The sequence below is a fragment of the Chitinophaga sp. genome (assembly GCF_035761305.1).
GTDB lineage: Bacteria > Bacteroidota > Bacteroidia > Chitinophagales > Chitinophagaceae > Chitinophaga.
The window spans coordinates 1-56,863 of the sequence record NZ_DASTRI010000186.1 but is presented as its reverse complement, the minus strand read 5'-3'; the positions used below and the strand labels follow the sequence as shown (position 1 = coordinate 56,863).

Sequence of the window (56,863 nt, the reverse complement as noted above, 5' to 3'; positions counted from 1 at the left end):
GCTGGCAGCTGTACAGGGTATGCAAACCGCCGACCTGGATTACCTGCACGATGCCCACGCCAATACTATTGGGGCCATGCTGCTGCACCTGGCGGCCACCGAGCGCTTTTACCAGGTACATACCTTTGAAGGTAAAAAGTGGGGCGACTGGAGCGATGCAGATAAAAAACGATGGTCCGCCGCCTCCATGCTGGGCGATGCAGGCCGCGCTGAAATTAAAGGCCATAACCTGGATTATTACCTGGAAGCATTGAAAGAAGTGCGGCAGCATACCCTGAACGAGTTTAAAAAACGGGATGATAAATGGCTCATGACCGTAGATAAAGAATGGCCCTGGGGCCCTACCAACAACTACTGCAAATGGTTTCATGTATGCGAGCATGAGTCGAACCATAACGGGCAAATCAAGTGGATCAAAGGCCGCCTGCCCGGCGCAAAAAGCAATAATGAATAACTAAGCCGTTCATTTTCCTATCTTGGCAAAAAAAATCATTCTTCATGGAAGCTGAATTAACGGCAGGCCTGGGCTCGCGGGTACAACACGCCCGTTATGGCCCCGGTGTTATTATTGGCGTAAAGTATGCGCAATACGTAGTTACCTTCATCAATAGCGGTATAGAGGAGATAGATAAAACCGATCCGCTGTTTGAAGTATTATATGCCGAAAACCAGACCACCGAGCTGGAAACCACCTCCGATGTGGAAAAATCGCTGCTGAAAATACTGCGCCTGTGGGGCGGCTTTTCAGAAGTAGTGCCATTGGGCGACCGCTGGAGCAAAGGCACCATGATACTGCAGCCGGCCGATCCTTCGCTGAAACCAAAAGAGGTGCCGCTGGAAGTGTTCTTCCACAAAATTGTGATGGTGCGCGACCGCCTGCGGGTGCTGGAACAACAGATCAACAGCCACAAGCTGCTGAGCGATGAGGATAAGGTGAACATGCAGCAATACATTACCCGCATGTACGGCTCCCTTACCACCTTCAATGTACTGTTCCGCGATAAGGAGCACTGGTTTACAGGCGAAAAGGGAGGCGAGTAAAGCAGTTAAAACACTGCTTTCAAATATTTTGCAGGATTGGCGGTATTAATATCCTGTTCAGGCCTGTTTGGACTGGCTGCCTTTACCGCAGAAAAAAAGCGCAAGGAAATTGGTACCAGGAAAGTGCCGGGCGCCGGCGTGCAAAATGTTGCAGTGCTGTTTATCGCCACTCCCTTTGCCTGGGTATTGACGGATAGCTTTCTGCTTTCAGCTTTAAGCCGGCCTTACCCCCATGGCCTTCATCAGCCTGAAATGCGATCTTACGGCCAGCATCATGGTAGGTATGCTGTGGTAAGGCAGCCCGTACTCCGCACATTTGGCTTTTACTATTTTGCTGATGGCCGGGTAGTGTACATGGCTGATGCGTGGAAACAAATGATGTTCTATCTGGTAATTCAACCCGCCGGCAAACCAGGAAATAATTTTGTTGCCGGGTGAGAAGTTGGCGGTTGTTTTTACCTGGTGAATAGCCCATTCGTTCTCTATCACTTTATCTTCCTGCGATACGGTTTCAAACTCGGTTTCCTCCACCACATGCGCCAGCTGGAATACAATGGAGAGGGTAAAGCCCAGTACAATGTGCATGGCTAAAAAGCCTGCCAGCCACCCCTGCCAGCCCACGCAAAGAATGGGTATCAGTATGTAAAACACCAGGTACAGCGCTTTGCTGGCCCAGAAAATAATGTGATCGTTCAGCTTCATCGGCTGCAGCGGCGTTCTGTACACCTTGCGGCTCAGGTATTTCATAAAATCCGTAAGAAATACCCACAGCAGTGAAGATGCGCTGTACACCAGCGGCAGATACAGGTGCTGTATACGGTGCGCCGGCGCCCAGGGCTGTGTGCTGCACTGGCGGATAACAGGGCTTTTGGCAATATCATCGTCCACCCCGTCTATATTCGTGTAGGTATGATGTATAACATTGTGCTTTTGTTTCCAGATAAAGGCGTTGCTGCCCAATGCATTCAGGGTAAGGCCCAACAGCTCATTTACCCAGGGTTTGCGGGAGTAGCTGCCATGGCAGGCATCGTGCATAACGTTAAATCCAATGCAGGCCAGCACAAAACCCAGCAGGCCGCTGAGCAGCAGCCCCGGCACCACCGGCATGCTTACAAACAGCAGCAGCAGGTATAATGCAATGGCGCCTGGTATAAGCACCACTGTTTTTATATACAGGCGGGTATTGCCCGTTTTCCGGATATTATTCTCTTTAAAATAGGTTTCAATAGCTGCTTTCAGCGATTGAAAGAAGTATGCATGCTTATTGTTGAAAGTAACTTTAGGCATATTGGCCTGTTGATTTATTATTCTCGCAAGTAAAAAAAACGTGGCAGTTGAAGATTGACTGAGAAGGAAGCAGCAGGCTAAAATACAAATCAGCTAATGTTTAAATGCCTATATCGTTGTAAAGGTACAAATTAAAATGTTAAATATATCACAACGCTGTTATCATCGTGTTATTTAATGAAATTCAGGGCGCCTGGCGGATAATATATTTGGTTTATTCAGTTCTGAGGGCTACCTTGCGTCTTTATAAGTTTTTTTAAATTACACAAATGAACACAAAATTTCAGGGAACTGTGAAGTTCTTTAACGAAACAAAAGGCTTTGGCTTCATTAAACATGATGAATCTAACAAAGAAACTTTTGTACACGTAAATGGTCTTATCCACGAGATCCAGGCCGATGACAGGGTTGAATTTGAGCTGCAGGAAGGCAGAAAAGGTATGAATGCTGTTAACGTTAGACGTATTGACTAATTTTCTTTTTTATACCTGTAAAAAAGGTCCCGGTACAACACCGGGACCTTTTTTTTTGCAATATGCACCCCGGTGCGCCTTATTTTATAGGCTCCCTGCTCACAAAAGGCGCCAGCTTTAGCCGTACATATTGCTGCAGCAGCACCGGGTAAATATTGTAAAGAATGTTGGTAAGCAGTATAACAAGGGCCCATATGAAGTGCTGCCGCACCAGGGCATACACGGTTATACAGGTGAAAAAGCAAAACAGCATATAATGAAAACGTTCGTACATATATGTTTTGCGGTAATGCAGCTGCGCTGCCTGCCGGGTATTGCCCACCACCTTATAATGCGGGTACCTGCGGCGTATGAGCCGGTTAATAACAGCGCCGTTTTGCGTAACCTGGTTTATCCAGTGTACCCCCAGCTGGTGATAAATGCGCGTATCATTGCTTAGCTGCAGCTTATTCAGCAGCCTGCGGGGCAGAAACAACACACAAATGCTTAATGCCCCGGAAATATATAACCACAACGGTTGCACGTAACTGTAACAGTATGCATAAATGGGGAACAGGTTGAGCACCGACCAGAACAAATTTGCCATGGCATTATACAGGGCAACCATTGACTTTACCCCGGCAGGATCTTTAGGATTAGCTATTACCATGAATACCAGGTTGGCATAACTACTCAAATATACATAATAGCCGGGGCAAATACCGGTAGCCTGCTATGTAAAAATGTGCCGGTTCACCTGGTCCAGCTCGTCCTGGTTAATGGTGTGGCCCATATGCTCATATACTTTCAGGGTTACGGCTGCATGCTTATCCTGCAGAATGTTGGCAGTGGCGTATACCCGCTCAACGGGCACATGCGTATCAGGATTGCTGCTGCCTATAAAAACAGGGGTGCCGTTAAAGTCGCCTTTATAGTTTTCAGGGTAAATACGGTCGCCGATAAGCCCGCCGGTAAAGGCTGCAGCGCCGCCGTAGCGGGTAGCATTCCGGGTAATAAATTCCAGCATCAGGCAGGCGCCCTGTGAAAATCCCAGGAAATAAAGCTGCGCCGCCGGTATGCCCTGCTGCTGCAGCTCGGTAGTTGCAGCTTGCAGCACCTGCAGGGCAGATGACAGCCAGGGTTCATTTTGCTCAGGCGGCGCCAGGAAAGAGTAGGGGTACCAGGTATGATTGGTAGCCTGCGGGGCCAGCAACGCAAAATCCTGCACCTCCAGGAGGGGCGCCAGGCCCAGGATGTCCTGCGCGCTGCCGCCCCGCCCGTGCACCATGATCAGCGCTTTTTTAGCGGTGCTCGCAGGGGTGCCTGCTGTGATAATATTTTTGGTGTGCATGATTATTTGTATTGATCAAATTTTAAGACTACCGGCGGCAGCTCTTTCAACAGTGTTTGCCGGCTGGGTTCAAACTGGGCAGGCAGCTTCAGCGCTTCTCCCAAATGCTCCAGCGGCTCATCTACTGCAAAGCCGGGGCCTGCGGTGGCCACTTCAAACAATACGCCGCCGGGTTCCCTGAAATAAATTGAGGTAAAATAGTTGCGGTCCAGCACCGGCGTGGCATTGATCATGCGTTGCAGGATCTTTTGCCTTACTTCCAGCTGTGAAGCGCTGTCCGGCGTGCTAAAGGCAATGTGATGCACGGTGCCGTTGCCGGGCAGGCCTTTCAGGCTGTCGGGCGAGCAAAGGATGTCGATATAATTGCCGGGTTTATCAGTGGCTGCGAAGCGGAAGCGGTTGCCTTTTTCCGCGATCAGCTTATGGTCCAGCTGTTCAGTAAGCAGGCCGGCGGTGCGTTCATAACCTTCTTCCCATATCTCTACATTATAAAAGCCCCTGATGGCATGTTCGGGAGGTATATGGCCATAGGTGAAGCCTTTACGGTCGTCGCGGTCGTTAAATACCAGCTCCAGCCCAAGGCCGTCGGGATCTTCAAAGTACACCACTGTTTCACCATCAAAACGTTCCTGCGGCGCTTTGTGGGCAATGCCAAAGCGTTTCAGCCTTTCCAGCCAGTAGGTGAGGGCAGCGGCGGGTACGGAAAAGGTGGTGGTGTTAAGCATGCCTTTGCCGTGGCGGCCATTCACCAGGCCGTGGCCGTAAGGGAAAAAGGTCATAATGCTGCCGGGATGGCCGGCTTCATCGCCATAGTAAAAATGGTATACATCCGGTGCATCAAAGTTTACCGTTTTCTTTACCAGGCGTACGCCCAGTATACCGGCATAAAAGTCTATATTTTTCTGTGCATCCCCGGCTATTGCGGTAACATGGTGGATGCCCGTAACTAACTGGCTCATATTATTTGATTTAAAGGGTTATAGCTTTTTATTGTTTTGTGAGGCTAGTGCGGCATGGATCTCATTATCCAGCAACCCGCTGCCGCCGCCATAGTGCCTTATCACAGGCACACCGGGCTGCAGCTGCTGCAGCTGCGCGGTAAGCGCTGCGCCTTCCTGTTCAGATATGCCGGCGCAAAGCAGCACCAGGTCAAACCTGGTTTCCCCGAAAGCAGCAATGGCAGCTGCCGCTGTGGTAACAGCGGTGCCACTACGATTTTCCGGTGCATTAAGCAGGCGGTCTATCACCGCCATAATATCGGGGTTGCGCCCCACCGCCAGTATATGTACCATAAAAGTGAATGAATAATGAATAATGAATAATGAATAGATTGCGTTTTGTTTGAACAAGCGGTTATTACCAATAAAGGAGCTGTTTGATTGCAGCTGCAACAACATTATACATGTACACACCGCCCTTATTATTAATTCTTAATTATTAATTATTAATTAACCTGGAGTGGCACATCCATGATCAGCAGCTCCGCCCCCGCGGTGTTGGCGGTAATGCTAAACGCCGCCGTATCTGCAATGCCCAGGCCGTCGCGCTCCTGCAGCGTTTGCCCATCTACTGTAAAGCTGCCTTTGATCACAAATACATAAGCGCCGTTGCCGGGCTTTTTAATATCGTAGGCAGTGGTAAAGCCTTCATCAAATGTGCCCAGGTGAAACCAGGCATCCTGGTACAACCAGGTACCGGCATCGTCCGGGTTGGGGGAGATAACCTGTTGCAGGCGGTTGTGGCGGTCTGCAGGGTTCAGCGTTACCTGGTCGTAGCGGGGTGTTACATTCAGCTTGTTGGGGAACAGCCATATCTGCAGAAATTTCACGGCCTTTGCCGGGTCACCGTTGTATTCGCTGTGGAATACGCCGCTGCCGGTGCTCATGATCTGCACATCGCCCTGGCGGATGGTTTTGGTGTGTCCCATATTATCTTTATGTTCCAGCACGCCTTCCAGCGGAATGCTCACAATTTCCATGTTATCATGCGGGTGGGCGCCAAAGCCTTTGCCGCCAGCCACCACATCATCATTCAATACGCGCAACGCGCCAAAATGTACCCTTTCCGGGTTGTAGTAACCTGCAAAGCTAAAGGTTTGCCGGCTGCTTAACCAGCCGTGCTCCGCCTGTCCGCGGGAAGCTGCTGTGTGTAAGGTATGTGTTGCCATAACTATAATTTGATAACACAAATGTCGGAAACGGAAAATTGCCAGGCATTGAAGTAGATTAAGAAAATGGGGTAATGCGCCTGTAGCAGGCCGAAACATTAAACCGCATAAAAGAGCAGTATGGCCGGTAGCGCTGCCTCAGATGCTCAATGGCCGCTGCCCGGTAACCGGCGTATCTTTATCCAGCAGCACACTGGCTAACAGTAATACAAATGCAATCAGCACCAGCCCGGCGCTTACGGCGTGGGAATATTCCCATTGCTGCCGCAGCTGCATCCAGCTGGCAGGCAGGTAGGCCCAGTTACGGGTGACCCGGTTAACAGGAAAGGTGAACGTAAAGAAATTGGTGAGCATGGCTACATAGCAGAGCAGCGCAGCCAGCGTGAGTTTGAACACAACGCCTTTTTCCTGCAGCAGCTTCAGAAAAGTTACAACCAGGGCGGCCAGCTGCAGCACGCCCAAGAACGCCCATCCACGGTATATCTGCTGCACAATGCCATAGTCCTGCCGGGCAAGCTGCATTTTCTGGTGCATTTCCAGTACATGCGCGGCCGACGGGGCCAGCACCAGTGCGCCAAATAACAGGCTGAGGAAAGCGATGGTTTTTTTCATGGCTGATGGTTTTGCGGTGTACCCGCAAATACTATGCATAAAGTAGGGAAGCAGCCACCGGCCATGCAGTGCAAAAGAAAAGCCAGTACAGTGTACTGGCTTAAACCCATATATTCCGGAAGCGGCATGCTGCCTGAGCTACAGTGGGCCACGGCTGTTGCCCCGGCGGCACGCCTTATTCAAGGAACCTCAGTTTGGCAATGTCTTCATCGGTGCGGTCGCCGTGGATCTGAATAGCTGAAAGCCCGGTTTCAATTTCGGCAAATTCATCAACCGTCAGCACTATGTTGGCCGCACCCAGGTTTTCCTTAATTCTCTCCAGCTTTCTTGAGCCGGGAATGGGCACTATAAAATCTTTCTTGTGCAGCATCCAGGCCAGCGAGATCTGCGCAGGCGTGGCGCCTTTTTCTGCTGCAACCCGGTTGATCAGGTCTACAAGCGGCTGATTGGCGGCTATATTGTCTTTGTTAAAGCGGGAGATGACCCTTCTGGCATCCAGCCCGGTATATTGGGTATCAGCATTGATTTTGCCGGATAAAAATCCGTTCGCCAAAGGAGAGAATGGTACGAACCCGATGCCCAGCGCTTCACAGGTTGGAATAACATCCTTTTCAAACCTGCGCGCCATAATAGAGTATTCACTTTGTATGGCGGTCAGTGGCGTTACCGCATGTGCGCGCCTGATTTCTGCCGCTGTTGCCTGTGATTGGCCCCAGCCAAGTATTTTTCCTTCCCTGATCAATTCGCCCATGCATCCTGCAATATCTTCAACAGGAATGTCTTTATTCACCCTGTGCTGGTAGTATAGTTCAACGTGGTCTGTGCGCAGTCTTCGTAATGAGCGCTCTAAATGCTCCCTGATATGACCTGATAAATTTTTCTTTGCATCCTCCGCCTCATTTTCTTCTATCATAAACTTTGTAGCAATAACAACCTTGTCGCGGACATGCTGCAGGGCTTCGCCAACAAGCGCTTCATTGGCTCCCATGGCATATCTTCCGGCAGTGTCAAAGAATGTACAGCCCAGGTCATAGGTTTGCTGAATAAGGCGGATGGCCTCATTTTTATCCGGAACAGGAATATACCCCTGGCTAAGTCCCATACAACCATACCCGATTGCAGATACTTCCAGCCCGTTTAATTTTCTTGTTTTCATGATGCTTGTATTTATAAGAATTTAAAGTGCAGGCCGGTCTTATGACCGCCTGCATTAAGTTTTATCAATACAAAGTTTCAATTAAACAGGGCTTACTTTTAAATGAGTATCAAACCAAAAAGTATGATTTTCAAACTTTCCTTTTCCTGAATGACAGGGGAGTGCTGCCGGTGATCCGTTTGAAGTAGTTATTAAAGTAGGTGGGGTATTCAAAGCCCAGGCCATAGGCAATATCCGCAATATTCCAGCTGGTGTGCTGCAAAAGGGTTTTGGCTTCTGCAGCTATACGTTCCGCTATGTGCACAGAGGTGGGTTTACCGGTGGCTTCCTTTACCGAGCGGTTAAGATAGTTAACATGTACAGAAAGCGCTTCGGCAAAATCCTGTGCGGTTCTTAACCGCAGCGGATCTCCGGTGCTCTCTATCGGAAACTGCCTTTCCAGCAATTCCATAAACAGGTAGGTGATCCTCATTGCCGCATTTTTTTGCGTGAGCACATTTTGTGACGGCTGCATGCTTAACGCTTCGTGGAGGATGAGCGCCAGGCAGTTCCTGAGCAGCTCATCTTTGTAGTGATAATCGCTGCGCTGCACAGCCATCATCTTTTGATAAAGGCCGGTCAGAAATGCCGCCTGCCCGCTGTTAACGCGAACCACAGGCGTACCGCCGGAACGGAATAACGGGGAGTTTTGCAAAATTTGCGCGTGTTCCCTGCCTGCAATAAAAGCTTCGGTAAAAAGGCAGGCATAGCCCTTCCTGTTCATGGAACGGTCAACAACAGCGTGGGGTATATTAGGGTTGGCGAAGAATAAGAAGGTATCATTTATTTCAATTGTTTGATCGCCATAATGAATGATCAGATCACCGGTTACCAGCACTATCTTATAAAAATCCCGCCTGCCGTAGGCATGCGAAGGCTTTAGCGCCGCAGAAATTTCCTGCACCTTAAAACCGCTCAGTTTTACATCGCCGGTACTGAACTTCGGAGCTGCAGATACTTGTTGGGTTGCCATGCGGCAAAATTAAGCAAATCAAACCTTTAGTGGAGTAGTGTTCCGGCAGGTGAATAGTCTTGCCGCATGATCTTTAGCCGGTGGCTGCACCGCAACCGGCGGGTGGTTGCGCCAGGCGGTTGCCCGTAATAATACCTGGTGTGGCCAGTAGCGGCGCTGCCGCCTTCCATTTATACTGCCGCAGTATGGAAAAGCCGCACTGAACTTTGGCGCTGAAAGCCATGTGGCGCTTGCTACAGGATGCAGGCAAAGAAAAAAGCCAGTGTAATAACACTGGCTTCAAATAATATATTTTTCAGAAAGCGCTTAAATTGCTTTAAGTATTTTCATGAAAGTATCTGCTTGTTCTTTGGTTTTAATAACCTGCCCCAGGGATGAGGTATTTCCTGAAGTTAAGGTGAACTTCAGGCCCTTTTTTCCAGAGGTTTTTGCCCTGGCTTTTAAGGCTTCCATTTCTTCTAATAACTTCTTGTTCATACCCAAATTTACTACTTTTTCCCGAATTTATCCACTCCTCCAAAAATATCAAAATTTAATTAAATCAAATTGAAAATGAAATAGTTATATAGTTTGTCGGAAGGCAGGTGCTCTTCCCTGGCAATTAACCGCGGGATAGCGATAATGTGTTCGGCGTCAACAGGAAAGTCCTGGTCTTCATCTTTTGTTTTTCTTAAAATCCGTACAAAATAGTTAACGCCGTATATCTTAAAGTACCGCGATAGATAATCAAAGTTGTTTTGTATACACCGGTAATACATATATGCCCGCGCGTTATTGGAGCCGTCAATGCCAACATATTTGCCCGGTTTTTCCAATAAAAAGGTCATCCCCGCGAAGATAATGGTAGAGAAGGCCCTGGAATGGTCCGCATGGGCAAGTTTCGCCTTATCATCAATTTGCCCGTCCACAATAGGCCCGAATGCAAGATTATATACATTCGGCAGCAGGGGATGCATTCCGTCATTGATCTGGATGCCCAGTTGAACATTAGACCCATCTTTTAATACAGTCGTAAAGCTGCTGGTACTTAGGTCTTCATTGACTTCATCAAGCTCATAGCGATGGTCAAAGTTGATTTTTACGTTTAATGCCATGCTGTTATAATACGCTATGTTGGGGGCTCACAATTACTCCGGAGGGTTGTATAAAGCAGGATTAACCCGAAGTTGTTTAATGCTCCTCGCAACGTGGATTATTTAATGGTTGTTTTTTCAAATATAGCTTTTATCCGGTAAACCGGAAAAATGCGTTGCGCGGGTGCATGGCCGTTCTCAGATAAATGTTCTTGTTCCGCTTAAGCTTTCACGGAACTGCCTGGGTGTGCAGCTCTTCTTCTTTTTGAACAGGCGGTTAAAGTTGGAGATATTGTTAAACCCGCACTTGTATGATATTTCAGCTACTGCATGGCTGGTGTTCACCAGCAGGCGGCAGGCATGGCCCAGGCGTATTTCGTTCAGGCTGTCGATAAATGTATTGCCGGTACATTTTTTTATAAAACGGCTGAAAGATACTTCCGTCATGTTTACCAGCCTGGCCACATCTGTAAGGCTGATAGCCTTGTCATAATTATTATTCATGTACTCGAACGCCTTTTCAATGCGCCGGCTGTTGTGGTTGAACAATCCTTTATGAAAGGTGGTGTCCGACAGCGTGCGCATGTTGCGCGAAATAGAAAGATCGTGCAGGATAGACATCAGCTCCAGCACAGAGTCAAAGCCCGCCTTTTGGTTAAGGGTTAACAAACGGGGCGTCAGCTGCTTAATGGTTTCAGGAGAGAACAGGATGCCGTTCGCCGCTTTTTCAAACATGACCCGCATAAAGCTTAGCTGGTTCTTGCGCAGCAGCTTGTCATCAAACAGGTCGCGGTGGAACTGTATCGTGATTTCTGTGATCTCCCTGCTTTTGCATTCATGTGTAAACCAGCCGTGGTTCAGGTTAGGGCCTACCATCACCAGCTCTTCTGCCTCAATGCTGTCAATGTGGTCGCCTACAATGCGCTGCGCGCCTTTGGCATTCAGTATCAGGTTCAGCTCAAACTCTTCATGATAATGGAGGGGGAAATCAAATTTCTGCTTGGTGCGGGCAAATATCATAAAGCAGTCGCTCTGCGTAAGCGGGGTTATTTCCCGCAGGATATTGCTGTTGATGACGGCGTTATTCATAACGATGGAGCTTGGATAGTCAAATATAGGAGATAAAATAATACCATTATAGCAGGTTACCGTACAAATTTATCAAGCGCACTGTTTACAGGTTATTCAGGTGAGGAATGTTGCTACACTTTTTTAATAATAGCTCATTATGATTATAAGAAGATAAAAAAGTATAGATAGTGAGTGCCTATTAAGATTAGTTTTGGCTCAAATTCTTTCGTTATGAAACTGCTACAAAAAGTTTCCACCTGCAGCATTGTACTGTTGCTGTATGGCCTATCCCTTGCTGCGCAAAGCAGAACCGTTACCGGCGTTATTACGGATGATAAGAACAATCCCTTACCCGGAGCCACCATACGCGTGAAAAACACGCAGGTAGCTGCTGTAGCCGACAACAGCGGGAAATACAAATTACAGGTGCCCGAAGGCGCTGCAACGCTGCAAATTTCCTTCACCGGTATGGAACCGCAGGAGATACCCGTTCAGCAGCGTAGCACCATTAACGTTAGCCTGCATACATCCAGCACCAGTTTAACGGATGTTGTGGTAGTAGGCTATGGCCTTGTGAAAAAGCGCGACCTTACCGGTTCCGTTGCCTCCATTAAGGGATCGGAGATCACCAAATCGGCCGTTAGCTCGCTTGAACAGGGCCTGCAGGGCCGTATTGCCGGCGTGGCCGTTTCACAGAATGATGCTGCCCCCGGCGGCGGCATCAGCGTACAGGTACGCGGTACCAGCACGCTGCTGGGCAGCGCAGAGCCTTTGTACGTAATAGACGGCGTGCCGGTGGCCAATGCCCGCGCTTCCATTACCCAAATGGGACCACAGGAGCCTAACCACGATATTCTTACCAACACCAACGTATTGTCGTCTATATCACCAGCCGATATTGAATCTATTGAAGTGCTGAAAGATGCTTCCGCCACGGCCATTTACGGTTCCCGCGGCGCCAATGGCGTGGTGCTTATCACTACCAAAAAAGGCAAAGCAGGCAAAGGACGTATTACCTTTAATACCTCGCAGGGCATTGCCACGGTTACCAAAAAGCTGGATATGCTCAATGCCTGGCAGTATGCGGAGTATGTGAATGAAGCCTACAAAAATGCGGGATTTTCCGACGCTGATCTGCCTTACAGCGGCGCCAACGGCAAGCTGTCACCCGAACAGATACGCCAGAACTTTGGCGACGGCATCGACTGGCAGGATGCCATTTACCGTACCGCGCATATACAGAACTATGAGCTGGGCGTATCGGGCGGCAATGAAAAGAACACCTATGCTGTAATGGGTAACTACCTGGTGCAGGAAGGCGTTATCAAAGGTTCGCAGTATAAGCGTGGGGGCGTACGCGTTAACCTCGACAACCAGGTGCTGGACCGCGTAAAAACTTCCACCAACCTGTCGCTCACCCGCTCTGCCAACGCGCTGGTGCGCACCTCGGCCACTACAGCCGGCCTGGAAGGCGGTATTGTAAGGGGCGCGCTTAACTATCAGCCTGTTCCTTATTACACCGTAGATAGCAATAACCAGGTACATGTGGTGGATTATAAAACAGACCGCACGGTATCGCAGGACATCTTTAACCGCTTTGGCGCCAATCCTTTGCGGTATACCGATGAGGTGCTGGCCAAACAAACCATCACCTCCGGCTTCGGCGGCTTTAATGCTTATGTGGATATTGCCAAAGGCCTTATGTTCCAGGCGCGTTTAGGCGCCAACTACTTCGAGCAGCTGAACGAAACCTATTATCCCCGCACCGTGTCGGAAGGCCGCGCTACCAACGGCAAAGCCATTGTAAGCAACAGCAGCTACACCAGCATACTTACCGAAAACCTGCTTACCTACAAACATGAGATAAACAAACACCGCTTTGACTTCCTCGGCGGGTTTTCCTATGAGCGCAGCATGAGCCGTTACCGCACATCAGAGTCGCGCAACTTCCCCGACGATAAGCTGGGCTACTATCGCCTGCAGGACGGGCTTTCCACCGCGCCTACCAATTCCGGCACGCAGCAGTGGCAGCTGGCCTCCTTTATTGGCCGCGCCAACTATAACTATGCGGATAAATACCTGTTTACCTACACCTTCCGTGCCGACGGCTCCTCGCGCTTGGCCGAAGGCAAAAAGTGGGATTACTTCCATTCCGTAGCCCTGGCCTGGCGCATGAGTGAGGAAGCATTTATAAAAGACATGAACGTGTTTTCCGACCTCAAACTGCGCCTGAGCTACGGCGAGTCAGGCAACCAGGCTATCAGCCCTTATGCCTCCAAAGGCGTGCTGTCAGGCGTAATAGCCAACATGGCCAACCAGGTGGTGTCCGGGGTAGATGAAACCACGCTACCCAATAAAGACCTGGGCTGGGAGCATAGCGGCCAGTATAACATAGGGCTGGATGCTGCCTTTGCCAACCGTTTCAACTTTACCGTGAACGTGTACCAGCGTAACACGCGCGACCTGCTGCAGCAAATCACCCTGCCGCCTACCAGCGGCTATGCCAACCTGGCCATTAATGCCGGCAGCGTGCGTAACAGGGGCATTGAGCTGGAACTGGGCAGCAATGTGTTTGACGGTGATTTTAAATGGAACATAGCCGCCAACTTTTCCGTGAACCGTAACAAAATCACAGACCTGGGCAACGTGCAGGAACAATTTGCCGACCGCCTGGGCGCCGGCTATGGGCTGGATGTAAAACCTTTTATACAAAAGGTAGGGCTGCCCATAGGCGCTGTATACGGCTATGAGGCAGACGGCATTTTCCAGAACCAGAAAGAGGTGGACGAGTACATTGCCATACAGGCCGACGCCAAAGTAGGGCAAACCCGCTTTAAAGACCGCAACGGCGATGGCGCCATCAATGACCTGGACCGCACCGTGATAGGCGATATTAACCCCGACTATACCTGGGGCTTTACCAATAACCTGCGCTTTAAGAACTTTGACCTGAGCATACTGCTCACCGGCGTGCACGGCAACGATGTGCTCAACAGCAACCTGCTGAACTTTTACACCCTCAACGGCTCCGGCAACATACCCAGGTATGTGTACGACGGTATCTGGAGGGGAGAGGGCACCAGCACCACCATCATACAGGCCAACCAGGGCAATACCACTGCCACCCGCTTTTCTGCCCTGTTCCTGGAAGACGGCTCCTATGTAAGGATCAAGAATGTGCAGCTGGGGTATAACTTCCCGCGCATCAAAGGCATCTCCAGCCTGCGGGTATACCTGAATGCCGTGAACCTGGCCACTTTTACCAAATACAAAGGCTATGATCCCGAAGTAAGCGCCTTCGAAAATGCCAACATGCGCGGCGTAGACCTGGGCAACTATCCGCAGTCGCGCACACTGAGTGTAGGCGTAAACGTAGGCCTGTAACATTATTCCACCGAAAAACATGCACACATGAAAAAGTTACTCACCATAGCGGTTGCCGTGCTGTCGTTAGGAGCGGCAACATCCTGCAAAAAAGCGCTGGAAGAAAAAGTATATGATTTTAAAGATCCCGAAACCTTTTATCAAACCGACCAGGAGCTGCTGCTGGGCATTAACGGCGTGTACAAGAATTTAATGACCTGGAACCTCTGGATCTCGCCTGCCTGGCAATCGGTGCTGGGTGAAGATGATGACCTGCTGCTGGATAACTGGCTGGGAGGCGGCTACAGCGGCAACCAGGCCGGCCAGTGGTACATACAGCGCCCGTGGACAGGCTACTATTACGTGGTGCAGCGCGCCAACCTGGTGCTGAAATATGCCGGTCAGGTAACCGGCAACGCCGCCATGATCAACCGCATACGCGGCGAAGCCCTTTTCCTGCGCGGGTTTTGCTACTTTGAGCTGGTAATGCGCTATGGCGCCGTGCCCCTGCGCCTGCAGGCCTATGATCCCTCACAATCAATGGACCTGGCGCGCAGCCCGGTAGCCGATGTGTACAAACAGGTAGAAACCGACCTGAAAGCCGCCGCTGATCTGCTGCCGGCCGGCTATAACGGTGACGGCTACGGCGAAAGCGACCGGGAGCGGCCAACCAAAGCCGCTGCACTGGGATTACTCTCAAAGGTGTACATGCACATGGCAGGCGATGAGCTGAAGCAAACCCAGTACTTTGCAGCAGCGGTTACTGCTGCCAAAGCCGTAAAGGACATGGCCGACGCCAACGGCTATCCTGCCCTGGAAGCATCGTATATGAAGCTGTTTGACGAGCCTACGCAATACCTGAGCAATGAAATACTGTTTGCCATACCCGCCACCCATTCGCCCAACCAGGGCGCCGAGCTGCCCGGGTACTTTTCACCACCCGGCTTTTACAGCGGTGGCGGCAGCGGCGGCTGGGTAAGTTTGCGCAAGGATTTCTACGACAAGTTTGAAACCGGCGATAAAAGGGTGGCTTTTGGCACCGCCATATGGACCACCTGGAAAGACCAGGGTAACGCTACCTATTACCAGGTTTCACAGCTGCCTGCGGGCGCAGTGCTGCAAAGCCAGGGCACCTGGGGCGGCGAGTACGATGGCGGCGGCGGTTACGGGCAAAACACCTACACGCTCAATGGCAACACCATTTACGGTTCTCCGCGCTACTACAGCCTGAAGTACACGGATCCGAATGCGCAGGCCAAAGACGAAAACGGCAACGATCCCATTATCCTGCGCTATGCCGATGTGCTGCTCATACTAGCCGAAGCGGAGAATGAAGTGAACGGTCCTACCGCGCTGGCCTATACGGCCATTAATGCCGTGCGTGCCCGCGCCGGCCTGGCGCCCCTTTCGGGCCTTACAAAAGATACCTTCCGGGAAAAAGTGCGTAATGAGCGCCGCTTTGAGCTGTACGGCGAGTTCCAGCGCCGCTGGGACCTGATCCGATGGGGCACCTGGCTGCAAACCATGAACGCCGCCGGCCGGCCCCGCCTGGAGTACCAAAAGCTGTACCCCATTGCACAGGAGGAAATAGCAGGCAATAAGCTGATACCGGTAAACAACCCGGGGTATTGAGGTAATTACGAATGATGGAGGTGGGGTATACGTGAGGCGGATCTTTGAAATGCCAAGTGTGTGTAAAGGCATTGAAAATTGATTACAAACGGTTGGTATTCGTCATCTGTAATTCGTAATTTTCAATAGCACTCATGCACCGCTTCGCGGGGCCGTAATTAAATAATTCGTTAACAGTCATAAATGCGCACGTTTTGTAATGAATTATTCATCATTAATTACATTAATGAAACATGTTTCAAAGTAACATTTCATTAAATGTCCACCGCCCTCAATTCGTAATTATTCATAATCATTAACTATTTTCAAAGGCATTCATGTCCCGTTTTGCGGGATCGTAATTGACTAATTCGTAATTAATCATGAAGCGCTTAACCACACTGCTCCTTCTGCTCCCTTTTTTGCTGCATGCGCAGGCCGATCCGCAGGCAGATAGCGCCGTACAGCAGCTGAGCAGCCGCCTGTATAAGCTGATGCAGCACGGCGTTATGTTCGGCCACCAGGACGATATGGCTTACGGCGTTGGCTGGAAATATGTTTACGGCCGCTCCGATGTAAGATCAGTGTGCGGCGATGGCCCCGCGGTATACGGGTGGGACCTGGGCCACCTGGAGCTGGGGAATGCCTGTAACCTGGACAGTGTGCCGTTCGACAGCCTGCGGGCCTACATCCGCGCAGTGCATGAGCAGGGCGGCATTAACACCATTAGCTGGCATGGCAACAACCCGGTTACCGGCGGTAGCGCCTGGGACACGTCGCTGGCGGTAACCGCCATACTGCCGGGCGGCGGCAGCTATGCTGCCTACACAGCCTGGCTCGACAAACTGGCTGCCTTTATGCAATCACTGAAAACAGCAAACGGTACGCCCATTCCCGTTATATTCCGCCCTTTTCATGAGCATACCGGCAGCTGGTTCTGGTGGGGGCAGCGCCAGTGTACAGCTACCGAGTTCCGCACACTGTGGCAGTTCACCGTGAATTACCTGGGCATACAAAAGCAGGTGCATAACCTGCTGTTTGCCTATTCCGCCGCAGATTTCAGTAATGCGGAAGAATACCTGGAACGCTACCCCGGCGATGATTACGTGGATGTAATGGGGTTTGATTTGTACCAGGCCGGCAGCTCACAGCACTACCAGCGCCTGCTACGGCAGCGGTTAAACGTTTTGCGGCAGGTTGCAGCTGCGCATGGCAAAATACCCGCGCTTACCGAAACCGGCCTGGAAAATATACCCGAGCCGCAATGGTGGACGCAAACCCTGCTGCCCGCCCTGCAGGAACATAAGCTCTCTTATGTGCTGGTATGGCGCAATGGCCGCCCCGACCATTATTACGCGCCCTATCCCGGCCAGGCCAGCGCCGAAGACTTTAAAAAGTTTTACGCCGACGGGCATACGATATTTCTAAAGGACGTGGAAAAGTAAAAAGTAAAAAAGCCCCGCAATCAGCTTTTACTTTTTTCTTTTTTACTTTTTCCTTTCTGCCCATAAACCCAGCAAATGAAACTAGCCACTATTGATCTTGTTATTATCCTTGTATACCTGCTGGCTACCATAGCCATTGGCGTTATACTTAAAAAAAGGGCCAAAGCCAGCAAAGACGCCTATATGCTGGGTGGCAAAACCCTGCCGTGGTACCTGCTGGGGCTTTCCAACGCCTCGGACATGTTTGACATTTCAGGTACCATGTGGATGGTGACACTGGCCTTTGTATACGGCCTAAAAAGCATATGGATACCCTGGCTGTGGCCTTCCTTTAACCAGGTGTTCATGATGGTGTACCTTTCTGCCTGGCTGCGCCGCTCCAATGTAACCACCGGCGCGGAGTGGATCAGCACCCGCTTTGGAAAGGGCAGGGGCACATCGCTTTCACATACCATTGTGGTGGTGTTTGCGCTCATCAGCTGCCTGGGTTTCCTGGCCTATGGCTTTATTGGACTGGGCAAGTTTGTGGAGATATTCGTACCCTGGCAAATGGTGCAGCCCTATGTGCCCTTTACAGTAAGCCCGCAGTACGTACCGCATTTTTACGGCATTGTGTTTACGCTGTTTGCCGTGTTTTATGCCGTAATGGGCGGCATGACCAGCGTAGTATGGGCCGATGTGCTGAAGTACCTCATTATGACCGTAGCCGCGGTTACCATTGCTATAATTGCATGGCGTAACCTCTTGGAAAAACAGCTGCCCGTGCCCCCGGGCTGGCACACGCCTTTTTTCGGCTGGCATTTGCACCTCGACTGGAGCCAACAGATACGCGAAGTGAATGACAAAATTAAAAGCGACGGCTTTTCCCTCTTTGGCATATTCTTTATGATGATGGTGTTCAAAGGTATACTGGCCAGCCTGGCCGGCCCTGCGCCTAATTACGACATGCAGAAGATACTCTCCACCCGCTCGCCCAAAGAAGCATCCATGATGAGCGGCATTGTATCGGTGGTGCTGATACCGGTACGTTATGCCATGATCATTGGCTTTGCGGTGCTGGCCCTGTTGTATTACAACCAGCTGAACCTGGGCACGCCGCAGGGCGTTGATTTTGAAAAGATACTGCCTTCCGCTATTTCCAGCTTTGTGCCGGTGGGCCTTACCGGTCTGCTGCTGGCCGGTTTGCTGGCCGCGTTTATGGGCACCTTTGCCGGTACCCTCAATGCAGCGCAGGCTTATATAGTGAACGACATTTACCTTAAATACCTGCAGCCCAATGCCGGTAACCGCAGCATAGCTGTCATGAACTACCTTTCCGGCATAGTGGTAACGCTGGTAAGCATTGTGCTGGGGCTGTTTGCACGGGATGTGAACAGCATACTGCAATGGATCGTATCGGCCCTGTATGGCGGGTATGTGGCCGCCAACGTATTAAAATGGCACTGGTGGCGCTTTAACGGCAGCGGCTTTTTCTGGGGCATGCTGGCAGGTATTGTGCCGGCGCTTATTTTCCCGCAGCTGTTTGCCCATACGCTGGAGCTGTATTACTTTCCGCTCATCTTTTGCATATCCCTGGCAGGCTGTATACTGGGCACCTACGCAGCCCCGGCAACAGATATGGAAACCCTTAAACATTTCTATCGTACCGTAAGACCCTGGGGCTGGTGGAAGCCGGTACATGCGCAGGTAATGGCCGATGATCCGGCTTTTCGGCCCAACAAACGCTTTAGTATGGATATGCTGAACGTGCTGTTGGGCGTAACCGCGCAAATATGCCTTACCCTGCTGCCCATATACGCGGTGCTGGCCATGCAGCTGCCATTAGCCGTTACCGTTATTATACTTGTTATTGTATGCATCATACTCAGGCAAACCTGGTGGAAACACCTGGATGAACAGAACATCTAACCATTTTACCAAACGTTATGAACAACAACCACTTTTCTGAAAGACTCACCCAACTGAAAGCACAGCATGAGGCCCTGCTGGCCCGGCCTAACGAGCCGGTTACACCCGGCAACGGTATTTTCCAGCGCTACCGCTACCCCGTGCTTACCGGCGCCCACGCGCCCCTGTACTGGCGTTACGACCTGAACCCTGCTACCAACCCGCACCTGATGGAGCGCTTTGGCATCAACGCCGTCTTTAACGCAGGCGCTATTAAGTGGAAGGGCAAATACCTGGTGATGGCGAGAGTAGAAGGGGTAGACCGTAAATCTTTCTTTGCCATAGCAGAAAGCAGCAACGGCATTGACAACTTCCGTTTCTGGGAATACCCCTGCGTGATACCGGAAACCGCCGATCCTGATGTTAATATTTATGATATACGCCTCACCGCGCATGAAGACGGCTACATTTACGGCCTGTTCTGCACTGAGCGGCGCGATCCTTCGGCGCCGGCCCATGACCAGTCGGCCGCGCTGGCAAAATGCGGCATTGCGCGCACCAAAGACCTGCATACCTGGGAGCGCCTGCCCGACCTGGAAACGCCTTCGCCCCAGCAGCGCAACGTAGTGCTGCACCCCGGGCTGGTGAACGGGCGGTATGCCTTTTACACCCGCCCACAGGATGGTTTTATCAACGCCGGCACCGGCGGCGGCATAGGGTTTGGCCTGTGCAGCGATATTACCCGTGCTGTTATTACATCGGAAAGCATCCTCGATAGCAAGGCCTATCATACGGTATATGAGGTAAAGAACGGCCTGGGGCCAGCGCCCGTTAAAACACCGGAGGGCTGGCTGCACCTGGCGCACGGCGTACGCAATACCGCGGCCGGGCTGCGTTATGTGCTGTACATGTTTCTTACAGACCTGCACGATCTAACCCGCATCATACACAAACCAGCCGGGTATTTCCTGGCGCCGGAAGGGGAGGAGCGCGTAGGCGATGTTTCCAACGTGGTATTCTCCAACGGCTGGATTGCGGACGACGACGGGCGCGTGTTCATTTACTACGGATCTTCAGATACCCGTATGCACGTAGCCGTTAGTACCGTTAGCCAGCTGCTGGATTATGTGATGCATACACCGGCGGATGGCGGGCGCTCCGCCACTACCATTAATACCATATTCCGGATTATTAACGCTAATAAACAATACCTGTCACATGCAAACCCCGCTTACTCGTTACCGTGAGGAAGTACGGCAGGAGCTGTACAATATTCTCCGCTACTGGCAAACACACACGGTAGATGAAAAGCAGGGCGGCTTTTACGGCGCCCTCAATAATGCGAACGAAATACAGGCCGGTGCGCCCAAAGGCGGGGTGCTGAACAGCCGCATCCTGTGGACCTTTTCAGCCGCCTATGGTTTTGACGGCAACAGGGAATGGCTAACCCTTGCCACCCGCGCCTATAACTACCTGCAGCAGCACTTCCGCGATAAGGAATACGGTGGGGCCTACTGGTCTGTAGATGCTGCGGGCAAACCGCTGGACACCCGCAAACAAGTGTATGGAGAGGCGTTTACCATTTACGCCCTTAGCGAATACTACCGCCACACAAAAGAACAGGCGGCGCTGGACTGGGCCATTGATATTTACCGGCTGGTGGAGCGCTACAGCTTTGATCCGCGGCGCAAAGGATATATAGATGCCTTTTCACGGGAGTGGAAGCGTATACCCGATACAAGCCTCAGCAACCGCGGCGCCAATGCCGACAAAACCATGAATACCCACCTGCATGTGCTGGAAGCCTACACCAACCTGTACCGCGTGTGGCCCGATGCCGGTTTACGCACGCAGCTGTACTACCTCATTAAGGTGTTTATTGATCATATCATAAACGCACATACGCATCATCAAATCCTGTTCTTTGATGCGGACTGGCAGCATCCCTCTACCGTAATTTCTTACGGGCATGATATAGAAGCAGCCTGGCTGCTGCCCGAAGCCGCCGCGCTGCTGAACGACAGCGAGCTTACTCAGCAGGTAAAAGCAGTAAGCATGGCCCTGGCCACTGCCGCCGCAGAAGGACTGGATGCCAACGGCGGCCTGAAGAACGAGTATGAGCCGGCAACCGGCCATACCGATGCCGACAAACACTGGTGGGTGCAGGCAGAAGCGATGGTAGGCTTCCTGGAGGCCTATGCCCAAAGCGGGCAGCAGGCACACTTACAGCACTCGCTGCATGCCTGGGACTTTATTAAGCAATATATACTGGATAAAAAGGAAGGAGAGTGGTACTGGGGTGTTACCGCCAGTCTGGAGGTAATGCCGCACCAGGATAAGGTGGGTTTCTGGAAATGCCCTTACCACAACAGCCGCGCATGCCTGGAGGTAATACACCGCGTGAACAGCCTTGAGTAGGATGAAAAAGAATGAATGCCGGCGCTACGTGTTCGTCCGTTTCGCCAGGTATTTCACCAGCCGCGCAATAAGATCCAGCGGTATGGGCTGGTTCAGGGGAAATTGTACCGACCCCCGGCCCTGTTTGTATCGGGAAAGTTCCTGCTCAAACGGTGAGCTGCCCTGTGGCACCGGGTAAAAGCCGATGTGTTTTTTAAACGCCGCAAAATGTACCAGGTTCCTGCCGTTTAAGGTAAAGGTGGGCATGGCGTATTTAATAGTTGCTTCAGCCTGTGGAACGGCCTGCTGCACAGTAGTGCGTATCTCCTGCAGGATGGATTGAACGCCTGCCGGGAAATCAGCAATGTAAGCGTCTATACTGGTGGGCGGGGAAGGGGGCATAACTAAGAATTACGAATTAGGAATTACGAATTACGAATGAAAAGTGTTGCTGCAAAGCTAACGCAAGCTGCACTGCCAGTCCAATTACCACCAGGCCAAGCGCCTCACCGCTCCATTCTTAATTATTCGCATTCATAATTTATTTACAATGGTGCTTTCCGCAAGTGCGGAACAGGCAATGCACCGCTTCGCGGGGGCGTAATTGACAAATTCGTAATTGACTTCAAAACCAGTTCGCTCTTTCCTCCTCCGGCGGGGGAGGCGCTTTTTCCGGTGCCGGTGCTTCAGCTGCTGTATCAGGCTTCAGTATTTCGGGCTCATGGCGGGCCGACACGTTTTTGCGGATGGCCCCTTCTATTACGGCGCCTTCCTTTACCTCCAGCACCACAGCATTTACGTCGCCCTTTACATAGGCTTCGTTGCTGATCACGGCTTTGTTGGTAATATAAATGTCGCCGTAAATTTTACCATAGGTAACCAGGTCCGTAGCGTACACATTGCCTTTTACGCTGCCTTCCGGCCCGATAACCAGCAGGCCTTCAGTTCTCACATCGCCTTTTACATTGCCGTCAATGCGGCCGGGAATAGCTGCTTCAATAGAGCCTTGTACTACTACTTGCTTCGGTAATAGGAATTTGCCTTTTGAGAAGGCACTAAATAAACGATCTGTAATTGTAGACATCAGTTAGTTGCAGTTGCGCCGCCTGATAAATTTACTTTTTCCTCGTCAAAAACAGAAATGATTGATGATGCATTACCGAGATCAACGCCTACGCTTCGCTGCGGTTTGTCGTCGGAAATGCGCAGTGAGTTGTACAGGTAGCCAATGCTGATGAGGTTTTCCGGTGAAGGCGCAACTTCCACAGGTATAAAATCCCGGAATTCCTCTGCAAAAGCGTCCGTTAATTCACGGTAATGCGCACCGCCGCCCATCAGGTAAATTTTACCGCACTGCTCAAAATCCAGGTCGGTAAAGTAGTTACGCATCAGGGGCGATACCACTTCCCGGTAATATTGGGTAAGCATTTCCTTGCGTACGTCTTTGAGGTCTATTCTTTTACGGTTGGTGAAGATAGAGCCTTTCATGAACGCATCGTCCAGCTGGTGCTCATTCTTCATATCCAGGTAGTACTTTTTATTCAGCTCGCGGGCCAGGTTGTTGATGGCGTATTTAATGCCATGGGAGCTGAAGCAGGTACGGTTAATCAGGCCATCCCCTGTAGCCATGCCGCCTTCAATGGTGCCAAAGCCGAAGCTCACGGCAATGAAATTGTCCAGGTTAGGATCGCCAATGCTTTTCTTTAACCCGATAATGCCGCCTACAATTTCGGGGATAATCTCAAACTTTTCAATATCCAGCATGGCCTTTTTAATGGAGCCTTTGGTATTGAAGGTTTGCGTATCGTATTCAATCAGGAAGTGGCGCTTGGCCAGGTATTGCTCTGCCGCCTGCTTGTAAATGTTATAGGTAGAGAAAGGGAAGCCCATGGTAATAGACAGCGGCTGCTGCACTTTATCGGCCACATTCACCATAGCGCCCTTAAACAGGATGTCATAATCAGCTTCCATCGGCGCTGCATTGGTAATACGGCCCGGGTTAATACCGCCGCGCTTGGCAAGGTTGCCCACCATATACCATGTATCATCTTTTTTAACTTTAATACCATTGAGCAGATCGCGTGAAGAATTTTCTGTGTTGCCAAACGCAGTTTCAAAGACACTAGGGAAGCTGATAGTTGACGCTTTCATGATAGTCTGTTATAATGCTAAAAGTTTAAACAAATAGGAATAGTTATGAGCCATGTACTCTAAGCTGGTACAAGATATAAAATATATTGATCCCTAATAACTTCTAATATAAAAAAAATGTAAATTAATTCGCGGCGGGGCTACAGTTTGATAAGACAATACCGGCCATTGACGCCCGTTGGCCGGGCGCCTGCAAAGAAAGTACAATCTGCTGCTGCCAGCAGCAATGCATTACAGGCAAGCGAACACGTGCCCTGCTGTACATACAGGCAACACAAACTCCTGGTAAATAACCTGGCTAAGCTAAGCAACACAATACCCGCATACGCGGTAAGAAGGGGTACTTGTAAAGAAGGAAGATAATTAAGGGCCTGCCGGCAGGCATCCGGGTATGATGGGTATTACATTTAACGGGTCAGCTATGAAGGAAGAACGGCTATGACGCCTTCTTTTTGCTGGAGCTGGCCTTTTTGCGGCTGCTGCTTTTCCTGTTGGTAGCAGCTGCTTTTTTGCCGGTTGTTTTCCTGGCCTTTGCACGCCCGGATGCAGCTTTACGGGTAGTAGCCGTTGCGCGTTTGCGGGTGCTGCTCTTGGCCGTGCTTTTCTTTGCAGCACTTTTCTTGGGCGCGGCTTTCTTTTTAGCCGTTGCTTTCTTACCGGATGATTTTTTGCTGCTGGCCGAGCCTTTGGGCGGCGGTGGTACTTTCTGGCCTTTTTCCCTGGCTTCCGATAAGCCAATGGCTATAGCTTGCTTACGGCTGGTTACCTTTTTACCGCTACGGCCACTGCGCAGCTTTCCTTTTTTTTCTTTGTGAAGGGCTTCACCTACAGTGTCCCTTGACTTTTCTGAATAACGTGCCATATATCAATGTTTTACTGAACTGTTCCAAAAAGGGGACCAAAACAGCTTGGGCCGGCCAGGCCGCGGCAGCAACAACCTGGCAGCAGCGCACATGCAGGACAAACCTGCATGGAGCCGGCATGCAGCCCAATGCAGCCGTGGTGTAACTGCTGCGCAACCCGGGGTAAAAGCGTTCAGCACGGGCAGTAAAAGCGTTCGCAACTCCTGGTAAAAGCGTTCAATAAGGGTAGCAAAAGCGTATGCAGCTCCTGGTAAAAACGTACAGGCCTGTGTGTATGCCCTGCCTCAGATCGCGGAAACACAAGGGCATTGCTTTAAGCATGGCCAGCTGCATATTGGCCCGCCGGGCGGCTATTACGGCAAGATCGCAGGAGCAGTCAGCTAAGGTGAGCGCTTTAGACCGTGCAGGAACAAATTCACTATAGGCTTTAGGTACGCCGCGCGCGGTTCGTGCCGTGCGTACGTGCCCGGCCCCGTCAGAAGAGTTTTAACTGCGGATCATCGGGTGATTTTTTAGCCGGCGGCTTCGCCCTGCCCATAACGGTGCGGCCGCCGTACTGCCAGGAGGTAGCCCTTTCCCGCTCAATTACCTGCTGGAAGTTTTCATTGGGTATAAAGTCTTTTTCCAGCTTTTCGGAGAGCACGGATAGTTTGCGGATGGCCTCCTGCTTATCGGTATGGCCCAGCTTTGACTTATCCACAGCGCTGCGCAGCACCTGTATGGTTTCGTCATACACTTTGGTGGGTACCGGAAACGGGTGCCCGTCCTTACCCCCATGGGCAAACGAAAACCGGCCGGGATCTGTAAAGCGGGAGGGGGTGCCATATATAACTTCGCTTACCAGCGTAAGGGATTGTATGGTGCGGGGGCCTACGCCTTCCAGCAGCAGCAGCGAGTCAAAATCGTGCAGCCCGCGTTCATGGGCTACGGCCAGCACGGCGCCCAGCCTTTTCAGGTCAACATCTGTTGCCCGCACATCGTGATGCGTGGGCATCAGCAGCTTGCGTATTTCAGGCAGCATGCGCGCGGGGCCTTCCTGTACCAGCTGCAGCAGGCCCGATTTGGTGCCTGCCGCCGCCTTATCCGTCAGGTTCAGTATCTGCCCCTGGTTTTGCCCGTAAATGAAGGTGTGCGGCGTTTCTGTAAATGAAGGCATTGCAGCGGAGTGCCAGTGATAGCGCCGGGCCATGCCGCTGGCGTCGTTCATGCCCTGTTGTATTACGGCCCATTCCCCCGCGTCAGACACCACAAATGAGTGCAGGTATATCTGGAAGCCATCCTGCACCGCAGTGTTATCTACCTTGGCCGACAGCCTGCTGCTGCGAACCAGCAGGTCGCCGGGCAGGCCGGTGCGCGCTGCAATAGCCTGCAGCTCTGCCGGCGTTTCGCGGGAGTAACGGCCCTTGCCGCCGCAAATATAAATGCCGAGCTCTCCGGCCATGGGATTCACTGATTTTTTGAGCGCACCCATTACGCTGGTGGTAATGCCGGAAGAGTGCCAGTCCATACCCATTACACAACCCAGCGCCTGGAACCAGCAGGGATCGCTGAGGCGGCGCAGCACCTCGCCTTTACCATATTGCAGCACAATGGCTTCCACAATGGCGCCCCCCAGCAAACTCATTCTGCGGAATAGCCAGGGCGGTACTTGCCCATAGTGTAGCGGAAGATCAGCGTAAGCCTTGCTCATGAATGTGAAATTACGAATTATCAATGGGCGCCCGTCCGTTGGCACAATTATTTCCCTACTTTCCCCGGAACCAGTTAAAACTTGTTAACTTATAAATTTTGCCGTAATGAATATCAAAATTGAAAAGCCTTCTATTTATAAGCTGTGCATTACTGTTTGCCTGGCTATGATGATCAGCCTCTTCCTCTTTGCCTGCGGCAGTTCCAGGGAAAGCGGCAACAGCACAGGCACCGATACTTCCGGCGTAATACAGGACACTTCCGGCGCGATGCGCGACACCTCTGCCATCATGAACAGTGACACCAGTACTATGCCCGTAGATACCACAGTGCATTAACTGATGTGGTGTTTATATCACATTGTGTAGCAATATTTCGACACACGGAAAACCATTTTTATGAAAAGGATGAATTTTTCTTACCTGTTGGTAATAGCCGTTTTTTCGGGAATGTGCCTCACTACCGCCTGCGGTAGTGGTCAGAATACCAACACAGATTCTACCGGCGTTATGACGACGGATAGTAACATGATCATGTCAGATACCAGTACGGTCAGAGATACAGCGCCAGCCGCCGAACAGCCGCCGGGTGCCATTAACCCGGGGTCAGACTCCGCCCGCTACGGCACCGGGGCCAATGACTCATCCAGGAACCGTAACAACAAGTAAGCATCTAATATTGTGAGATAAAATACAGGGTTACAATGCCGTAAGGTGTTGTAACCTTTTTTCTTTTCAGTAAATTAAAATATATTGCCCTGCTCATCCGTCCCATAATAACGGCATACACTTAACCCGTTTCCACCACTATTGAATTAAAGACAGATGCAATTTTTTGACTTTAAAAAAAAGCTGGGAAAAGGCATTAGCTTAACCTCACTTAAAAAAACATTCCGGCTCTATAAATATGTAAAGCCCTACTGGCCGCAATTTAGCCTGGGCATGCTGTTCCTGTTTATTTCCAGCCTGGCCGGCCTGGCTTTTCCAAAGCTGCTCGGCGACCTGGTTGACTCCAGCACCCACGGCCGCCTGCTGCAGGATATTGACCGCCTGGGTTTTATGCTGGCAGGCGTGCTGGCCGCGCAGGCCCTCTTTTCTTACTTCCGCATTGTGCTGTTTGTAAATGTTACGGAAAAAACGCTGGCCACCCTGCGTCAAACCATTTATAATCACCTGATAAAGCTGCCCATGAAGTTTTTTGTGAACCGGCGGGTAGGAGAGCTGGGCAGCCGTATTTCGTCCGACATTTCCCTGCTCCAGGAAACCTTTACCACCACCATTGCCGAGTTTATACGCCAGGTAATTGTGATCATTGGCGGTATTGCCCTGCTGCTGCATACCTCCCTGAAGCTCACCCTGTTCATGCTGGCCATTTTCCCGGTTATTATGCTCATAGCCTATGTGTTCGGGCGGTTTATACGCCGCTTTTCCAAACAGGTGCAGAACCAGGTGGCAGAGGCCAATACCATTGTGGAAGAAACCCTGCAGGGCATCCTGAACGTAAAAGCTTTTGCCAACGAGTTCTTTGAAATGAACCGTTACCGGCATAAAACCCTGGAAGCCGCTGCTACCGGCATTAAAAGCGGCCGGTACCGGGGCGCCTTTCCAGCTTTCTCATCATGGGTATTTTCGGCGCCATGGTGGCGGTTATCTGGAAAGGGGCCCTGCTTATTGCCACCGGCGAAATGCAGTCAACCGGCGAGCTGTTCTCCTTCATCATTTATTCCGGCTTTATAGGCGGCTCTGTAACCGGCCTGGCAGAAGTGTATACCAGCATACAGCGCAGCATGGGCGCTACGGAAAACCTGTTGGAAATACTGGACGAGCCGGCAGAACCTATTACCGACAGCAGCCTGATAGCGCCGGAGCACCACCTGAGCGGGCAAATCACCTTTGAGCAGGTATCGTTCCATTACCCTTCACGCCCCGATCTTACGGTGCTGCAGGATGTATCGTTTTCAGTAGCGGCCGATCAGCAGGTAGCGCTGGTAGGCCCCAGCGGCGCCGGTAAAAGCACCATTGTATCTTTATTGCTGCGGATGTACGATACCACAGGCGGGGCTATTTCGTTCGACGGCCGCAATAGCGGCGATATGCCTCTTTCAGCGCTGAGGGGGCAAATGGCCGTGGTGCCGCAGGATGTGTTCCTGTTTGGCGGCACCATCCGGGAAAATATTGCATATGGTAAACCCGGCGCACCGGAAGAAGCCATTATTGATGCCGCCCGTAAAGCCAATGCCTGGGAGTTTATACAGCGGTTTCCCAACGGGCTCGATACCGTGGTAGGGGAGCGCGGCATACAGCTGTCCGGCGGGCAGCGCCAGCGTATTGCCATTGCCCGTGCCGTGCTTAAAGATCCCCGTATACTGATACTGGATGAGGCCACCTCGGCCCTTGACTCGGAATCGGAAAGGCTGGTGCAGGACGCCCTGGAAAAGCTGATGGAGGGGCGCACCTCCATTGTAATCGCACACCGCCTGGCCACCGTGCGTAAAGCCGACAAGATTATTGTGCTGGATAAAGGCCGCATTGTGGAAGAAGGCACCCATCAGCAGCTCATAGACGTTGCCGGCGGCCTGTATAAGAATTTAAGCGAAATGCAGTTCAGTCATTGAGAATGCTCAAAGCATAAAGCAAAAAGTAAAAAGTAAAAGGCAAAAAGCGATTGTTGTTCCATTGCTGGTATTATCTTAACCGGACCGCTGACTTCTCAACCTTCGCTGTGACACTCCGTATCTTCGGACGCCCTAAACACTGCTATATATTTTTTCTTTTTACTTTTTGACTTTTGCTTTCACAAATACGGCTTCATCTCTTCCTCAATATTCTTGCGCAGGTCCATTAAGCGCTGGGCATAATCGTACATATGCAGCTCCTCTTCCGTGGTCGGAACCCATTTAGGCACCGGTACGGTTTTGCCGTTATCATCTACGGCTGCAAATACCATAATGCAGTGCGTGGTTTTTATCCGCTCGCCTTTGCGCGGGTTAGCGGCATATACGTTAATGGCTATATGCATGCTGCTTTTGCCGGTATAGATCACAGCCGCATCTATCTCTACCAGGTTGCCGATGGCTATGGGCTGGTAAAAGCGGATGCCGCCCACGTACACGGTTACGCAATACTGCCCGCTCCAGCGTGCAGCACAGGTATAGCCTGCCTGGTCTATCCACTTCATTACAGCGCCCCCGTGCACTTTGCCGCCGAAGTTCACATCAGAAGGCTCGGCCAGGAAACGGAGGGTAATGGTATTGGAGATATTGCCGTCGGACATGCGGATTACATTTTTTTAGTTTGAAACAATCACAAAAACAGCCCCAAAGCTATAAGCAAAAAATGTAATTTAAAATAGCTGGCAGAAAATACTTAAAGTAGCCGCGGCAATGGTCCGCGCGGGATAAAGGTGCGGTCAGGCGTTGATCAACGCAAGCGGTCCATACCCCCAAACAGGCTGTAAACCACATTGGCCGTGCCGTAGCGCAAAGCAGCCTAAACCTACTGCGAGGCAATACCTCAAAACAGGCTGTAAGGCATACTGCCGCGTCCCACGCAAATGGGCTGCACCGCCCCCGGCTATAAAAAGCACACAGCCGGCAAAGTGCTTGCCGGCTGTGTTGATAATGTTTTTATGCAGCTGCTGCCTGCGCAGGATCAGGAACGGTCGCCTTCCTCACCGCCACCCTGGTCGCCGCCGTTGTTGTCGCCCCGCTGCTCTTTCTTGCGTTTGAAAAGGTTGGTGTCCATCTTACCAAAGCGCCAGGCAATATTAATACGGAACTCGCGGGAGGCGCGCTTGCGGTACTTTTCCTGCTCTGCAAACTCGGTGGTGGTAAAGCCCAGGTCACGGTCGGTATTAAAAATATCGTTTACAGACATGGTTACCACCAGGTTCTTTTTCTTCAGGAATTCCCGCCTGAGCGCCATATCCACCTGGTACTCGGCTGCACGCTCGCCCTGCGGCAGTATGCGTTTTGACTCGTAGTTACCCGTTACCTGCAGCAGCAGGTTCCAGGGCAGCTTGGTATTGCTGTTCACCTTTCCGAACCAGGTAAAGCCGCTGTTACTCAGGTCACTGCCCAGGTTATTGGCGTTAATGCTGGTTTGGGCCAGGTTAATGTTGGTGGTAATATCCCATCCGGGCATTACCTGGTTGCGCACTGTAAACTCCGCGCCCCACGAGTTGCGGGTGGCGGCGTTTACCGGGTAGGTGAGCACCACCTTCTGCATTTGCCCGTTCAGGTTCAGCGTGGTATCTGTATAAAAGTCGGTGATGGCATGATTGGTATTCCGGTAGTAGGTAGATACCATTACATTGTGCTTGTCTGAAAAAGTTTTCAGGTACGACAGCTCAAAGCTGTTGGTGAACTCAGGGCGCAGGGCGGGGTTACCACGGCTGGCGCTTTGCGCGCTGTACTCCAGGTTGGGCAGCAGGTCGCGGAACCAGGGACGGCGTATGCGGCGGCTGTAGTTCAGCTGCAGCTCATGGTCGCCTTTGAATTTCTGCGACAGGAAAACGCTCGGGAACAGGCTTACCGGGTAGCTGATGTCATAAGCGCTGTTTTTGGCGCTTTGCATATTGCCTTTATAAAACGACTGCTCGGCGCGTAAGCCTGCCTGGTAGCCAAAATCTTTGATGGTGCCGTTGTAGTTGATATATGCAGCGTTGATCTGCTCCGTATAGTGGTATTTGTTAGACAGGGCGCTGTCTACCACAAACTCGCCGGAAGGAAAATCTTTGCCCTTTGTGGTAATGTCGTTGTTAAAGGTGCGGGCAGTGGTGCGCAGGCCGGCCTCCAGCTTGGAGTTGGCCGACAGCGGATCTACATAATCCACCTGCCCGTTGATATAAGTAGTATTGTCGCCGCCGCGGCCTATGCGCAGCTCCGGCTCCGGATCATAAAGAGGCGTATGGTCCATGCCGTAATACTGCAGGGAATAATCCGTGCCGTCTGTTCCGTTGGCGCGGTTATAGTTAAAGTCGGCAGTGAGCTGGTGGCCTTCTTCGGCAAAGTTGTGCGTATAGCCCAGCTGTGTGGTATAGTTGGTAAAGCCGTGGTTGTTATTATCTATACCGGTGCCGTAGCGCATGCGCTGTTGCTTAATATCCAGGTCATACAGGGTTTGATCGTTCGTATTCTCAAACTTACCGCTCACAATACCCTGCGAAATGGTGAGCGTGTTGCGGTTGTCCAGGTACAGGTCAACTCCCATGCGGCCAAACTGGAAGCGGCGGAACTGGTCGCCATCCTGGTACTGGTCCAGGTAAGTAACCGTATCGGATGAAATATTTTTACGGAACAGGTGGGTGTTGGTCCAGGCCTTGCGGGTGCGCACATTATAGGTGAGGAAGAAGTTGAACTTTTCCTGCCGCACGTTCAGGTCAACGCCGCCGTTGGCGCCGCCCAGGGTAGAGCCGCCTGCGGTTACCTGGCCGTTTATGCCGGCTTTGCGGTTCTTTTTCAACACTATGTTGAGGATGCCGCTCATGCCTTCTGCATCGTATTTGGCGGAAGGATTGGTTACCACCTCTATGCGTTCAATGGCGTCGGCGGGTATCTGGTCAATAGTAAGGGTAGTAGGCCTGCCGTCAACAAAAATGGTGGGGCTGCCGTTTCGTACGGTTACGTTACCGTCAATATCCACGCTTACAGAGGGCACCTGCTTCAGCACATCTGCTGCAGTGCCGCCTACGGTAGCAAGGCTTTTATCTACATTAAACACCTTCTTGTCAATGGCCATGGTATACGTAGGCTGGGTACCAACTACCTCTACGGCTGCCAGGGATTTAACGTTGGCGCTAAGCTTTATGTTACCAACATCCGTCTGGCTGCCGGGTTTCAGGTTAATAACTTTATAAACGGTTGTGTAGCCAATGAAATTTATCTTCAGCAGGTATTTGCCGGCCGCAACATTGTCAAAGTTGAAATCGCCGTTACCTTTGGATAGCATACCTGTTACCACGGTAGAGTCTTTAGCGCGTAAAAGCGCTACAGAAGCGTATTCTACAGGTTTATTCCCCTCTGCATCCACCAGTTTGCCGATAATGTTACCACGGGCAGGGCCTTTTTGCGGCGCCTGTGCCTGTGCAATAGTGCCAGATCCTATAATAGCTATGATTACCAGTCCCCAAAAGACGATCGTTCGCATACAAAAAAAAATTTCTTCCTTCAAGATTTGCTTTATCTCCGGCCGTAAAAGTAATAGGAATCCAGCGCGTTAACCCGGTTTTATGATGAATGGTAACTACGGGAATTTTCCACATCTGACTGCCTTGTATCCTGCATCATTTCTCAAACTTCGTACCTTTACCGCAAGCCTAATGACTAACCATATGCACCGCCATTACCAACCTGACTGGGATATATATACCTGCGCTATTGAAGATAGCCCGGCCATTATAGGGCTGGATCTTGACCTGCGCCGTTTTGCCCCGCTCAAGGATAAACCGCATGCATTATTTATATCTGTTTACCTGAACCATCCCCGCTCCGATGGCTTTCCGCAGAGCGAAGAATTTGCTACCCTGGGCGAGATAGAGGACAGCCTGGTAGAGCACCTGGAAGACAAGCTGAACGCTTTTTTTGTGGGGCGCACCATCTCCAACGGCGTGCGCGACTTTTATTTTTATACCGGCAACACCCTGCTGCACGATAAGGCCATTGCCGATGTGATGATTAATTTCCCCAGTTACCGTTACGATTTTGGGGTGCAGGAAGACCGGACCTGGGAACTGTATTTTGATTTTTTACTGCCCGATGTGCAGGAATTCCAGCGCATTCAAAACCGCAAGGTGCTGCGTACCCTGCAAAAACATGCCGATAACAGCGAATGCCCCCGGCCTGTTGACCACTGGATATTCTTTACCCGCGAAACAGAGCGCGACCAGTACTGGCAACAGGTAAAAGAACAGGGCTTCCGTATTGAAAAGAATAACCGCAGCAGCGAAAAAGACTACCCTTATGCCCTGCATATATCCCGTATGGATAAAACCACAGACGACAGCATAGACCAGGTGGTGATGTACCTGTGGGAGCTGGCCCGCGTCCTGAACGGCCGCTATGACGGATGGGAAACCAATATTGTAAAATAGGCCCCGGCTTTTAGGAATAACTGGCATGCGTTGGAATGATAATTGTAACCACACAAGTATCACTAAATTATTAGCTTATGTTACGCTGGGCACTTATCTTCTTTATTGTTGCTGTTATTGCAGCAGTTTTTGGATTTGGCGGCATAGCGGCAGGTGCTGCATCCATTGCCAAAATCCTGTTCTTCATCTTTGTAGTATTGTTCCTTATTTCATTGCTATCAGGTTTGCTACGGAGATAGTACATAGGGGGAGCAAAGAACTTGTACGGAACGGAATGAAGGGAAATAAACAGAGAGGGCGCTATCCTTTCTTTTATTTTCCTTTTTTCCGTTTCTTCATTTTTTAATACATTACATAACAACTGTCACACGCGTTTTAAGCCGACTGAAAACGATTGGGAAGACTAATTAAAATATACTGGATCATCTGTTGTTGCTGTATGTTACAGCCTTCTATTGTGCAGGGAATGGTGAAGCCGGGCGCAATTGCTTTCCAGGAAAATGACACCACCCCCGCCCGGCGCAAAAACGGCCTTTTCCGGCGGCTTGCACAATACCGCGACTCTATCCGCAATAAAGAGTACCGCGACTCCCTGATACGCCATATTACCCGGCAAAATGTGCCGGAGCCGCCCGGCACCGACAGCACCCTTATAAAAAGCGAGCAATATTTTACACCGTACCGCGGCAGGGTGGTACGCGACATTTATTACCGCCAGGTAAACGTGTTTGGCCCGCGCAACATTAACGATACCACTTTCCATAGCGGCATGAAGCTGCTGAATTTTGCCAACCGCCTGCATTTAAACACCAGCGAGTGGGTGATACGGCAATCCCTTTTTTTCCGGGAAAGCGATACCATAGACCCTTATACCATGGCGGATAATGAACGCTATTTGCGTAACCGCCCCTTTATACAGGATGCACGCATATACATTATCAACGCAGCGGTGTCGCCCGACTCTGTAGACCTGCTGGTGGTAACCAAAGACCTTTTTGAATACAGCGCCGACCTGCGGGAGCTTACCTCCACCGCTTTCCGGGGCGGTATTTCCAATAACAACGTGCTGGGCGCCGGCCAGGGTATTGATGTTACCGCCCGGTGGCGCAACGACCGCTCCCCGCCCTGGGGCTCGGCGGTTACCTATACCAAGTATAACGTAGCCGGCTCCTTTGTAGATGCTTCCGTGGGCTATACTACCCTGAACGACTATACGCCCGCCGCCATTGATACAGGCGTGCTGGAAGGGTCGTACTTTGTAAGCCTGAACCGCCCGTTATACCGTACCAGCGCCAGCTTGATAGGCGGGTTATACCTGGCCCGTAACTTTTCCATTAATTTCAGGAACCTGCCCGATACCTTGTACCGCAACTACCGCTATAACGTGGTAGACGCCTGGGTGGGGTATAACGTTATTAATCCCGGGAAGAACGGGGAAGATCCCGGCAAGAAGCCCAATATGGCCATACTGCTGCGGCATTATAACCTGTTCTTTAACAGGAACCCCGTGCAGGACCGGTTCAAGGAAGACCCGGTGTACAACGACCGGCGTTATTACCTGGCGGAGCTGGCCGTGTTCAGGCAGGACTTTTTCAAAGCGCATTACTTCTTTGGCTTTGGCCGTACGGAAGACATTCCGCTGGGTTATAATGTAAGCGTGCTATCCGGCTGGGAAAGCTGGAAAGCGCGCAGGCGTTTATACACCGCGCTGGAAATGCGCAAATTCTGGCTCACCCGGCATGAAGGGCTTTTTAATACTACGCTTGGCATTGGCAGCTTCTGGCAAAAACAGTCGTCGGAAGATGCGGTGATACATGCCAGCGCAGAGTATTACAGCCGCCTGTTCAACTTTCCCTGGGGCAGGCTGCGGCAGTTTGTAACAGTCGATTACCTGGGCAACCCTAACAATTTCTTTTACAAGCCGCTGAGCATAAATGTGGATGTGGGTATATGGGGCTACCGTAATTCCCGCATTAACGGTTACCAACGCCTGAACCTGCGTTCAGAAACGGTGTATTACAGCCCGCTGAAAGTGCTGGGCTTCAAGTTTAATTTTTCCACCTACCTGCAGCTGTCGCAGATCACGGAAAACAATAACGCCATTTTCAGGAACCCGCTGCACAGCGCTGTTGGCGCAGGAGTGCGCATACGGAACGAGAACCTGGCGCTTAACACTTTTCGTATAGCCGCGTATTATATGCCCGACGCGCCGCCGCCTGTAAAGTCGTTTTATTACGAGATTACGACTATTGTAGATTTCCGTTTTGATATATCTGTACTGCGCGCGCCGCAGTTTTTGCAGTTCAGGTAGGGAGGGATGAGCAGATATGCAAATATGCAGATGTGCAGATGAATGGAGCCTTTTACTTTCTACCTGATACTTCCTGTTTCGTCTTTAATGATGCGGATAACCACCATTTTAGAAACCGGCGTATTGCTTTTATCCGCAACGCTGTTCAGCGGCACCAGCACATTGGTTTCGGGGAAATAGGTAGCGGTGCAGCGTTCCGGTATGCTGTAAGGCACTACAATAAAACGGTGCGCTATGCGCGTATGCCCGTCTTCCTTATTTACCAGGTTTACCACATCGCCGGGCCGCAGGCCGGCACGGGCAATGTCTTTCTCATTCATGTATATTACGCGCCGCTCGTTGTACACGCCCCGGTAGCGGTCGTCCAGGCCGTAAATGGTGGTGTTAAACTGGTCGTGGCTGCGGATGGTCATCATAATATATTCATCTGCCGCCAGCGACAGCGGAGTAATATTGGCCAGGTTAAAGTGCGCTTTGCCGCTGCCCTCGGGGTTAAAGCGGCCTTCCCGCGCCGTATTGGGCAAATAAAAGCCGCCGGGGCGCCGTACCCGCTCGTTATAACGCTCAAAGCCGGGTATCACCTTTTCAATGTCATTGCGGATGTGATCATAGTGCCGCATATACAGCGCCCAGTTCACCCGGGAGCGGTTACCCAGGAGGTGCTGCGCCAGCCGGCACAGGATCACAGGCTCGCCCAGCAGCTCTTTTGATACGGGTTTCAGGTTGCCTTTAGACATTTGTACAACGCCCATAGAGTTCTCGCAGCTTACGAACTGCGGTTCCCCGTTAATAATATCCTGGTCTGAGCGGCCCAGGCAGGGCAGTATGAGCGCTTCTTTGCCATGCACCAGGTGGCTGCGGTTCAGCTTTGTAGACACGTGCACAGTAAGGTTGCAGTTACGCAAGGCCTGGGCCGTAAGGTTGGTATCTGGCGTGGCGGACAGGAAGTTGCCGCCCATGGCCATAAATACTTTGGCCCGCCCGTTGAGCATGGCGTGTATGGCATTTACCGTATCAAAACCATGATGCTGCGGCGGTATAAACCCATACACCTCCTGTAGGCGTTGCAGCAGGGCGGGGGAGGGTTGTTCAAAAATGCCCATGGTACGGTCGCCCTGCACATTGCTATGCCCGCGTACCGGGCAGGTGCCGGCGCCGGGTTTGCCAATGCTGCCTTTCATAAGCAGCAGGTTTACCACCTCTTTAATAGTATCCACCGCATTTTTATGCTGGGTAAGGCCCATGGCCCAGCAGGCTACAATATTCTTTTTCTGCGCCAGCACTTTTGCAGCAGCTTTCAGCTGCGCTTCCGGCACGCCGCAGTCGGCCGCCAGTGCTGCTACTGTATATTGCTGCAGGTTTTGCACGTAATGCTCAAACCCGTGGGTATGTTTGGCAATAAAGTGATGATCCAGCACCTGGCCGGGTTTTTCGGCGTCTGCTTCCAGCAGCAGCAGGGCCAGGGCTTTCAGCAGGGCCATATCGCCGTTAATGCGCACTTGCAGGAAAATATCTGCCAGGTGGGTTTTTACGTGCAGCATTCCTTTCACCGTTTGCGGGTTCAGGAAGTTCATTAAGCCTGCTTCGGGCAGGGGATTGATGGCAATAATGGTAGCGCCGTTGGCTTTGGCCTTTTGCAGGGCCGAGAGCATGCGGGGATGGTTGGTGCCGGGGTTTTGCCCCAGTATCATGATCACCTCTGCCTGGTGAATATCTTCCAGCGTTACAGAGCCTTTGCCTATACCCAGCGACTCGCCCAGGGCTACCCCGCTGGACTCATGGCACATGTTGGAGCAATCGGGCAGGTTGTTGGTGCCGTATTCGCGCACCATCAGCTGGTACAGGAAAGCTGCTTCATTGCTGGTACGGCCGGAGGTGTAGAAAACAGCTTCGTCCGGCGACGCCAGCGCATTCAGGTGGTTGGCTATTTTTATAAAGGCGGCATCCCAGTCAATAGGCTGGTAATGGGTGCCGCCGGCAGGCAGGTACATTGGCTGGGCAATACGGCCCTTTTTCCCGATCTCGTAGTCCGACAGGTTTGCCAGGTCTGCTACTGCGTTGGCGGCAAAAAAGCCGGGCGTAAGCTTTTTAAGCGTGGCCTCTTCCGCCACAGCTTTGGCGCCGTTCTCGCAATATTCCGCAATAGCCGAGCGGTCGTCATCCGGGTCGGGCCAGGCGCAGCTGGGGCAGTCGAACCCGCCTTTTTGGTTCAGCTTCAGCAGCGCTTTCATACCGCGCAGGGCGCCTGCTTCTTTTAAAATATGCTGTGCGCTCACCATTACCGCCGGCAGGCCGGCAGCTACATCTTTAGGCTTGCTGAGCCTTAACCCGGTAAATTCCGCCGGGCCTTCTGCAGATGGTATTTTTTCAGTGGAATTGTCCATGGTTTTTATTTTAACATAAAGCGGAAAGCATAAAGCAGAAAGCATAAAGCCTGATGCAGTGTGCTATGTATTAGTGCTTACGGTTAATGCAGGGCATTTTTAGCAGAAGCAAAAGCTTGTACAACGTGCTATGTGCTGCGGCTTGGTGTGCATGCAATGCTTTTATAGTTTGTTTTACGGTTATGCTCGTATCTCATGATATATTACTTATGCCGTTCGCAGCGTTGAGCTTTCTGCCCTCAGCTTTCTGCTTTCCCTTACACCAGAATCCGTTCCTCACCGGTATAAATATTACATCGCTGCTCTCTTAAAAAGCCTATAAGCGTAATGTCCCATTCCTGCGCCATTTTAACGGCCATGCTCGAAGGTGCGCCTACAGCGGCTATAATGGGTATGGCCACCATGGCTGCTTTTTGTATAAGCTCAAAACCGGCCCGGCCGCTTAACAGCAGCAGGCTGGCGGACAATGGAATGTTGCCCGCTGTAAGCGCCGCGCCTATTAGTTTGTCTACCGCATTATGCCGGCCAATATCTTCCCTTAGCAACAACAGCGTTCCGCCGGCATTAAATAAGGCCGCTGCATGTATACCGCCGGTATCTTCAAACAGGCGCTGCTGGTTGCGTATGCTGCCGGGCAGCAACAGCAGCTGCGCTGCCGGAAAGGTAAAGCGCGTACGCTTATCAGCAGCGGGTACGGCGGTGAATATGGCGGCGATACCTGCTTTGCCGCATACGCCGCAGCCGGAGTTGGAGAAGAAATTGCGCGCTGCCGGCTGCAGCGCCGGCTTTACATGCGGGTGAAGCCGTACCCGTATGATATTGCCGTTTGGCCCGGTGGATTGCATCTCCGCAATATCTGCCGCATGCCGGATAATACCTTCTGTAAATAAAAAACCGGCAGCAAGCTCCTGGTCTTGCCCCGGTGTACGCATGGTAACAGTAATACTTTGTTCCTGCGGGTGATCTGCGGCGCCGTAAACCAGCTGTATTTCCAGGGGTTCTTCGGCGGCCAGCACATCTTCCTCATCTGTAATAACAGTATTGCAGATCTTTTTGATACGGGTGTATGAAAGGGCGGAGTGCTGCATAAAGTAAAGTTAAGGCAAATGGGCAAATTGAAAATGTGCACATCTACCCCCACTACCATTGTCATCTGCACATCTGCACATCGTCACGCTACCGCTGTTTTATAAGAGCGGATGGCCCACCAGAATACCAGCGATGTTACCGGCAGCAGCATGGCAAAGGCCTGCAGCACCACCGGCGCATTCATATGCCCTGCCATAAGGGCGCGGGAGGCCTCCACTGCGTAATATACGGGGTTAAACAACGCTGCTACCTGCAGCCAGTGCGGGGCCATTTCCATAGGCAGCAGAAAACCGGCCAGCAACATAATGGGTAAAGATATACCCTGTATAATGGGCGCTATGGCGTCTTCGCTTTTCATGCGCAGGGCCAGCGCATAGGAAAAGGCGGCAAACAATGCGCTGATGATAGCCAGCAGCGCCATTATTACCACAAGGCCGCCCCAGTGCACCTCCAGGCCAAACGGTATAGCCAGCACCGTTATAAGCAGTGTTTGCGCCAGCACAGCGCTTACATCGCGCAGCACGCTGCCCATCAGCAGGGCCAGGCGGCTGGTGGGCGTTACGCGGAAACGTTCTATAATACCCTGCCGTATCTCGTCAACCAGCCCAAAGCCTACATACAGCCCGCCATAAACCGCTATCACCACCTCTACACCAGGCAGGAACACATTGAGCACATTGCCGCCGGTGAAGCCGGGCATACCGGTAAGGTGCTTTAATAAAGGCGCAAACAGCAGCAGGTACATTAACGGCGTACCCACTGCCATAAACAGGAAGCCCGGGTTGCGCAGCGACTCCTTTACCTTGCGTACGTAGTATAGTTGTAATGTTGAAAAGAATGACATAGTAATCGTGTTTTTATGGTTTTTTAAATCAGGCCTCCTGCAGTGAACGGCCGGTTTTGCGCAGGAATACATCGTCCAGGGTAGGCTGGGAAAGGGAAATGGTTTGCAGGTTTACCTGTGCCTGGTCCAGCAGGCGCAATATGTCGGGCAGCTGCGCTTCACCTTCGTATACATATAACCGTAGCTGGCCCTGCTCGTAGCTTGCTTCACGTACATAGGGCTGCTGCTCAAACAGGCGCAGCACCGCCTCCTGGTGCGTGCCGTTGGGGCCAAGGCCCAGCTGTACCACGTCGCCGGCTACCTGTTTTTTCAGCTCCCGCGGTGATCCTTCGGCCACAAGGGTGCCCTGGTCCATAATAGCAATGCGGTCGGCCAGGGCATCTGCTTCATCCAGGTAGTGCGTGGTTAAAAAAATGGTTACGCCGCTGTTGCGCAGGCGCCGTACTTCATCCCACAGGCGGGCCCTGTTCTGCGGGTCCAGGCCGGTAGTGGGCTCGTCCAGGAACAGCAGCTGCGGCTGGTGCATCATGCCAATAGCTATATCCAGCCGGCGGCGCTGCCCGCCGGAGTACGTGCCGGCCCTGCGGTCGGCAATGCCGGCCAGGTCAAATGTCATGATCAGCGCTTTAGCCCGGGCGGCGGCTTCATGGCGCGGCATGCCAAACAATTGCCCCTGCAGCAGCAGGTTTTCCCAGGCGCTCATACCCCGGTCGCTGCCGCCGGCCTGGCTTACATATCCAATGCGTTCGCGCAGGCGGCGGGGCGCTTTCAGCAGGTCGCAGCCGGCCAGCATAGCAGTGCCTTCATCAGGAGGCAGCAGCGTGGTAAGCATGCGCAGGGTAGTGGTTTTACCGGCGCCGTTAGGCCCCAGGAAACCGAATATTTCACCGGTAGGCACGGCCAGGTTTACACCGCGCACCGCTGCTATGGTTTTACCATCAGCCCGGAAGCTTTTTTTCAATCCATTGGTTAGCACAATATGTTCCATGTAACGAAGTTTTTATCTGTGCCCAAAACTAGGCGTACATCCCCGGGCAGGAAACAGGGTTTCGGCCACCGGCAGTGTGAAAACCGGTGAAAACGGGAAATAAGCAGGCTAAAAGGCAGGTGTATGGTTAAACAGAAAATAGTACCTTGTAACCGCAGATCTGTTACTTCAAAAAACATCATATGCGTTGGCAAAACAAACGTTTAAGCGATAATGTGGAAGACCGCCGCGGCGGCGGTGGCGGCATGCGTACCGTAGGTATCGGCGGTGGCATTGGCGGCATTATTATTATTGTGCTGGCACTGTTATTCAATAAAGATCCCCAGCAGGTGCTGCAACAGGTGCAAAACGGCGCGGGCAGCAGCCAGCCCGCAGAACAGGTTACGGCCGGCAGCGACGAAACAGCCCGCTTTGCCTCTACCGTGCTTGCCTATACGGAGGATGTATGGACGCAGCAGTTCAATGAAATGAATAAGACCTATGTTCCGCCCAAAATGGTGCTGTTTACCGATGCTACCGACGGCGGCTGCGGGTTTGCCCAGTCTGCCATGGGCCCCTTTTACTGTCCGGCCGACAGGAAAGTATATCTCGATCTTTCCTTCTTCAACGAAATGCAGGACCGCTTTCACGTAGTGGGCGATTTTGCCATGGCCTATGTAATTGCCCATGAAGTAGGCCATCACGTGCAAAACCTGCTGGGCATCAGCAACAAGGTGCAGGCTATGGGCGCCCGTATGAGCGAAACGGAATACAACAAGCTGTCGGTAAAGCTGGAGCTGCAGGCCGATTTTCTGGCCGGCGTATGGGCCAACCACGCACAACAGATGGATAGCATACTGGAAAGCGGCGACATAGAGGAAGCCTTAAATGCGGCCAGCGCTGTTGGCGACGATAAGCTGCAGCAGGCTGCCAATGGCAGGATAGTGCCGGACGCCTTTACGCATGGCACCTCTGCCCAGCGCATGTACTGGTTTAAAAAAGGTTATGAAACAGGGGATATTAAACAGGGAGATACGTTTTCGGAGGTTAATTAATAATGAATAATTAAGAATTAATAATAAATGCCGGCGGTGTTCTAAAAGGATTTAAGCGCGCACATTAAGGCCGGGATTGCAGTAATAATGAATAGCCCATGCTTTTAGCACGGTCATTATGAATGCTTGTATTAATTCTTCATGCTTAATTATACAGCTGTGCCAGTTATGCCCCCACCGATAAACAAACACACATCGCCCTCATTATTAATTATTCATTCTTAATTATTAATTAAAATGGCCCCATCATTGCTACGGTTATGGAAGGCTGCAACAGCCGTAATTTTATTAACCATTTCTTTAACCGTTGTAACTATGCAAACACAGGCACAGGATGTGCTCACCGGCGCATTATGGACAGCAAAAAAAGTTGACAGCACCTATGTGCTAAGTATAAAAGACAGGTCCGGCATTAAAGAGGCCCTTATAGACTTTATCACCCAAAACCACATCAGCGCCGGCAGCATTACCGGTATTGGCGCTGTAAATGAAGCCACGCTGCGTTTCTTTAACCCGGCCACTAAAAAGTATGTGGATAAAACCTTTAAGCAGCAGATGGAAATTGCCAACCTCACCGGCAACATTTCTACAAAAGACGGCAAACCATACCTGCATGTGCATATAACATTGGGCAGCAGCAGCTATAACGCCTATGCCGGGCATTTGCTGGATGCAAAGATCCGTGGGGCAGGGGAGTTTTATATATACCCGCTGGACGCCACTATAGCGCGTAAATTTTCTGAAGAGGCAGGCCTTAACTTCTACGATTTTGAGGCAGAAAGCCAAAAGCCCAAAGCAAAAAGTAAAAGGCAAAAAGTTGAAGATTAAACACCGGGCTTTAAATTAAAGGCAAGGCGCCCATAACTGCAGCAACACATCGCCGCCATTCATCTGCATATCTGCACATCTACATATCCGCACATCTGCACATTCTCCTCACGCCGTTTGCTCTACATCCTCGGTGTAAGCAGGGTGGTGAACATCTTCTTCCGACAGGGGAATAGTGTAATAGAAGCTGGTGCCAACACCGGGCTTGCTGTGAAACCATATGCTGCCCTTGTTCAGCTCAACAAAGTCTTTGGAAAGCGGCAGCCCCAGGCCGCAGCCCTTTTCATGCCGGGTGCCGGGCGTGGAGTAATAAATATTGGAGAAGGCTTTGTACTGGTCTTTCTCCGGGATGCCAATGCCGTTATCCTGCACGCATATTTCAAGGTAAGCGCCGCTGATGCGCATATAAATATCAATGTTACCACCGCCGGCAGTAAACTTAATGGCATTGCTGATCAGGTTGCGCAATACTAACTTCATCATATCCGGGTCGGCAAATACCATAACCGGTTGTTGTAAATGATGGGTAAGGGTAACCTCTTTTTGCCGGGCCAGGGATTGCAGCAGCTCAATTTCCCGCCGTACTACGCCGGTAAACTCAAAATCATCTGCCTTAATGCGGATGCCCTTCATCTGCGAGCTGGCCCAGTTCAGCAGGTTATCCATCATATAGGCGGTGTTCTTCATGTCGCGCCACAGGTCATCTGTAAAAGTGCGGAACTGCTCCGGCGATATTTTATCGTCGCGCAGCAGGAACAGCATGCCTTCGAGTATGGCCAGGGGAGAGCGCAGGTCGTGCGATATAACAGAGAATATTTTGTCCTTCACCTGGTTCAGGCTGCCCAGCTTCACATTCTGCTCAAGGATAATTGTGTTCTGTTGCGATACTTCCTCATTTTTGCTGTTCAGTTGCCGTAACAGCTCGTGCTGCCGGTTATACAGGCGGTACAACATCAGGGCTATTACCAGCAGCACCGCCAGCAGGAACGCGCATGCCGCTACCAGTATGCGCTGCTGGTGAATAGTGGCCAGGTGGATCTGCTGGGCGGCTTTAAGCAGCTGGTTTTCCCGCTGCTTTTTTTCCGACTCGTATTTTTCCCGGGTGTTGGCAATGAACTTGGCTTTTTCTACAGCAAAGTATTTTTCCTTGAGTGATGTGTAGGTATTGTAGTGCTGCAGCGCCGTAATATAATTACCCCGTGACGAGTCAAGCTGCGCCAGGTACTGGTAATAGATCATTTCATTCTTTGCGTTCTGCTGCGCCGCATTTATGGCGGCCGCCTGCTGCAGCTGCGCGGCGGCTGTATCATACTGTTTCAGCAGGGTGTTCACCTTGGCCAGGTTCAGCCAGCTTTTGCCAATGCCCATCTGGTTGCCGGACGCCTGGTAAAAGCGCCGCGATTTTTCCAGGTACTGCAGGGATAATTCGTACCGGCCCTGCTGCAGGTAAATTAGGCCCATGTTCTCATAGGTAAAGGCCAGCCCGCGCTCGTCGTGCAGCAACAGCTTCACCTTTTCCGACTGCCGCAGGTAATGCAGGGCCGAGTCGTGCTTTTGCAGCTGCATATAGCACGAGCCGATGTTGTTCAGCGTTTTGGCGATTTCGGCCTGCTCTTTGAACCGCTGTTTGATCTGCAGCGAGCGTTTCAGGTACGGCAATGCCTGTACGGGATTATTCTGCTCTATTAAAATATTGCCTATATCATTATTGAGGATGCCGGCAATATGCAGCTGCCCCGATTTTTCCGCCAGCTGCAGCGCTGCCAGGGTCATGTCCATCTGTTTATCCAGGTTGCCTTTTGTATTCTCTACCAGGGCCAGGTTGCGGGTGGCCCATATGGAACCTTCTGTATAATGCAGGCTGTCGCTCAGGTGCAGCGCTTCCCTGGCATAGCGGGTGGTTTGGGCAGGGTTTTGCGTAAAGTAAATGCGACCCAGCTTATTCAGCAATTGTACCCGTACCGTATCTTTCCGGGCATGCGTTGCCAATACCTGCAGCAAGCTGTCGGCAGGGCTGATGACGGTTGTAGCATAACCCGGATTCACCTGAAATGATAATAGGCAGGTCAGGCCCAGGTATAGGTAATACAGTACTCTCATGATATTGTCCCCGGTCGTTAGTCAGTTGTAAGGCCCCAAAGCGGTGGTTATGAAGAGATTATAACCATCCGTCGAATAAAAATACAGTTAAAACCCCAGTTAACAAAAATATTTGGGACCATTGGCAGCCCTGGAAGTATAGCTGGCGGGATTTAAAGCAATTAATTGAATATCTTGCGCCAAATTTTCCGCCATGACTGTTAAACGGAATTCCGCCCTGGGGTTCATTTTTGTAACGGTGCTAGTAGATGTTATCGGCTTCGGTATCATCATTCCCGTTATGCCTAAGCTGATAGAACATCTTACCGGCAAAGGCCTGAGTGAGGCCGCCCAATACGGCGGCTGGCTGCTGTTTGCCTTTGCCATTACGCAATTCTTTTGCTCTCCCATCGTAGGCGGGCTAAGCGACCGCTATGGCCGCAGGCCCGTATTATTACTGGCCCTGCTGGGCTTTGGGCTGGATTATCTTTTCCAGGCATTTGCGCCTACCATTGGCTGGCTGTTTGTAGGCCGTATAATAGCAGGGGCCACCGGCGCCAGCTTTACTACCGCCACCGCATATATTGCAGATGTAAGCCCCCCGGAAAAAAGAGCGCAGAACTTTGGACTGGTAGGTGCTGCCTTTGGCCTGGGCTTTATTATCGGGCCGGTTATTGGCGGACTTTTCGCCCACTGGGGACCACGCGCGCCTTTTGTGGCGGCTGCCGTGCTTACGTTCATGAATTTGTTGTACGGTTACTTCATACTCCCTGAGTCGTTATTGCCCGAAAACCGCCGGGCCTTTAACTGGACGCATATTATACCCGGCGGCTCGCTCTGGCACCTGTTCCGCTACCCGGTGGTGCGGGGCCTTATTGCATCGCTGGTGCTTTTATATATTGCCGCACACTCTGTACAATCCACCTGGAGCTATTATACCATGTTCAAGTTTGGCTGGAACGAAACCTGGGTAGGCTACTCCCTGGGGTTTGTAGGCCTGCTGGTAGGCCTGGTGCAGGGATTGCTGATAAGGGTTACCATTCCCAAGCTGGGGCAAAAGTGGTCTATTTACCTGGGACTGCTGGCATATACTATTGGTATGCTGCTGTTTGCATTTGCTACAGAAGGATGGATGATGTTTGTTTTCCTGGTGCCGTACTGCCTGGGCGGTATTTGCGGTCCTGCGCTGCAGGGCGTAATATCCAGCCAGGTGCCGGCTAATGAGCAGGGAGGCCTGCAGGGCGCCCTTACCAGCCTGATGAGCCTTACAGCGGTAGTAGGCCCGCCCATTATGACCAACCTGTTTGCCTCGTTTTCCAAACCTCATGCCCGCGTTTATTTCCCGGGCATGCCTTTCCTGGCCGGGGCCGTACTAACGCTGGTGTCTATATTTTTATGCCGCGGGTCACTGGATGCATTTAGCAGGCATTCCGAAAAAGAAACCCCGGTAAATGCCGATAACATACCCGTTCATTAATTATTAATCATTCATTATTAATTATTCATTAAAATGAAACCCACCATCACTATAGAATACTGTCCAAAATGCGGCTGGCTGCTGCGTTCTGCATGGATGGCACAGGAATTGCTGACCACGTTTGCCGACGAGCTGGGAGGCGTTACCCTGCGTCCCAGTGAAATAGCCGGCAGCTTTGTGATATATGTAGGAGAGGAGGTGCTGCTGGACAGGAAAGTACTGGGGCATTTCCCGGAGATAAAGGAACTGAAACAAATGGTACGCGATAAAGTGGCGCCGGGCAAAAGCCTGGGCCATGCAGACAGGAAGTAAACAATCAGCATGCAAAAAAGATTAACCGTTATCGTTATACTGCTGCTGTCCGCTATGGGCGCAGCAGCACAGGACACGCCCTACGTGTTAAAGGACACCATCATCCGCCGCCACAGCTTTTTTCCGCTGCCGGTGCTCACCTATTCCCCCGAAAAAGGGTTGGAAATAGGAGCGGCCATGTTATATTCCTTTTATACAGATAACAAACACCCCGATCCGCTTACACGCAACTCCACCATTAACCTTATACCGGCCGTTACTACTAAAAGCCAGTGGAAGGTTGACCTGAAAACAGATATATGGACGCATGCCAACCTGTGGCATTTCAAGAGCAACCTGCGCTACCATGACTACCCGATCTATTTTTACGGCATTGGCGATACCACGCATAAGGCTGACCAGTCGCTGCTGAACAACAAACGTTATAAGGTGCAGCTGGAAGGGGAGCGGCGCATCAGCGGCCACTTTTTTGCCGGTATGTCGCTGCTGTACCAGCACGACACCTATAATTCAAAAGATAATAAAGGCATTTACCCGGGTATGGCGCTGGTAGATAAAAACGGCGGCTATGCAACATTTATAGGGGTAACCGGCATTTTTGACAACCGCGATAACCAGAACTATACCACCCACGGCAGCTGGGCGCGGCTGAATGTAGCGTATGCGCCTGACTTTTTAAGTACACATGCGTTATGGAAAATAGAAGCGCAGGGCAAGCACTTTATACCACTATCCCGCAAAAGCACGCTGGGGCTGAACATTAACTACAACACCATACAGGGCAGCCAGGTACCTTTTTACTTTTTGTCGGAAATGGGCAACGATCTGCTGATGCGCGGCTACTATGCCGGCCGTTACCGCGATCAGAACTACCTGGCCTTTCAGGCGGAGTACCGCTATTTCCTGGACCCGAAAATACCCATCAACATCTGGTTCATTCATATGCAGCCCAAGTTTGCGCTGGTGGCCTTTGGCGGCACCGGTTCCGTATTCAACAACCACAACTTTGACTTTGGCGGCTTTAAGCCTAACTATGGCATAGGCGGCCGCTGGTTCTACGACGAAAGCGCCCGCCTTACCATCCGTATGGATTACGGCTGGGGCGAAAAGCGGCCGGGCGAGCCCCGCCAATCGGGGTTATACCTGTCGCTGGCCGAAGCGTTTTAATACGCTGTAACTGACAACCAAACAGCCAATGGCTGTTAATTCGTATAATTATGCCCGTTGTACTGCCGCCGCCGGTAGCATAACGGGCATTTGTTTTCCGTGTACCGCAACAATAATGTTTGCGTATTCAGGATAATGAGCAGCCTGCTTCCCGGCGGATAAGTGAGCGCATCTAATTTTTGATTTTACAGCGTATAATCGTTAACTTCCAATATGACCATGTTCTGAGTTTAGTTAACCAAACAAAACCATCTTATGAAACGCGCGATCTTACTTTCCATTGTTATGTTGATGCTGACCGGTTTGTACCCGTTAATGGCCCAGGATCAGGCAAAAGCAGCACCATCAAAATTTTACCTGAAAGCCGCTGGTGGTTATTTCTTCAGCGTATTTCCCGGGCAGTTCCCCGATGTAGGGCCGTATGCGCCGCATGATGTGCGCGGCACCTACAACCCGGCTACCGGGCAAAGCACTGTTATATCCGATAAAGTGCTTACCGGCTCGTATGGCGAAGGCGTACGGGGCGGCCTTACCTTTGGCTGGAATATAAACCGTTACATTGCAATAGAAGCGGCATTCAATTATTATCACAGTAAAAAGAACCTGATGACGCGCCAGGTCACCACCATGCAGGGCAGCGGCCAGGTGGCAGGCAGCATTGAATCGCACGGGTATGCCAATGCGCTGGATTTTGCGCCCAGTGTGGTTATCAGCCCGGGTTATGAAAAAATAAACCCGTATGTGCGTTTTGGAATGGTAATCCCTTACTGGGGCCGTTTGTACATTGAAACCGATGCGCAAACCGCCACGCCGGTAAGCGCGAATGTAGTAGCCCAAACCACCATTCACCGGGAGGAAGCTGTGCACCCCAACATCACCCTGGGCTTCCAGGGCGCGCTGGGTGTAACCATTCCCGTATGTAACCGCCTGGATGTTTTTGCAGAAGCAGAATACCGCAATGTGCCGGCAAAAAGCAAAAAGAAAGAGGTAACCGCCTATGAAGAAAATACCCGGGTGGTGAACACTACCAACGGGCAGGTGATCAGCACACAGCACCGCAGCCTGGGCGACCTGTCCACTGCAGAACGGCAAACCGAATATGTAACCACGCTGGATCAAAGCTCCAATACGCCGGTAGGCAGCAGCGGCGCCAAAACAAATTACAAGGATGATAACAAGCCGGCGAATGATCTGAAATCTTATATTAATATCGGTGGCCTGGGTGCCAATGCCGGCATCCGGTTCCGGTTTTAACAGATGCGCATTACCCGGATGTATTTCGTAGATGCAGCACTTTATTCTGATAGTGTTTTACTATCTTTAGGATGATCGTCGCCCGTAGCATGATCACCCTCATATAACTATGAAAGCCACCAGTAAGCAAATCAATACACCTTCTCCTCAACCTGTTACACAAGCTGTGGCAGACAATGTAAGCGCTACCAAAGGCAGCCGCCGGCCGCCGGATGCATTGCTTCATAATTACCAGCGCCTGGCCAATAACAGCTCCCAGGTAACACGCGCCGCGCAGCTGCAGGCTCGTGTAAACAATCACCTGGCTACCCTGCGTACCCTGCACAACGGCGTCACCACGCAGCTGATGCAGCCTGCATACACAAACGGGGATCCGGACAGGATGCCCGCAGCTGACGCGGAGGAAATGGCAACAACACCCGGTGGCCCGGTATTACAGGGCGTATTTACTTACACGGCATCTGTAGTGCTGGACAGGGCAGGGGCGGAAAAAAAGAAGGCGGCGGATTACCAGCTGGATAACATTAAGCTGCCGGACAAGGCCAGGCCGGCCACCCAGTTTGGCACCACTCAAATGGCGCACTCCGTTTCCTGGACGCTGCTCAAAAAATCATACGAAGCAGTAACGGGTTTAAAGCTCGATACATTTATAGATGATTACCTGAAAAAAGACTGGAAAGCGCTTGCACAGCAAAAAGACATGGGAAGGAAAGCGGAGGCCCAGGAGCTTTTCAATTCCTACCTGTTGCGGTACACAGATAGTTATTTTGACGATCTGAAAACGGCCGACAAGTCGTTCCTGGAATGGTATGGTGTTGTACAGCGCCTGGTGACTGATTATTTTGTTGCCCTGCAGCTGGCGCCGCTTTCCACGCATACAGGGTTTACGCAAAAAATAGGGGACTCCGCCAGCGGCGTGCACGAAAGCAGGCCCTCCGGACATGGAGAACCAGCGGCTAACGACTTTTTCCAAAGGCTGGAGGCAGCAGGCGGTACCGGTCAGCCGCCACTGGCAGTGGTAACACATGCCAAAGCTTACTGGGACCCCGGTATTGGCATGGTAGGGGGTATTAATGAAGCAGCGGAAGTTACGCTGTTGCTTGAGAAGTTTGAAAAAACCTTTGCACGCGCATATCCCAAAACATGGGCTACCTATGAAGCCAATATTAAAGCAGACCTGTCTGATGCCGCCAGGAGGGCAGTAGCGCCATATAGCGGTAAAGGCCATAGCAAGCCGGGTAAAGTGCCTACGGAAACGGAAGAAGTAGGTGATGATGCAGACAGCGGCGGGTTCCAGGCTAAAATTGCGCTCAATAATGCTTCCGGTGGAGGAGGGGTGCTGCCGGCAGAAAACTTCGAGATCAAGGAATATACTATCAAGGAAGTTGCGCTGCCCGATGACCGGCCTGTTACCAAATACGGCATTGCCGGGCAAAAATCGCATACGGTTTCCTGGACACTTGTATTACAGAACCTGACCAACCTGGGCAAGAACAGAACGCTTAAAAAGTTTCTGCAGGAGCTGTTACTGAAATGGCTGTCATTACAGAACCAGGATTGGGATAGTATGATCGGCAGTAACCTCATAGCAGCCAGCGATTTTAAATCGCGCGATGTATCTACAGCAACCTTAGAACGCTATAACAGTGAAAACAGCACACGCTTAACCAACCTTAAAGCCAAACTGGCTCCCAATATTAACCAGCTGGCGGCTGCCATAGCCGGTTATGGCCGCACAGACCTGGAATGGGCAGCCTTTGTACAAAACGTGGTAGCGGATTATGTGCTGGTATACCAGTCTGCCCCGCTTACGACCTACAAGGCAGAGGTAACACCGTCCGGGCATGGGGAGGCCGATGCCAATACGTGGTTAGGCAAGCTGGAAAAGGGCGATAAGACGCCGGCTGACTGGGAAAAGAAGTTCCGTAATGATTTGTTTGCAAAGAAAAGGGCCCACCTGAAATTACAGCAATCCGACTGGAAGGATAAAAAAGATATATCCGACAGGAGTACTGCGCTTGGGATAGCCAGGAAAGTGCATAAAGGCGAAGTGCTGGAAGCTGGTGAATCCGTAAAGGTGTTTGAGATACTGGTAAAACGCCTGGGCAGGAAGTACCTGGATGTAGGCTGGGGGGGAGGCCTGGCAAAAATTGGCGGCGAACTGCGGCTGGATTACTCTCCGGCGCAGCTGGCCAAGGTGCTGGTGGAGTGGGAGGAGGTGCTGCAGGAAGCGTTTCCTGTTGTTTGGGCTACCTATGGCCCGTTGTTTAAGGCACATTCAGAAAATTATGAACTTTCAGAGGGGCTGAAAGGGCAGCAGGCGCATGCCAGGGGCACAACAACGGATCTGTTGGGCGAGCATGGCACCATGAAATCATGGGTGCAGGCAGAAAGAACCAACCGGGCATACCAGGCAGGCCTGGTGTCTATCAAATCCGGCGATGAAAATCCGGAGTTTGGTAATGATGCATATAACCGGGCTAAAACGGAATATAACAGTGGCCGTATCGCAGCGCAAACAGACCCGCTGGCAGTGATGCCTACGGGCAATGGAAACGGCTATGAGCACGGTTACCAGGATTATGTGGCCGGTTACCAGGCAGCAGTGCTGAACCCCGATACGCCGGTGCCCGGCGGACATAACCTGGCATACAAAACCGCCTACCAAACCTTTGTAAACGGTTACCTGGCTGCTAAGGCGGCGCCGGGCACACCTTTACCAGGCGGCCAGCAGGCCGCTTATAACAATGCGTTCAATGCTTACCAGCAGGGTTATGCAGCAGCGCTGGCCGCACCTGCTAATCCTTTGCCGGGTGGGCATCCAGCGGCATACAACCATGCCTACCAGGATTATGTGAACGGCTACCAGGCATCTGTAGCGGCAGTGCCGGGCACACCCCTTGGCGGACTGCATTCAGCGGCTTATACAAATGGCTACCAGCATTACCAGCAGGGCTACCAAACTGCTGAGGTGAACCCCACAACACCCATGCCTGGCGGTTGGCCTGCAGCTTTTAATAATGGATTCCAGGAATACCGGAACGGTTACAACGCCGCCGCGGCAAGCCCTGGCAATATATTAGCGCCGGGCGCATTCTCCGGCGTGTATACATTAGCGTACACCCATTTTTACAACGGCTATATAAATGGCCGCGACAATACCGGGCTGCAGGCATTTGTGGGCACCTGGGCATATGATCACGGGCACACGCGGGGACAGCTGATCCATAACGGCACAGGTGCTAACGGCGCAAAGCGGCGGAAGGTTTTGGGGATTTAAAATTTCATTCAGATGCTTAACGCGCCGCGGAAACCTCTTGCAGCATAGTAAGACGATGCTCCGTTGTGATACAGGAATACATGATCATAGCGTCGGTCGCAAAAGAGGGCGCCGCCGAGTTTCCTGATGGCAGCAGGTGTTTGTACCCAGCTCGATGTTTTGGTGTCGAAATTTCCGAGCTGCTGCAGCTCGCGGTATTGCGCCTCTGTTAAAAGCGCAATGCCCATGGCGGCCGCCATATCAATGGCGCTGTCTTCCGGTTTATGTTCTTTTCTTGACTCCAGGGCTTCACGGTCGTAGCAAAGATTCCTGCGGCCTTTAGGCGTTTCCGCCGAGCAATCATAAAAGATAAACCCGCCCGTTTTTTTATCATACCCCACAACATCCGGTTCGCCGCCGGTGTCTTCCATTTCATTGAGCGACCACAGTTTTCCAGGATTATCTTCCAGCTTTGCCTGTACGTTGGCCCAGTCAAGACCTTTATGGCGGTGCATGTTTTTCTCAAAACGGGCTTTTAAGGTATTGAGCAGCGCTTCACGTTGTGAGGCCGGCAGCTGCTGTTTATTCCTGTTCGTGTTTTTCATATGCTGGTTTACTTTCTCCCCGGGTTTGGTTTGCTAATCGTTTAATCCCTTTCCATCGAGAATTTGCGGTATATATTTGTCAATCCTCGACTCCCGGGTTTTGGCTTGTTTGGGTGCAGAGAAATGAAGAATATAGGCTCTTTGCCGTCCTGGCGTTAATGCCTCAAAGGCAGTTTTCAGGTTGGCGTCTTTTTTTAATCTTTTTTGAAATTCTTCCGGCATGCTGAATTCAGCGGTTTTTTTAAGCGGCACGCTCAGGCCGGCTTTTTCCACTTCAATGGCCTGGTGAATGTAGGCTTTCAGGGCAGGGGCCAGCTTCACTATTTCCTGCAGATTGGTGAACCGGATCTGGCGTGCAGCCTGCACGTGCGCTGTTTGCTGGATCAATATACCTTCAGGATCCTGTAACAAGGCGCCTTTGAAAAACAAAAGCGCACAATATTCTTTAAACACATGAATTAAAACGATGTTCTTGTGCTGGTAGGTGTAGCAGGGGCAGCCCCACTTCAATTCTTCGGTAAGCCCGCAATCAAGAACGATCATTCTTAGTTTCTCTATTTCTTTCTGCCATTTTTGGGCTTTATCGAAATAGAAGTCAACCTTTGGATTCATGCTGTTCATTTAGTAGCTAGTTGAAATGATTGATTAACGGAAACGGCTTTTCTGCCTGCGGGCCTGAAGTACCACGATACAACCGTTAGCACCAGCAGCAGCAGCGCCGGGAATATTTCAGCCGCGGGATCGCCCAATGCCATATGTGAAAATATTGCGCCTGACATCGCAAAGAAAAAGCCTGCATATGCCCATTCCTTTAGCAGCGGAAATTTAGGAATAAGTATTGTTATAGCCCCTAAAATTTTCCAGACAGCCAGTATGGTTAAAAAATAAAGGGGATAGCCCAAATGTATCATACTGTCTACTGCGCCAGGTCCTTCTTTTGCTTTGACCAGCTGAGTGCCTCCTGTTGAGATCATTCCCAGGGCCAGCCAGGCGGTGGAGATCCAATAGATGATTTTGCTTGTTTTTGTCATGGTGTGTTATTTTAATTTGCTTACAATGTCCTGCAGCCGGTTATGCGCCATATTAATGCCCTGGGCAAAGGGGAGCTGTAGCTGTTGATCTCTGAGCGCAACGGATCTGTATATAACATGCATATTGAGCTTGCTGGTGTTGTCTGTAAGTTTTTCAAATTCCAGGAACTCCAGCTGCACATCAAAAGGAGCGTTCTCCATTTCAAATGTGCGAACGATTTTCTGGTTTGGAACAAAATCGTGGATGGTGCCGTTGGCCCGGAACAGCACATTTCCCTGGGCATTGGCTGTTTCAAATTGATACCCTCCATGCTTTTTGTTTTCCAGCTTCAGGACTTTTGTGCCCATCCATTGTTCTACAATTTCGGCTTCTGCATAGGCTTTAAAGAGTAATTCAACCGGCAGTTCAAATTCCCTTGTGATTACGATTTCCTGTTTACCGTTTTCGGCGTGGATTTTTGTTTTTTGCTCCATATCAGTCTATTTTTTTGATTTGTAGTTTTTCATGATAGTTTCCAGTTTGTTGAACCGCTCATCCCACATTTTGCGGAAAGGTTCAATGAAGTCGGCGATTTCTTTCATCTTTTTAGGATTTAAGTGATAGTATATTTCGCGGCCGTTTTGCTCTTGCTTAAGCAGTTCGCACTCGGTGAGTATCTGTAGGTGTTTTGAAACAGTGGGCCTTGCGGTGTCAAAGTTGGAGGCTATTGCACCGGCTGTCATGGCTTGTGAGGCTACCAATAGGAGTATAGCGCGCCTGGTGGGGTCGGCTATGGCTTGAAATACATCTCGTCGTAAATTCATTGCGTAGCTATTTGACTACAAATATATGCGTAGTTATTTAGCTACGCAAATTTTTTTTGGGGGAACGGTTCATTTTTCAGCGCGTGGGAAAACAATAAAAGACCAGGAGCCTTCAGGCAAAGATCCCAAGGCTCTTGATCTTATCAAACGAACTTCTTCATCTTAATAATTTATACCTGATATAGTCTGCTACAGCTGCAATTACTTCTTTGCCCTGGTCTATTACACCTCCCATCTGAAAGAAGCCATGTATCATTTTCGGATAGCGTTTTTCAGTTACCTGCACATTCGCATGGCGAAGCTTTTCGGCGTAGGCTATACCTTCATCCCGCACAGGATCATATTCTGCGGTTATAATAAATGCATCCGGCATGCCTGACAAATCATTGTTGAATATAGGGGCCGCACTTATTTTATCTTCGGTATAATAATCCCAGAGCTCAACGGCACTCTTTAAAGTTAAAATAGGACCTTCTGCAAGCGCCCGCCAGGAGGGAGTTGTAAGCGATGAGTCGGTAGCCGGGTATATGAGTACCTGGCACACAATGTTATCCAGCTTTCCTGCTACGGAAGTGGCCAATGCACCTCCGGCGCTGTCGCCTGCTACAGCTATGCGATGACTGTCTATATTCAGTTCTGCTGCATGGTTGATGATCCATTCAGTTGTATCGATGCAATCATTCAAGCCGTGAGGAAACGGATATTCAGGAGCAAGCCGGTAATCCACTGAAATAATGACTACGCCCGATAAATTAGCAAGCTGCCGCAGCGGGCGGTCATGCGTTTCAAGACTTCCTTTGAAAAAACCACCACCATGAAAAAAGACTACTGCCGGTAATGATTTTTTGCCGGAGGGCCTGTAGATCCTAATGCCAATTTCCCGGTCCGGGAACCTGGTGGTTTTGTCCTCAACTGAAAATACCGCTTCCTGCGCTCCCGCAAGCGGTATCAACCTTTCATAGCGTGCTCTTGAAGCTTGCACCTTATCATTAATATGTGCAACATTAACTGACTGAATGTAAGTCAATACCTCCTGTACTTGTGGTAAAATTTCCATTTTTTTATCTTTTGAAGACAAATGTCCATCTTACGGAAGTACAATCGAAATAGCTTATTTTATGAGTGGTCATAAAAATAATTATAACTTCATTTTATGGTAAATTTGGAATGGTACAGAACATTTAAAGCCGTTTATCAAACGGGATCATTTACAGCTGCCTCAAAGATTTTATTTATATCCCAGCCCAATGTAAGCCAGCATCTCTTTTTATTAGAAGCGCATGTTGGACACGCATTATTTGAACGGAAGCCGAGAATCATGCCTACAGATTACGGTAAGTTGTTTTATACCCAGGTAGTTGAGCCATTGGAGAAGCTGGAGAATTTGGAAGCTAATTTCAATGCCGCCCATATAAAAAAGCAGCCGCCCATTATCCGGCTAGGCGCTGTACAGGAATATTTTCAGGCAGTACTATCTGAAAAGATAACCGCCATTGACGCAAATCTTATTTTGTCTTTTGGACACACGAAAGAATTACTTGGGCGGTTAAACAGGGGCACACTGGATTTTGTGATCGCTACTAAGCTGACCGACTATAAACATCTTATTTTTGAGCCTATCCGGCAGGAGAAATTTATCATCGCAGGTAGTGCAACAATAGACACTACTGAATTTGATGA

The 56,863-nt window shown here is 51.0% G+C and carries 56 protein-coding genes (1 of these 56 cut by a window edge); 25 read left to right on the top strand and 31 right to left on the bottom strand.

The genetic code is table 11. The features are described from left to right. A protein-coding gene (locus tag VFS25_RS16145; RefSeq protein WP_326463201.1) for a DinB family protein crosses the window boundary here: on the top strand, positions 1-454 show its 3' portion. 218 nt of this gene lie to the left of the window's left edge; 454 of the gene's 672 nt are visible here — the last part of the coding sequence; the start codon falls outside the window, past its left edge; it ends in the stop codon at positions 452-454. Between the two features lie 44 nt (positions 455-498). After that, entirely contained in the window at positions 499-1,041 is a 543-nt protein-coding gene (locus VFS25_RS16140; protein WP_326463200.1) for a hypothetical protein, read from the top strand. Between the two features lie 213 nt (positions 1,042-1,254). Here VFS25_RS16140 and VFS25_RS16135 read toward each other — a convergent pair whose 3' ends face one another. Beyond that, positions 1,255-2,328 (bottom strand): acyl-CoA desaturase, encoded by a 1,074-nt coding sequence (locus tag VFS25_RS16135; protein ID WP_326463199.1) that lies wholly within the window; start codon positions 2,326-2,328, stop codon positions 1,255-1,257. Between the two features lie 269 nt (positions 2,329-2,597). Between VFS25_RS16135 and VFS25_RS16130 the strand changes: the two genes are divergently transcribed. Further along, entirely contained in the window at positions 2,598-2,801 is a 204-nt protein-coding gene (locus tag VFS25_RS16130) for a cold-shock protein (RefSeq protein WP_145716217.1), read from the top strand. A gap of 79 nt (positions 2,802-2,880) precedes the next feature. Here VFS25_RS16130 and VFS25_RS16125 read toward each other — a convergent pair whose 3' ends face one another. From VFS25_RS16125 to VFS25_RS16070, 12 genes are all read right to left on the bottom strand, one after another. Next, the gene (locus tag VFS25_RS16125) at positions 2,881-3,477 is read right to left on the bottom strand and encodes a hypothetical protein (protein ID WP_326463198.1); all 597 of its coding nucleotides are present in this window, start codon (positions 3,475-3,477) and stop codon (positions 2,881-2,883) included. Positions 3,478-3,513: 36 nt separating this feature from the next. Beyond that, positions 3,514-4,131, bottom strand: a complete 618-nt coding sequence (locus VFS25_RS16120; protein WP_326463197.1) for an alpha/beta hydrolase — start codon at positions 4,129-4,131, stop codon at positions 3,514-3,516. A 2-nt stretch (positions 4,132-4,133) separates the two neighbouring features. Beyond that, positions 4,134-5,090 (bottom strand): ring-cleaving dioxygenase, encoded by a 957-nt coding sequence (locus tag VFS25_RS16115; protein WP_326463196.1) that lies wholly within the window; start codon positions 5,088-5,090, stop codon positions 4,134-4,136. Between the two features lie 18 nt (positions 5,091-5,108). Further along, positions 5,109-5,423, bottom strand: coding sequence for a hypothetical protein (locus VFS25_RS16110; protein ID WP_326463195.1), 315 nt, complete (start codon positions 5,421-5,423; stop codon positions 5,109-5,111). 152 nt (positions 5,424-5,575) lie between these two features. Next, positions 5,576-6,298, bottom strand: coding sequence for a pirin family protein (locus VFS25_RS16105; RefSeq protein ID WP_326463194.1), 723 nt, complete (start codon positions 6,296-6,298; stop codon positions 5,576-5,578). Positions 6,299-6,436: 138 nt separating this feature from the next. Continuing rightward, positions 6,437-6,910 (bottom strand): hypothetical protein, encoded by a 474-nt coding sequence (locus tag VFS25_RS16100; protein WP_326463193.1) that lies wholly within the window; start codon positions 6,908-6,910, stop codon positions 6,437-6,439. Positions 6,911-7,085: 175 nt separating this feature from the next. Next, a complete protein-coding gene (locus VFS25_RS16095) occupies positions 7,086-8,066 on the bottom strand; it encodes an aldo/keto reductase (protein ID WP_326463192.1) in 981 nt (326 codons plus the stop codon). Positions 8,067-8,196: 130 nt separating this feature from the next. After that, positions 8,197-9,078, bottom strand: coding sequence for a helix-turn-helix domain-containing protein (locus VFS25_RS16090; RefSeq protein ID WP_326463191.1), 882 nt, complete (start codon positions 9,076-9,078; stop codon positions 8,197-8,199). A 73-nt stretch (positions 9,079-9,151) separates the two neighbouring features. Continuing rightward, positions 9,152-9,361 (bottom strand): hypothetical protein, encoded by a 210-nt coding sequence (locus tag VFS25_RS16085; protein WP_326463190.1) that lies wholly within the window; start codon positions 9,359-9,361, stop codon positions 9,152-9,154. A 23-nt stretch (positions 9,362-9,384) separates the two neighbouring features. After that, positions 9,385-9,555, bottom strand: a complete 171-nt coding sequence (locus VFS25_RS16080) for a hypothetical protein (RefSeq protein WP_326463189.1) — start codon at positions 9,553-9,555, stop codon at positions 9,385-9,387. Between the two features lie 59 nt (positions 9,556-9,614). Then, positions 9,615-10,172, bottom strand: a complete 558-nt coding sequence (locus VFS25_RS16075; RefSeq protein ID WP_326463188.1) for a DUF6934 family protein — start codon at positions 10,170-10,172, stop codon at positions 9,615-9,617. A 177-nt stretch (positions 10,173-10,349) separates the two neighbouring features. Continuing rightward, complete coding sequence (locus VFS25_RS16070; RefSeq protein WP_326463187.1) at positions 10,350-11,240, bottom strand: AraC family transcriptional regulator; 891 nt, start codon at positions 11,238-11,240, stop codon at positions 10,350-10,352. Between the two features lie 213 nt (positions 11,241-11,453). Here VFS25_RS16070 and VFS25_RS16065 point away from each other — a divergent pair, with 213 nt between their 5' ends. The 6 genes from VFS25_RS16065 to VFS25_RS16040 all read left to right on the top strand — a co-directional run bounded on the left by VFS25_RS16065 (position 11,454) and on the right by VFS25_RS16040 (position 21,946). After that, the gene (locus tag VFS25_RS16065) at positions 11,454-14,606 is read left to right on the top strand and encodes a TonB-dependent receptor (RefSeq protein WP_326463186.1); all 3,153 of its coding nucleotides are present in this window, start codon (positions 11,454-11,456) and stop codon (positions 14,604-14,606) included. Between the two features lie 27 nt (positions 14,607-14,633). Beyond that, a complete protein-coding gene (locus VFS25_RS16060; RefSeq protein ID WP_326463185.1) occupies positions 14,634-16,217 on the top strand; it encodes a RagB/SusD family nutrient uptake outer membrane protein in 1,584 nt (527 codons plus the stop codon). A 362-nt stretch (positions 16,218-16,579) separates the two neighbouring features. Continuing rightward, a complete protein-coding gene (locus tag VFS25_RS16055) occupies positions 16,580-17,641 on the top strand; it encodes a glycoside hydrolase family 26 protein (RefSeq protein WP_326463184.1) in 1,062 nt (353 codons plus the stop codon). A gap of 75 nt (positions 17,642-17,716) precedes the next feature. Beyond that, positions 17,717-19,549, top strand: coding sequence for a sodium:solute symporter family protein (locus VFS25_RS16050; RefSeq protein ID WP_326463183.1), 1,833 nt, complete (start codon positions 17,717-17,719; stop codon positions 19,547-19,549). A 17-nt stretch (positions 19,550-19,566) separates the two neighbouring features. Continuing rightward, the gene (locus VFS25_RS16045) at positions 19,567-20,775 is read left to right on the top strand and encodes a glycosidase (protein ID WP_326463182.1); all 1,209 of its coding nucleotides are present in this window, start codon (positions 19,567-19,569) and stop codon (positions 20,773-20,775) included. Beyond that, the gene (locus VFS25_RS16040) at positions 20,747-21,946 is read left to right on the top strand and encodes an AGE family epimerase/isomerase (RefSeq protein ID WP_326463181.1); all 1,200 of its coding nucleotides are present in this window, start codon (positions 20,747-20,749) and stop codon (positions 21,944-21,946) included. The genes VFS25_RS16045 and VFS25_RS16040 overlap by 29 nt, the downstream gene beginning before the upstream one ends. A 24-nt stretch (positions 21,947-21,970) precedes the next feature. Here VFS25_RS16040 and VFS25_RS16035 read toward each other — a convergent pair whose 3' ends face one another. From VFS25_RS16035 to VFS25_RS16020, 4 genes are all read right to left on the bottom strand, one after another. After that, the gene (locus tag VFS25_RS16035) at positions 21,971-22,327 is read right to left on the bottom strand and encodes a DUF1801 domain-containing protein (protein WP_326463180.1); all 357 of its coding nucleotides are present in this window, start codon (positions 22,325-22,327) and stop codon (positions 21,971-21,973) included. Positions 22,328-22,550: 223 nt separating this feature from the next. Beyond that, positions 22,551-23,009 carry a polymer-forming cytoskeletal protein gene (locus VFS25_RS16030; protein ID WP_326463179.1) on the bottom strand — a complete coding sequence of 153 codons (459 nt, stop codon included), beginning with the start codon at positions 23,007-23,009 and terminating at the stop codon, positions 22,551-22,553. Continuing rightward, entirely contained in the window at positions 23,009-24,076 is a 1,068-nt protein-coding gene (locus VFS25_RS16025; RefSeq protein WP_326463178.1) for a ParM/StbA family protein, read from the bottom strand. Before VFS25_RS16025 ends, VFS25_RS16030 begins: the two co-directional genes overlap by 1 nt. A 436-nt stretch (positions 24,077-24,512) precedes the next feature. After that, the gene (locus VFS25_RS16020; protein WP_326463177.1) at positions 24,513-24,938 is read right to left on the bottom strand and encodes a DUF6496 domain-containing protein; all 426 of its coding nucleotides are present in this window, start codon (positions 24,936-24,938) and stop codon (positions 24,513-24,515) included. Positions 24,939-24,984: 46 nt separating this feature from the next. Here VFS25_RS16020 and VFS25_RS16015 point away from each other — a divergent pair, with 46 nt between their 5' ends. Then, the gene (locus VFS25_RS16015) at positions 24,985-25,149 is read left to right on the top strand and encodes a hypothetical protein (RefSeq protein ID WP_326463176.1); all 165 of its coding nucleotides are present in this window, start codon (positions 24,985-24,987) and stop codon (positions 25,147-25,149) included. Positions 25,150-25,414: 265 nt separating this feature from the next. Here the strand turns inward: VFS25_RS16015 and VFS25_RS16010 are convergent, their stop codons facing one another. Further along, entirely contained in the window at positions 25,415-26,629 is a 1,215-nt protein-coding gene (locus VFS25_RS16010; RefSeq protein WP_326463175.1) for a DUF763 domain-containing protein, read from the bottom strand. Between the two features lie 106 nt (positions 26,630-26,735). On the opposite strand from VFS25_RS16010, the gene VFS25_RS16005 reads away from it, so the two are divergent. From VFS25_RS16005 to VFS25_RS15990, 4 genes are all read left to right on the top strand, one after another. Further along, positions 26,736-26,966 carry a hypothetical protein gene (locus VFS25_RS16005; protein ID WP_326463174.1) on the top strand — a complete coding sequence of 77 codons (231 nt, stop codon included), beginning with the start codon at positions 26,736-26,738 and terminating at the stop codon, positions 26,964-26,966. Positions 26,967-27,026: 60 nt separating this feature from the next. After that, on the top strand, positions 27,027-27,296 hold the full coding sequence (locus VFS25_RS16000) for a hypothetical protein (RefSeq protein ID WP_326463173.1): 270 nt from the start codon (positions 27,027-27,029) through the stop codon (positions 27,294-27,296). Between the two features lie 156 nt (positions 27,297-27,452). Further along, complete coding sequence (locus VFS25_RS15995) at positions 27,453-28,364, top strand: ABC transporter transmembrane domain-containing protein (protein WP_326463172.1); 912 nt, start codon at positions 27,453-27,455, stop codon at positions 28,362-28,364. Next, positions 28,247-29,242 carry an ABC transporter ATP-binding protein gene (locus VFS25_RS15990; protein WP_326463171.1) on the top strand — a complete coding sequence of 332 codons (996 nt, stop codon included), beginning with the start codon at positions 28,247-28,249 and terminating at the stop codon, positions 29,240-29,242. Before VFS25_RS15995 ends, VFS25_RS15990 begins: the two co-directional genes overlap by 118 nt. 179 nt (positions 29,243-29,421) lie before the next feature. Here VFS25_RS15990 and VFS25_RS15985 read toward each other — a convergent pair whose 3' ends face one another. Further along, positions 29,422-29,901 (bottom strand): acyl-CoA thioesterase, encoded by a 480-nt coding sequence (locus VFS25_RS15985; protein ID WP_326463170.1) that lies wholly within the window; start codon positions 29,899-29,901, stop codon positions 29,422-29,424. A gap of 377 nt (positions 29,902-30,278) precedes the next feature. Beyond that, a complete protein-coding gene (locus tag VFS25_RS15980) occupies positions 30,279-32,774 on the bottom strand; it encodes a TonB-dependent receptor domain-containing protein (RefSeq protein ID WP_326463169.1) in 2,496 nt (831 codons plus the stop codon). 172 nt (positions 32,775-32,946) lie between these two features. Here VFS25_RS15980 and VFS25_RS15975 point away from each other — a divergent pair, with 172 nt between their 5' ends. The 3 genes from VFS25_RS15975 (at position 32,947) to VFS25_RS15965 (ending at position 36,028) form a co-directional block, all read left to right on the top strand. Beyond that, the gene (locus VFS25_RS15975; protein ID WP_326463168.1) at positions 32,947-33,717 is read left to right on the top strand and encodes a DUF695 domain-containing protein; all 771 of its coding nucleotides are present in this window, start codon (positions 32,947-32,949) and stop codon (positions 33,715-33,717) included. A gap of 77 nt (positions 33,718-33,794) precedes the next feature. Beyond that, positions 33,795-33,956 (top strand): DUF1328 domain-containing protein, encoded by a 162-nt coding sequence (locus tag VFS25_RS15970; RefSeq protein ID WP_326463167.1) that lies wholly within the window; start codon positions 33,795-33,797, stop codon positions 33,954-33,956. 200 nt (positions 33,957-34,156) lie between these two features. Then, positions 34,157-36,028 (top strand): hypothetical protein, encoded by a 1,872-nt coding sequence (locus VFS25_RS15965; protein WP_326463166.1) that lies wholly within the window; start codon positions 34,157-34,159, stop codon positions 36,026-36,028. A gap of 59 nt (positions 36,029-36,087) precedes the next feature. On the opposite strand, the gene VFS25_RS15960 is transcribed toward VFS25_RS15965, so the two are convergent. The 4 genes from VFS25_RS15960 to VFS25_RS15945 form a co-directional block, all read right to left on the bottom strand. Further along, positions 36,088-38,412 (bottom strand): FdhF/YdeP family oxidoreductase, encoded by a 2,325-nt coding sequence (locus VFS25_RS15960; protein WP_326463165.1) that lies wholly within the window; start codon positions 38,410-38,412, stop codon positions 36,088-36,090. Positions 38,413-38,669: 257 nt separating this feature from the next. Then, positions 38,670-39,500, bottom strand: a complete 831-nt coding sequence (gene fdhD / locus VFS25_RS15955; RefSeq protein ID WP_326463164.1) for a formate dehydrogenase accessory sulfurtransferase FdhD — start codon at positions 39,498-39,500, stop codon at positions 38,670-38,672. An 83-nt stretch (positions 39,501-39,583) separates the two neighbouring features. Then, the gene (locus VFS25_RS15950) at positions 39,584-40,345 is read right to left on the bottom strand and encodes an ABC transporter permease (protein WP_326463163.1); all 762 of its coding nucleotides are present in this window, start codon (positions 40,343-40,345) and stop codon (positions 39,584-39,586) included. A 28-nt stretch (positions 40,346-40,373) separates the two neighbouring features. Continuing rightward, on the bottom strand, positions 40,374-41,333 hold the full coding sequence (locus tag VFS25_RS15945) for an ATP-binding cassette domain-containing protein (protein WP_326463162.1): 960 nt from the start codon (positions 41,331-41,333) through the stop codon (positions 40,374-40,376). Positions 41,334-41,515: 182 nt separating this feature from the next. Here VFS25_RS15945 and ypfJ point away from each other — a divergent pair, with 182 nt between their 5' ends. Both ypfJ and VFS25_RS15935 read left to right on the top strand, forming a co-directional pair. After that, positions 41,516-42,367, top strand: a complete 852-nt coding sequence (gene ypfJ / locus VFS25_RS15940) for a KPN_02809 family neutral zinc metallopeptidase (protein WP_326463161.1) — start codon at positions 41,516-41,518, stop codon at positions 42,365-42,367. Positions 42,368-42,682: 315 nt separating this feature from the next. Next, entirely contained in the window at positions 42,683-43,195 is a 513-nt protein-coding gene (locus VFS25_RS15935; RefSeq protein WP_326463160.1) for a PPC domain-containing DNA-binding protein, read from the top strand. A gap of 108 nt (positions 43,196-43,303) precedes the next feature. Here the strand turns inward: VFS25_RS15935 and VFS25_RS15930 are convergent, their stop codons facing one another. Further along, a complete protein-coding gene (locus VFS25_RS15930; protein ID WP_326463159.1) occupies positions 43,304-45,241 on the bottom strand; it encodes a tetratricopeptide repeat-containing sensor histidine kinase in 1,938 nt (645 codons plus the stop codon). Positions 45,242-45,488: 247 nt separating this feature from the next. Between VFS25_RS15930 and VFS25_RS15925 the strand changes: the two genes are divergently transcribed. The 5 genes from VFS25_RS15925 (at position 45,489) to VFS25_RS15905 (ending at position 52,764) form a co-directional block, all read left to right on the top strand. Continuing rightward, positions 45,489-46,751: a TCR/Tet family MFS transporter gene (locus VFS25_RS15925; RefSeq protein ID WP_326463158.1), complete on the top strand. Its 1,263-nt coding sequence runs from the start codon at positions 45,489-45,491 to the stop codon at positions 46,749-46,751. A 33-nt stretch (positions 46,752-46,784) separates the two neighbouring features. After that, complete coding sequence (locus VFS25_RS15920) at positions 46,785-47,063, top strand: SelT/SelW/SelH family protein (RefSeq protein WP_326463157.1); 279 nt, start codon at positions 46,785-46,787, stop codon at positions 47,061-47,063. Positions 47,064-47,072: 9 nt separating this feature from the next. Next, positions 47,073-48,230: a hypothetical protein gene (locus VFS25_RS15915; RefSeq protein ID WP_326463156.1), complete on the top strand. Its 1,158-nt coding sequence runs from the start codon at positions 47,073-47,075 to the stop codon at positions 48,228-48,230. 255 nt (positions 48,231-48,485) lie between these two features. Continuing rightward, complete coding sequence (locus tag VFS25_RS15910) at positions 48,486-49,484, top strand: hypothetical protein (RefSeq protein ID WP_326463155.1); 999 nt, start codon at positions 48,486-48,488, stop codon at positions 49,482-49,484. A 109-nt stretch (positions 49,485-49,593) separates the two neighbouring features. After that, positions 49,594-52,764: a hypothetical protein gene (locus VFS25_RS15905; RefSeq protein WP_326463154.1), complete on the top strand. Its 3,171-nt coding sequence runs from the start codon at positions 49,594-49,596 to the stop codon at positions 52,762-52,764. 8 nt (positions 52,765-52,772) lie between these two features. Here VFS25_RS15905 and VFS25_RS15900 read toward each other — a convergent pair whose 3' ends face one another. The 6 genes from VFS25_RS15900 to VFS25_RS15875 all read right to left on the bottom strand — a co-directional run bounded on the left by VFS25_RS15900 (position 52,773) and on the right by VFS25_RS15875 (position 56,240). Further along, positions 52,773-53,348 (bottom strand): DUF4256 domain-containing protein, encoded by a 576-nt coding sequence (locus VFS25_RS15900; protein WP_326463153.1) that lies wholly within the window; start codon positions 53,346-53,348, stop codon positions 52,773-52,775. A 33-nt stretch (positions 53,349-53,381) separates the two neighbouring features. Beyond that, the gene (locus VFS25_RS15895) at positions 53,382-53,960 is read right to left on the bottom strand and encodes a YdeI/OmpD-associated family protein (RefSeq protein WP_326463152.1); all 579 of its coding nucleotides are present in this window, start codon (positions 53,958-53,960) and stop codon (positions 53,382-53,384) included. Positions 53,961-53,965: 5 nt separating this feature from the next. Further along, a complete protein-coding gene (locus VFS25_RS15890) occupies positions 53,966-54,379 on the bottom strand; it encodes a DoxX family protein (RefSeq protein WP_326463151.1) in 414 nt (137 codons plus the stop codon). 6 nt (positions 54,380-54,385) lie between these two features. Then, positions 54,386-54,853, bottom strand: coding sequence for an SRPBCC family protein (locus VFS25_RS15885; protein ID WP_326463150.1), 468 nt, complete (start codon positions 54,851-54,853; stop codon positions 54,386-54,388). Between the two features lie 6 nt (positions 54,854-54,859). After that, the gene (locus tag VFS25_RS15880; RefSeq protein ID WP_326463149.1) at positions 54,860-55,183 is read right to left on the bottom strand and encodes a metalloregulator ArsR/SmtB family transcription factor; all 324 of its coding nucleotides are present in this window, start codon (positions 55,181-55,183) and stop codon (positions 54,860-54,862) included. A 157-nt stretch (positions 55,184-55,340) separates the two neighbouring features. Next, positions 55,341-56,240 carry an alpha/beta hydrolase gene (locus VFS25_RS15875; RefSeq protein ID WP_326463148.1) on the bottom strand — a complete coding sequence of 300 codons (900 nt, stop codon included), beginning with the start codon at positions 56,238-56,240 and terminating at the stop codon, positions 55,341-55,343. 96 nt (positions 56,241-56,336) lie between these two features. On the opposite strand from VFS25_RS15875, the gene VFS25_RS15870 reads away from it, so the two are divergent. Further along, a partial coding sequence (locus tag VFS25_RS15870; protein ID WP_326463147.1) for a LysR family transcriptional regulator occupies positions 56,337-56,863 on the top strand: 527 nt, incomplete at its 3' end.

What these genes read in the sequence shown, in the direction of transcription:
- VFS25_RS16035 (WP_326463180.1), bottom strand. Translation starts at nt 22,327, where the DNA reads ATGCCCCCTTCCCCGCCCACCAGTATAGACGCTTACATTGCTGATTTC.
- VFS25_RS15925 (WP_326463158.1), top strand. Translation starts at nt 45,489, where the DNA reads ATGACTGTTAAACGGAATTCCGCCCTGGGGTTCATTTTTGTAACGGTG.
- VFS25_RS16045 (WP_326463182.1), top strand. Translation starts at nt 19,567, where the DNA reads ATGAACAACAACCACTTTTCTGAAAGACTCACCCAACTGAAAGCACAG.
- VFS25_RS15980 (WP_326463169.1), bottom strand. Translation starts at nt 32,774, where the DNA reads ATGCGAACGATCGTCTTTTGGGGACTGGTAATCATAGCTATTATAGGA.
- VFS25_RS16075 (WP_326463188.1), bottom strand. Translation starts at nt 10,172, where the DNA reads ATGGCATTAAACGTAAAAATCAACTTTGACCATCGCTATGAGCTTGAT.
- VFS25_RS15915 (WP_326463156.1), top strand. Translation starts at nt 47,073, where the DNA reads ATGCAAAAAAGATTAACCGTTATCGTTATACTGCTGCTGTCCGCTATG.
- VFS25_RS16010 (WP_326463175.1), bottom strand. Translation starts at nt 26,629, where the DNA reads ATGAGCAAGGCTTACGCTGATCTTCCGCTACACTATGGGCAAGTACCG.
- VFS25_RS15965 (WP_326463166.1), top strand. Translation starts at nt 34,157, where the DNA reads ATGTTACAGCCTTCTATTGTGCAGGGAATGGTGAAGCCGGGCGCAATT.
- fdhD (WP_326463164.1), bottom strand. Translation starts at nt 39,500, where the DNA reads ATGCAGCACTCCGCCCTTTCATACACCCGTATCAAAAAGATCTGCAAT.
- VFS25_RS16120 (WP_326463197.1), bottom strand. Translation starts at nt 4,131, where the DNA reads ATGCACACCAAAAATATTATCACAGCAGGCACCCCTGCGAGCACCGCT.
- VFS25_RS15905 (WP_326463154.1), top strand. Translation starts at nt 49,594, where the DNA reads ATGAAAGCCACCAGTAAGCAAATCAATACACCTTCTCCTCAACCTGTT.
- VFS25_RS15880 (WP_326463149.1), bottom strand. Translation starts at nt 55,183, where the DNA reads ATGAATTTACGACGAGATGTATTTCAAGCCATAGCCGACCCCACCAGG.
- VFS25_RS16095 (WP_326463192.1), bottom strand. Translation starts at nt 8,066, where the DNA reads ATGAAAACAAGAAAATTAAACGGGCTGGAAGTATCTGCAATCGGGTAT.
- VFS25_RS16020 (WP_326463177.1), bottom strand. Translation starts at nt 24,938, where the DNA reads ATGGCACGTTATTCAGAAAAGTCAAGGGACACTGTAGGTGAAGCCCTT.
- VFS25_RS15895 (WP_326463152.1), bottom strand. Translation starts at nt 53,960, where the DNA reads ATGAATCCAAAGGTTGACTTCTATTTCGATAAAGCCCAAAAATGGCAG.
- VFS25_RS15935 (WP_326463160.1), top strand. Translation starts at nt 42,683, where the DNA reads ATGCAAACACAGGCACAGGATGTGCTCACCGGCGCATTATGGACAGCA.
- VFS25_RS15975 (WP_326463168.1), top strand. Translation starts at nt 32,947, where the DNA reads ATGACTAACCATATGCACCGCCATTACCAACCTGACTGGGATATATAT.
- VFS25_RS15900 (WP_326463153.1), bottom strand. Translation starts at nt 53,348, where the DNA reads ATGAAAAACACGAACAGGAATAAACAGCAGCTGCCGGCCTCACAACGT.
- VFS25_RS15920 (WP_326463157.1), top strand. Translation starts at nt 46,785, where the DNA reads ATGAAACCCACCATCACTATAGAATACTGTCCAAAATGCGGCTGGCTG.
- VFS25_RS16070 (WP_326463187.1), bottom strand. Translation starts at nt 11,240, where the DNA reads ATGAATAACGCCGTCATCAACAGCAATATCCTGCGGGAAATAACCCCG.
- VFS25_RS15910 (WP_326463155.1), top strand. Translation starts at nt 48,486, where the DNA reads ATGAAACGCGCGATCTTACTTTCCATTGTTATGTTGATGCTGACCGGT.
- VFS25_RS16060 (WP_326463185.1), top strand. Translation starts at nt 14,634, where the DNA reads ATGAAAAAGTTACTCACCATAGCGGTTGCCGTGCTGTCGTTAGGAGCG.
- VFS25_RS15970 (WP_326463167.1), top strand. Translation starts at nt 33,795, where the DNA reads ATGTTACGCTGGGCACTTATCTTCTTTATTGTTGCTGTTATTGCAGCA.
- VFS25_RS16050 (WP_326463183.1), top strand. Translation starts at nt 17,717, where the DNA reads ATGAAACTAGCCACTATTGATCTTGTTATTATCCTTGTATACCTGCTG.
- VFS25_RS16065 (WP_326463186.1), top strand. Translation starts at nt 11,454, where the DNA reads ATGAAACTGCTACAAAAAGTTTCCACCTGCAGCATTGTACTGTTGCTG.
- VFS25_RS15885 (WP_326463150.1), bottom strand. Translation starts at nt 54,853, where the DNA reads ATGGAGCAAAAAACAAAAATCCACGCCGAAAACGGTAAACAGGAAATC.
- VFS25_RS16090 (WP_326463191.1), bottom strand. Translation starts at nt 9,078, where the DNA reads ATGGCAACCCAACAAGTATCTGCAGCTCCGAAGTTCAGTACCGGCGAT.
- VFS25_RS16135 (WP_326463199.1), bottom strand. Translation starts at nt 2,328, where the DNA reads ATGCCTAAAGTTACTTTCAACAATAAGCATGCATACTTCTTTCAATCG.
- VFS25_RS15995 (WP_326463172.1), top strand. Translation starts at nt 27,453, where the DNA reads ATGCAATTTTTTGACTTTAAAAAAAAGCTGGGAAAAGGCATTAGCTTA.
- VFS25_RS16040 (WP_326463181.1), top strand. Translation starts at nt 20,747, where the DNA reads ATGCAAACCCCGCTTACTCGTTACCGTGAGGAAGTACGGCAGGAGCTG.
- VFS25_RS15875 (WP_326463148.1), bottom strand. Translation starts at nt 56,240, where the DNA reads ATGGAAATTTTACCACAAGTACAGGAGGTATTGACTTACATTCAGTCA.
- VFS25_RS16025 (WP_326463178.1), bottom strand. Translation starts at nt 24,076, where the DNA reads ATGAAAGCGTCAACTATCAGCTTCCCTAGTGTCTTTGAAACTGCGTTT.
- VFS25_RS16055 (WP_326463184.1), top strand. Translation starts at nt 16,580, where the DNA reads ATGAAGCGCTTAACCACACTGCTCCTTCTGCTCCCTTTTTTGCTGCAT.
- VFS25_RS15985 (WP_326463170.1), bottom strand. Translation starts at nt 29,901, where the DNA reads ATGTCCGACGGCAATATCTCCAATACCATTACCCTCCGTTTCCTGGCC.
- VFS25_RS16005 (WP_326463174.1), top strand. Translation starts at nt 26,736, where the DNA reads ATGAATATCAAAATTGAAAAGCCTTCTATTTATAAGCTGTGCATTACT.
- VFS25_RS15950 (WP_326463163.1), bottom strand. Translation starts at nt 40,345, where the DNA reads ATGTCATTCTTTTCAACATTACAACTATACTACGTACGCAAGGTAAAG.
- VFS25_RS16030 (WP_326463179.1), bottom strand. Translation starts at nt 23,009, where the DNA reads ATGTCTACAATTACAGATCGTTTATTTAGTGCCTTCTCAAAAGGCAAA.
- VFS25_RS16130 (WP_145716217.1), top strand. Translation starts at nt 2,598, where the DNA reads ATGAACACAAAATTTCAGGGAACTGTGAAGTTCTTTAACGAAACAAAA.
- VFS25_RS16100 (WP_326463193.1), bottom strand. Translation starts at nt 6,910, where the DNA reads ATGAAAAAAACCATCGCTTTCCTCAGCCTGTTATTTGGCGCACTGGTG.
- VFS25_RS16105 (WP_326463194.1), bottom strand. Translation starts at nt 6,298, where the DNA reads ATGGCAACACATACCTTACACACAGCAGCTTCCCGCGGACAGGCGGAG.
- VFS25_RS16140 (WP_326463200.1), top strand. Translation starts at nt 499, where the DNA reads ATGGAAGCTGAATTAACGGCAGGCCTGGGCTCGCGGGTACAACACGCC.
- VFS25_RS15890 (WP_326463151.1), bottom strand. Translation starts at nt 54,379, where the DNA reads ATGACAAAAACAAGCAAAATCATCTATTGGATCTCCACCGCCTGGCTG.
- VFS25_RS16080 (WP_326463189.1), bottom strand. Translation starts at nt 9,555, where the DNA reads ATGAACAAGAAGTTATTAGAAGAAATGGAAGCCTTAAAAGCCAGGGCA.
- VFS25_RS15960 (WP_326463165.1), bottom strand. Translation starts at nt 38,412, where the DNA reads ATGGACAATTCCACTGAAAAAATACCATCTGCAGAAGGCCCGGCGGAA.
- ypfJ (WP_326463161.1), top strand. Translation starts at nt 41,516, where the DNA reads ATGCGTTGGCAAAACAAACGTTTAAGCGATAATGTGGAAGACCGCCGC.
- VFS25_RS16110 (WP_326463195.1), bottom strand. Translation starts at nt 5,423, where the DNA reads ATGGTACATATACTGGCGGTGGGGCGCAACCCCGATATTATGGCGGTG.
- VFS25_RS16115 (WP_326463196.1), bottom strand. Translation starts at nt 5,090, where the DNA reads ATGAGCCAGTTAGTTACGGGCATCCACCATGTTACCGCAATAGCCGGG.
- VFS25_RS16000 (WP_326463173.1), top strand. Translation starts at nt 27,027, where the DNA reads ATGAAAAGGATGAATTTTTCTTACCTGTTGGTAATAGCCGTTTTTTCG.
- VFS25_RS15945 (WP_326463162.1), bottom strand. Translation starts at nt 41,333, where the DNA reads ATGGAACATATTGTGCTAACCAATGGATTGAAAAAAAGCTTCCGGGCT.
- VFS25_RS15990 (WP_326463171.1), top strand. Translation starts at nt 28,247, where the DNA reads ATGGGTATTTTCGGCGCCATGGTGGCGGTTATCTGGAAAGGGGCCCTG.